Raw genomic sequence first — 57,671 nt, forward strand, 5'->3', positions numbered from 1 at the left:
TTGTTTCACAAATTCATTCTGGTGTGATGCTGATCGATCAACAAGCTGCTCATGAACGCATCTTATTTGAACAGTTCAAATCACAGCTTGATCAACATAAAGGTTTAAGCCAACAGAGTCTTTTTCCGCAAAGTATTGATTTAAACCCTTCGGATAATGAATTGATGCAAGATTTATTGGAAGATATTCAAAGTTTAGGGTTTCAAATTCGTTCATTTGGAAAAAACAGCTATATCATTGACGGAATACCTGCAGATTTAGGTACCGGAATTGACGAACGTAAAATTATTGAACAAATCTTAGAAGATTATAAGAACAATCTTAATGATTTCAAAATTGAGAAACGTGAGAATTTAGCAAAAAGCTTAGCACGCAATGCGGCTATAAAACCAGGTACTTTTCTGGATAATAATGCGATATCAGAACTTATTGATCAGCTTTTCGCTTGTGAGTCTCCAAATATCTCTATTTTTGGGAAACCAATCGTTATTACCATTACCTTACAGGAACTATTAGAAAAGTTTAGTAAAAACTAATTTAAATTTATGAATAACGCTAATCCGCTGTCAAATTTACCAACAGTAACCAAAAACTTACTGATTATCAATGTCGTTTGTTTTATCGGTTCAATGATATTTACAAACTCCACCCGAATGTTTGGCGTGTTCTACCCGGACTCTCCTTTTTTTAGGATTTGGCAAATCATCACCTATATGTTTATGCATGGAGGGTTTACACACATATTTTTCAATATGTTCTCTTTATTTATGTTTGGTCCTATCGTGGAGCAGGTATTAGGAGCGAAACGTTTTCTGAATTTTTATTTGTTTACAGGAATTGGCGCCCTGATCCTTCAGTTTGGTGTTCAAGCATTCGAAGTTTATCAAATTGCGGGTACGATCAGCCCTAGTAGCAGTTTAACATTTGATATGCTTGCCGGCACAGTTTATACCAATAATCCTTTGGTATCTCAGGCTGGGTTAGGTACTTTGGTTTCTATCTATAATACACCTTTAGTTGGTGCTTCTGGTGCTATTTATGGTTTACTACTAGCATTTGGTTATTTATTCCCTAACTTAAAGCTAGCCCTTATCTTTATACCTGTACCTATAAAAGCTAAATTCTTTATTCCAATCCTGATCTTGATTGAAATTTATTTAGGTTTTTCTAATTCAGGTGGATCAATTGCACACTTAGCTCATGTCGGTGGAGCTTTATTTGGTTATATACTATTAAAGGTCTGGGGTATTAAAAAAGGAATATATTAATTATCTTTATAAGATGAGGGAAAACTCGTTCAAAAACTTTATCAGGACAACCTTCGGTTCAGGCTCTCCCATTCCATTTATTATTGGTGGACAGGTTTTCCTATTTATTCTGATTTATTTTTTTGATCTCCTTTTTGAGCTGAAGATTATTTCTTTCCCTCTTTTTCAATGGAGCGTAGATAATCTAAGTTTACCAATAAATTTTCAGGCATTCATCCAGCAACCGTGGTCTCTAATTACGTATAACTTTGTATATACAGGCCTTTTCAACGTTGCTTTTGATTGTTTATGGCTATATTGGTTAGGTACTATTTTCTTTAATTTTTTAAATAGGAAACAGTTTCTTTTCATTTACATTGTTTCTGCTATCATGTCGGGACTGATCTTTTTAGTCTTCTCACACCTTGCTCTTTTCTCCAATACGATTAATCCTCCATTGAGTACTGGAGCATTTGGATTAGCGTCAATTTTAGCAGCGACAGCTACTTTAGTTCCAAAATATGAACTTAGACTATTGCTGTTTGGGAATGTTAAATTAAAGACTATCGCTATCATTTATTTTGCAATCCAGTTTTTGTTCTTCATTCTCACGAATAGACCTGCGGCTATCAGTTATTTTTGTTCCATTCTCTTTGGAATGGGATTTATTTATGCACTGCAATCGGGCATGGACTGGTCTAAAGTATTTAAAAGAAAACAGAAAAGATCCACTAAAATGAAAGTTGTCGTTGGGAACGGTGCACAACAATCAAAGCACCATCGTTATGATTTACCCAATCAGGATCAGATCGATCAAATTTTGGATAAGATATCCTTAACAGGGTATGATAGTCTAAGTTCACACGAAAAAGAAATTCTTTTCAAAGCAAGCAATAATAATAAGATCGATGGTTAAGCGTGTATTGTTAAAAAAAAAATTGGGCTATTTAAGCAGGACCGTTTTCATTTTTAACATTCTTGCTATTGTTGCTTTATTGATTAGCTATTCTGCTTCTTTCATCAACCCTAAAACATTTTGGCCTATTGCATTTTTTGGTTTAGGTTATTTACCGATATTACTTGTCAATATTGGTTTTATCGCTTATTGGTTGCTAAGAAAACCTAAAATGATTGTATTTTCTTTAGCAACGATCTTACTTGGCTGGCCACTGCTAACAAAACATTGGAATTTACGTTCGAGCTCTCCAATAACTCAAAAAGCATCTGATCAGATCCGCGTACTTAGCTTCAATGCCCATCTTTTTAAAGATATCAACGACTCAAAGAAAAACTTCAAAAATGATGCGATAAAGATATTGGATAGTATTAAACCTGACATTGTCTGTTTCCAAGAATATTACAGTAAAATAAAAGGGAAATATGTCATCTCTAATGAGTTTAAGAGCAAACTAGGCTATGACTATCATTATTTTGCAGAAAGTGCCAAAAATGATTATGAGGCCTATGGAATGACCATATTCTCTAAATATCCGATTATAAATTCTGGTAATATCTTAGATAATGACTATGGTATCAACCGCATTTCGTACGCAGATATTGAAAAAAATGATAGTACTATCCGAGTCTACAATGTTCATCTGAGATCTTTTGCTCTTCAAAATGATGAAAAGGAATTTTTTCAAAATCCATCATCCAAAAAGGAGACTGATAATGCTGCTACACGTCGCATTGGACGAAAACTTAAAAATGCTTTTGAATTTAGAAGTGAGCAGGCTAGTTCATTGAAAAGACATATGGATGCTTGTCCTTTCCCTTTTATCGTAATGGGTGACTTTAATGATACGCCTATGAGCTATTCAGTAAATCGGGTGAGCAAGGGGCTCCACAATGCATTTAAAGAAAAAGGATCAGGTTGGGGAGTGACGCATTATGAATTATTGCCGATCTTTCAAATTGATTATATTTTTGCCAGTTCCAATTTTGATATCTTAAATTATCATGTTGTTAAAAGAAAATTATCAGACCACTACCCTATCTGGAGCGATTTGAAATTGAAGCACCTTTAGTGCATCTGAATTCCCAATGCACGAAATGCTCCTGCAACAAAATGATCTTTTCTATTTTTTATCTTAAAGTAAGCTTCCCTACCAAAATAATAACGTCCTACTAGTGCCTCAATATCTGACTGAATGATTTGATGCAGACGATCTGCTTCAAGTTTGTTAACAGCTATTCCTTTTTTTAATAAAAAGGAAATGAAATCATTAAACTCGGAGTCAGGTAAATTGTAGCCACTCAAGAAATTTTCTATGGAATAAGCTGGCAATTTTTTTGTAAACCGGTCATAAACAAATTCTTGTATACTATTGGAATGATATATCTCTCTATATTTAGCACTGATTTCATTGGAATCTATTGGAATGAGAACGTCGGGCTGAATTCCACCTCCCCCAAATAGCATTTTCCCCTTGCTGGTGGTATATAAATCATGAGGATTAAATTCGGTATCCAACGTCCATAGGTCAAATGTGGTCATATACTTAGACTGATCGTAATTTGCCCGTGTATATTTGCGCTGAATACATCTGCCTAAAGGCGTGTAATAACGTGCTACTGTCAGGTTAACGGCAGAGCCATCGGCAAAGTCAAATTGTTCTTGAACTAATCCTTTGCCATAGGAACGACGACCGACTACTGTACCTCTGTCTAAATCCTGTAGCGCACCTGTCACGATCTCGCTTGCGGAAGCGGAATCTTCATTAATAAGGATTACGATGCGACCTTCACTAAAATCACCGGCTTCTTTTGAGAAATAATCCCTTCGCAATTCATTGGCTCCTTCAGTATACATCAGTAAACGCTTATCTTTAAAAAACATACTGGCTATTTCAATGGCTGTATGTACATAACCGCCGCCATTGCCTCTCAAATCTAAAATTAAATCTTGCGCTCCACTTTTTCGAAGATCGCGCAATTTGATTTTAAAATCTTCAGAAGTCTGATGACCAAAACGTCTTATTTTTACGTAAGCTACTTTAGGAGCTATCATATAGGATGCATCCAATGTACTCACAGATACTTGATCGCGAACAACTTTGAGCGGAGTTGTCAAAATTTCGTTATTTCGTTTCACAATGATGTCTACTGTAGATCCTTTTTTACCACGAATCAACTTGTCTACTTCATTTTCAGTCACACGTACGCCAGCTATATTTCGATTCGCAATTTTGACCAATCGATCTCCAATCTTCATTCCAGACTTTTCCGCAGGACCAGCTGAGATCATTCCGACAACAAGCAAGGTATCGTTAAGATTAAAGTACTCAACACCAATACCATCAAAAGTTCCTTCCAGAGCCTCTGCTTGTGCTAAACGTTCATTGGGTTTTAAATAGGTTGAAAAAGGATCTAATCGGGTAATGATATGCTGAATGGCTTCATCCTGAATCGTATCTAAACTTACTTTATCAACGTAATTGTCCGATATTAAATTAACCAGATATTGAACTTTTTCAGAATTACCGGTCAGTCCTCCTGCTAGAATAGAAGTTGACTGTTTATTACCTTGTTCATCGGCATATTTTTGCCCAAGCAATAGCCCCACGAGTAAAACTCCTGCGTATGTTGCTGCCACAAAAATATTCCGTTTTATACTTCCTTGCATATGAAAAGATGCTTCAAAAATACTAAGTTTTATCCATTAAAACCACAATATATGCGTTGATTTTTGGATTAAAACAAAAGTCGTTAAAAGTGGTTAATATGTGAAAGTTTTCTCAACTTTGTGTTTGTAACAATCAAATAATCTGCCAAAATGCACGAAATTGAACCTTTTTACAATTGGAGACATGATTATATCGCATCGGAAGATGAACAGTCTCCTTTTTACGGAACGATATATAATGAATTTGAATACGATAAACAGATTTATAATTTCCTTTTACACCCCCAGTGGGACGACTTTGGTTCACATACTTTATATTTGAAAGTCCTATTTGTAGACTATGACAAGCAATTTTGCATCATCGAACTGATCGGCGAATGGAATGATGCCATTGATAATGACATTATGATCCTGAAGCGTGAAGTGATTGATCTGATGATCGCTTCGGGTATTAATCATTTTATATTAATTGGTGAAAATATTCTTAATTTTCATGCTTCAGATGATACTTATTATGAAGAATGGTTTCAGGATATTGATGATGGTTGGATAGCTGCTGTTAATTTTAGGACACATGTCATCACAGAATTTATGCAAAATAATATTGATTATTATATCAATTTTGGAGGAAACCTCAATGATCTTTCTTGGCGTACCTTAAAACCAATTCAAGTTTTCCATCATATCAATGAACAATTAACCAAACGATTGAATGGTTAACAACATTTAAAGATACTATGACATTCAAATTTTACTAAGATGAAGTGTTTGAATGCCTGTTCTCTATATTTTTACTTAACTTTGTTATATTAAAAAAAATCAAACGCTATGTCATTTAGAATAGAAAAAGATACCATGGGTGAAGTTCAAGTACCTGCAGATAAATACTGGGGTGCTCAAACAGAACGTTCACGCAATAATTTCAAAATTGGTCCTGCTGCATCTATGCCACATGAAATTATCGAAGGTTTTGCTTACTTGAAAAAAGCTGCTGCTTATGCAAATGCTGAATTAGGTGTATTACCTATCGAGAAACGTGATGCTATTGCTGCAGTTTGTGATGAGATCTTAGCTGGTAAATTGGACGATCAATTTCCATTGGTAATCTGGCAAACAGGTTCGGGAACTCAATCTAACATGAATTTAAATGAAGTAATTGCAAACCGTGCTCAGGTATTAGCTGGTTTCAAAATTGGAGAAGGTGAACCTGTATTAAAAGCGAATGATGATGTGAACAAATCACAATCTTCTAATGACACCTACCCTACTGGAATGCACATAGCGGCCTATAAAGCAGTTGTTGAAGTAACAATTCCTGGTGTTGAAAAACTACGTGATACATTAGCAAAAAAATCTGCTGAATTCATGAATGTTGTTAAAATTGGCCGTACTCACTTAATGGATGCAACTCCTTTAACATTGGGTCAAGAATTATCAGGCTATGTAGCACAGTTGAATTATGGTATCAAAGCTGTTAAAAATACTTTAGCGCATTTGGCAGAAGTAGCATTAGGTGGTACTGCAGTTGGTACGGGATTAAATACACCTGCTGGATATGATGTCCTGGTAGCAAAATATATCGCTGAATTTACTGGTCATCCTTTCATTACTGCTGAGAATAAATTTGAAGCTTTAGCTGCGCATGATGCCATTGTTGAATCACACGGATCATTAAAACAATTAGCAGTTTCGTTAAATAAAATTGCTAACGATATCCGCATGTTGGCATCTGGCCCTCGCTCTGGTATTGGTGAAATTATCATTCCTGAAAATGAACCTGGTTCTTCAATCATGCCTGGAAAAGTTAATCCTACGCAATGTGAGGCTTTAACAATGGTTGCCGCTCAAGTAATGGGTAATGATGTTGCTATTACTATCGGTGGTACTCAAGGTCACTATGAATTGAATGTATTCAAACCTTTAATGGCGTCTAACTTTTTACAATCAGCTCGATTAATCGGAGATGCTTGTGTATCATTTGAAGAGCACTGTGCAAGTGGTATTGAACCAAATTATGCTCGTATTAAAGAATTAGTTGATAACTCTTTGATGTTGGTAACGGCTTTGAATACTAAAATAGGCTACTACAAATCGGCAGAAATTGCACAGACAGCACATAAAAATAACTCGACATTAAAAGAAACGGCTATTGCATTAGGATATGTAACTGCTGCAGAATTTGACGAGTGGGTAAAACCTGAAGAAATGGTAGGTAGCTTAAAATAAGGCTATGAATCCATTTTTAAATAAATTAAAAAATATCAAAGCATACCTATTTTTAGCAATGGGTATGCTTTTGCTATTTGGAAGTTGCAAATTCAATTCGGAAATGCAATCTGAGGGTGCTGGTTATTTGCAAGGGGAATGGAAACAAGACAGTATTGCCGACCAAGATCAAATGTTGCAATATACGCTCACAGATTTCCGTTTTACCTGTGACTCCATTTATGCGCGCATGTATGTTCATGCTAAAACAAAGCAGATATCGGATAGCTGTTATAATAATGGGTCTTGGATCGAATATGCTAAAGGTATTTATGTTGTACGTGGTGACAGTGTCATTGTCGATGGTATATACGTCAAAGAAAATGGCAAACAAAAAGTATCTGGGTGCTATCGCCAAGGTCAATATTTACCAAGGTTTAAAGTTGCTTTCCACTCTAAAGATTCTCTAGTATTAGAAAATAAATATGATCAGCGTCCTATCATATTACGTAAAACAAAGGATGTAATTTGTGTCCCGCAGAAACGCTGGCAATAAAAAAGAATAAACGTGTAGCCATTTAATTTTTTAAATGGCTTTTTCTATCATTAACGACACGCTCGTCACTATCTGAGCAAAAAAATATGAATAAAGGAATTATTGCATTGGCATTTGGAGGTCTCGCTATAGGAATGACAGAATTTTCTATGATGGGAATTTTACCAGACATCGCAAAAGACTTAAATATCGATATTCCAACAGCTGCCCATTTAATAGCACTTTATGCTATCGGTGTTGTTGTTGGTGCCCCTACATTAGTACTATTATCTGGAAAATACCCCCCTAAAAACGTTTTACTTTTTTTAATGGTTCTATTTTTCATTTTTAATGGATTATTTGCTATATCTCCTACCCATTTTACCATGCAGCTTTCCAGATTTATGTCCGGTTTGCCACATGGAGCTTTCTTTGGTGTAGGTTCTGTTGTTGCAGCTAGATTAGCTCCTAAAGGTAAAGAGGCGCAGGCAATATCCATTATGTTTACAGGTATGACGATTGCTAATTTAGCAGGTGTGCCTTTAGGAACATATATCGGACATCATTACTCTTGGCGCATTACCTATGGTGTCATCAGTGTACTAGGCCTCCTGACATTTTTAATGATTTATCTTTGGTTACCAAAAATTGAATCTTCTAAACAAAATAATATCTTAGCACAGGTGAGTTTTTTCAAAAAGCAAGAAGCATGGCTGCTGATGGCAATTATTGCAATCGGAACTGGTGGTCTTTTTGCCTGGATCAGCTATATTGCTCCATTGGTTACAAATGTATCTGGACTTGACCCTAATCGTGTGCCGATTATTATGATTTTAATTGGTATAGGTATGTTTTTTGGAAATTTATTAGGTGGAAAAATGGCTGATACCATCTCTCCAACAAAAGCGGCTATTGCAAGTTTCAGTGCTATGGCGATATGTTTAGTCTTTGTTTATTTTGTTTCACCATTTCAATGGTCAGCATACATTATGGCCTTTATTACGGGGTTGGTTTCTTTTACAATAGGTCCACCTACACAGATGATGTTGATCCGGACTGCTAAAGGTGCTGAAACTTTGGCTGCAGCGGGTGGTCAGGCAGCATTCAACTTGGGTAATACTTTAGGAGCTTATTTAGGAGGTATACCCATTACATATGGTTTAATGTATAATACTCCTTCTTTAGTAGGTGTTGGCATGGCCACTATAGGAGCTTTACTTGCTTGCGTATTCTTGGTTCAATTTGTACAAAAGAACAGAATCCCAAGTGCAGACTAACAGATAATATGACCGAAAAACTTAGCTATATCAGTGTCCTTCGAATTATTGCTACCATTGCAGTTATCGCGATACACGCATCTTCTGGTTACTTAAATAGTACTGATATAGCTGGGTTTGATTGGAAATATGCAAATCTGATAAATAGTTTCACGCGATTCTCTGTCCCCATATTTGTGATGCTTTCTGGGGCTCTCCTGCTGACGAAAGAAGAATATACAGGACAGTTTTATAAAAAAAGACTCCTTAAGATTTTTTATCCCTTTCTTTTTTGGACTATTATTTACTTTTTTTATAACACAAATGTGCTGGAATTAAATATAGACCAATTGATCTCAACATTGGTCTATAGACTCAAAAACGGTGCGAACGCACATCTTTGGTATCTCTATATGATCATGGGTCTATACCTTGCTATTCCTTTTCTTCAAAAGATCGTCAAGCATTCATCTATGAGAGAACTGGAGATTTTTTTAGTTTTATGGTTTATAACGCTGTTTATATTCAACAAAAACTTTTCAACCTATCTACCAAAATTCGATCTTACATTTTTTTCGAGTTATACAGGGTACTTGATCTTAGGTTACTATTTGAAGGTAAAAGATTTTAGTGGGATAAAATGGTGGTGTTTGTTTTTATTTATCATGGTTGCATTGGGAACAGCTTATTTTACTTATGAAATGAGTTTAAGTGCACATGAATTCCGCCCACTTCTGTACGGTTATTTATCACCCAATACAGTCCTGATTGCTACCGGTATATTTATATTCATCAAAACAATATCGCGTGATCTAAAACTTCCCCAGTGGGCAGTATGGATCGATCAATATAGTTTTGGAATATATCTCTGCCATATCCTGATTTTAAACTATGTACATCCGATATTACCCGTGGGCACATTTTTAAAGATTCCTTTAGCAACTTTTGTTACACTTGCCATCAGTATTATGGTTATATACGGTATTCGTAAAATTCCTTTTGGCAAATACATTTCTGGTTAATAAAAAAGCTTCAATAAGCGCTGGGCGAATTGAAGCTTTTTTATATTTGAGATTCTCGTAAGACTAAAAAGGTAAATCGTCGTCGTCATTTGATCCTGATAAATCAACTGGAGCTGGCATTTCAGCATAACCTGGAGCAGGAGCTGAAGCAGCAGTATTTGCCAATTTAGTAACTCTCCAAGCAACTAATGAATTGAAGTATGTTGTTACACCTTCTTTATTTGTCCAAGGACGACCACGTAAATTGAAAGAAACTTCAATTTCTTCACCTACAGTCAAACCATCAAAAATTGATGTTCTGTCTTGAGTAGCTTCAAAGCGAATATATTCAACAAACTGCGGATTTTCAGCGTAAGCCACGATTATATCACGCTTCTTAAATGACTCTGTTACTTGTTGCGTAGCACCTATTTCGTGTACTTTTCCTCTAATTTCCATAATCAAAAATATTAAACCGTAAAAATAAGCATTTTTTGAGTAAGAGATTAACTAACTTTGTACAAATATTATGGAAGTTTTCAACACCCCCAATAAAATCATCATCACTTGCAATAAGCGACTTTCTCCTTATTTGCAACAAGAAGTCGAAGAACTTGGCTTCGAGATCAAACGTTCTTTCTCTACTGGTGTAGAATTATTTAACACCTTGAATGAAACGATTAAGTTAAATTTGAATTTGCGCACTGCTTCTCAGATTCTTTATTCGATAAAAGAATTTAAAGCGTCCAACCCTCAGGAACTATACGATGAATTGAAAGACATCGCATGGGAAGAGCTTATTGCTTTTGACGGCTATTTTTCTGTGACTTCAAATGTCGATAACGAAACAATCACGACACCTTTATTTGCGAATTTGAAAGTTAAGGATGCCATAGTTGATCGTATCAAAGAAAAAAAGGACATTCGTCCAAATTCGGGTTCTGATGCAAACAAAGCTGTTATACATCTGTATTGGAAAGATGATCGCGCAGAAGTTTTTATCGATTCTTCCGGTGAAACACTAGCGAAACATGGTTATCGTAAACACCCTGGAAAGGCACCAATGTTAGAAGCACTTGCTGCTGGTACTATTCTTGCAACGAAATGGGATGGTCTATCATCTTTTGTCAACCCAATGTGCGGTTCTGGTACTTTAGCTATTGAAGCAGCATTGATCGCGACCAACCGTCGCCCTGGTCTTTACCGCATGAACTATTCGTTTATGCATTTCATTGGTTACGATGAAGAAGTCTTTTTTCAAGAAAGAAGAAATCTTAAAGAACAGGTCAATAAGAAAGCAAATCCGAAGATAATTGCTTCAGATCTTTCGCAACAGGCGGTAGATATTGCGATCATGAATGCCAAGACTGCTGGTGTAGATCAGCTTATTGATTTTCAAGTTTGTGATTTTGCTGACACAACTGTACCACAAGAAGAAAAAGGAATTGCTATATTTAACCCGGAATATGGTGAACGCCTTGGTAATCATAGTCAATTGGAATTAACATATAAACGTGTAGGTGACTTTCTAAAACAAAACTGCAAGGGTTATAAAGGTTACATTTTTACTGGAAATCCGGATCTTGCCAAAAAGATAGGCTTAAGGGCTTCTAGAAAAGTTGAATTTTATAACGGTAAATTAGATTGTCGTTTATTAGAATACGAATTGTACGAGGGAACTCGCGAAAAACCAAAAGTAATTTATGAATAAGATTATTGAAAGTACGGTTGCATTTGTACAGGACAGATTAAAATTTGCTGAATCTGGTCATGATTGGTCTCATATCCAACGTGTATGGAACAACACAAAATTAATTCTTCAAACGGAAGAGGCGGATTACCAAACTTGCGAACTTGCCGCTTTATTACATGATATTGCCGATAGCAAATTTCACGATGGAGATGAAACGATAGGCCCTCGTGTTGCTGGTGAATTTTTGACCTCTATAGGCGTTGATAAAGACGTAATTGAACATGTTGAAAAAATTATTTTAAACATGTCTTTTAAGGCAAGTCTTGGCGAAATCGTTTTTCATTCTAAGGAACTTGAGATTGTTCAGGATGCTGATCGTTTAGATGCAATCGGTGCAATTGGTGTTGCTCGAGCATTCAACTATGGTGGTCATAAAAACAGACAAATGTATAATCCGAATGTCCCTGTTCAAGAATATCAGGATAAGGAAAGCTACAAACATTCTGAAGCACCGACAATCAATCATTTTCACGAAAAGCTTTTATTGCTTAAAGATAAAATGAATACCAAAGCCGCTCAAGCTATTGCTGAAAAAAGACATGAATTTATGCTTTCTTTTTTAGATGAATTTTATGCTGAGTGGGAAGGTAAACGATAACAATAATAAAACTTAATATTTCCTTAACTCGGAAATTACACAAAAATGGTACTTTCGATGATTATCGAGGTACCATTTTTTTTGTTTAAATTTAGTCTGTAAAACTAAGCCCGTAATAAATTGCAATCTATGCGAACACGTTATGATCGCTTTTTTTTATATTTAAAACAATAAGAGCTCGTAAGCTCCTAAGCAAAACAAAGTATTCGTCTATACCAGAAATCACGAATACTACTTTATACTTATATCTGATGAAAAAAACAGTTTTTGTAATCCTTGCCACTATGGCCGTCATGGGAATCACTGAATTAAATGCTCAAACCAAAATCATTGCTCACCGTGGAGCTTTTAAAAACACGAAAGTTCCGGAAAATTCAATTGCTTCGTTAAAAGCTGCTAAGGATTTAGATCTTTGGGGTTCGGAATATGATGTACATCTTACAAAAGATAATGTACTTGTTGTCAATCATGATAATGACTTCTATGGAATAGATATCGCGACCGCTACTTACCAGGAGTTATTGACTAAAAGCCATCCAAATGGTGAGAAAATTCCTACTTTGGAGGAATATATCAAAGCAGGGTTAAAGCTTAAAGGTTTAAAATTAATTCTTGAATTGAAGACTAATAAACTAGGACTGGAACGTACCTTGGAGGCTACTGAAAAAGCTGTCGCTTTAGTAAAAGAATTAAAAGCTGAAAAAGTAACTGAATATATTGCCTTCAGTTATGATGCTTGTAAAAAGATCCATGAACTTGATCCTAAAGCTAAGGTAGCCTATTTAAATGGCGATATTGCTCCTGATCAAATTAAAAAGGATGGTTTAACGGGTATTGATTATCATCTTAGTGTTTTCACGAAAAACCCAACCTGGTTACAAGAATCAAAAGCATTAAAGCTGACCACAAATGCTTGGACAGTTAATAAACAAGATGATATGAAATCTCTGATCAGTCAAAAGATTGATTACATTACAACAAATGAACCTGAGCTTTTAAAGACTTTACTCAAAAAATAATTAATCTTGTATAGCAGTTCATAGATATGAACAACACATTTATAAAAAAATAAGTTAATGAAAAAAATTATTCTTGCTTTCTCTATTTTACTTGTGGGTTTAGGAAGTGCTCTTGCACAGCAAATGCGAGTGGCCACCTACAATATAAGACAGAAAAATGATCATGATATTGGTAATATGTGGAATGAACGCAGAGATGCTGTAGCCAATTTGATTAAATTCCATAATTTCGAAATTTTCGGTATACAGGAAGCATTTATTGACCAAGTAAAAGATCTTCAAGACCGTCTTCCTGATTTTAAATCGATAGGTGTTGGTCGAGACGATGGTGCAGAAAAAGGAGAACATTCTTCAATTTTTTATAACAAGAACCGTTTTGAAGCTATTAAAAGCGGAACTTTCTGGTTGTCTGCGACAGATACAAAACAACCCAATAAAGGTTGGGATGCGGCACTGCCACGAATCTGTACATGGGCAGTTTTAAAGGATAAAAAAAGTGGAAAATCATTTATTTTTATGAATACGCACTTTGACCATGTTGGTGTTGAAGCTAGAAAAGAAAGTGCTAAATTGATCTTAACTAAGGCAAAGGAATTAGCCGGTAATCTTCCTTTAATCTTAACAGGTGATTTCAATGTTGATGAACATAATGAAGCATATTTTACTTTAGCAAATAGCAAAACTGTGGTCGATAGTTATACTGTTAGTCCTCGAATCTATGAACCAAGCTCTTCATTTAATGGCTGGGGTAAAAGTATTAAACAAAAAGAAAGGATAGATCATATTTTTGTTGTTCCAAAAACAAAAGTAAGTAACTATGCAATATTGACTGATACGTATCAGGGAAAATTTCCGTCAGATCATTTTCCTGTTATTGTAGATTTATCGCTATAAAACAGAATTATATTGTGCCGGTCTAAAACCGGCGCAATTAAACTACCTTTTCCTTGATTGATTAAGAGTTAGAAGATCATTTGGGTATCTGCCCTTCCTTCTAAAGACGGTAAATATTCGTACTCTTCGTTAAACTTTAGATTCCTTTTGCGTTCTAATTTGTAGTTTTACAAAAAAATAGACATGAAAAGTATCTTATCATACGCTCTTATTGCATCAGGATTATTCTTTGCAACTCAATCTCAAGCTCAGTCCAAAGGGCTTTCTAAGTTAAAGGATATCTTAAATTCTACATCCGCTCAAAATAAAACAAATAGCGATACTACTACAAGTAAAGTTGTTCCCTCTAATCAGGCTGTCGTAAAAAATATTACAAAGAAAGAAGCTACTTCAGGTATAAAAGAAGCTTTAGCTAAAGGATTGACTAACAGTGTTAATATTCTTTCTGTAAAAGATGGTTTCTTAGGAGATGCCGCAGTCAAAATTTTAATGCCTGCTGAGGCTCAAAAAGTCGAAAAAGCACTTCGCGCAGTAGGTATGGGCTCTTTATGTGATCAGTTTATCAGCAGTATGAATAGAGCTGCGGAAACAGCTGTTAGTGAGGCCGGTACTGTTTTTGTCAACTCTTTATCGAAAATGACGATTACAGATGCTTACAATATTTTATTAAGTGGTAATCAAAATGCAGCAACTACTTTCTTTAAAACAAATACTTCGACCGAGCTGACTTCAAAATTCTCTCCTGTTATAGACAAGGCAATGGGTGCTAATAATGTATCGGGTTACTGGAATCAATTAACGACTGCATATAACAATTTACCATTTTCAAAAAAGGTAGAAACCAATTTGACAGGTTACGTTACGCAAAAAGCTATCGATGGATTATTTGTAAAAGTAGCAGATCAAGAGTTAAAGATCAGAGAAAATATTGGTGGATCGCGAAACACGGATTTACTATCAAAAGTATTCGGCTGGGCTGATAATCAAAAATAAGGTATTGGACAGAATTTTTAATTCTGTCTACACCTTTACGTTTCTTTTGTTAATATGGCTAAAATATAACCTAGACCAATTTTTATACTGGTATATAGTGGCAAGTCCGATCAATAATAAGATAGACTTCACAAATAAATTTACTCCAAAATAAGGTGTGATCTGCACATGTTTCGCCATTAGTATTAAAGCGAAAAACACATAATATAATCCACAAATTATCAGATAAATTTGAAATGATTTTCTTAAGATTCGATGATTCCTAGTCTTGATTAAAATCCAAAACGGAATTAGAAGGTATATAAATTGACTTATATAGATCAATTGTCTAATAGAGTTATCGATACTAAAAAGTAAAAATACCTGAGCGATAAAAAGAAGGAGAAACATTGCTTTTAATAAACGCAACATACTGGAAATCAAATTTTAAGTTTTTTAAATTTACAAAAAAAATATTGTTTTACAAATAATAAACTATAAAAGTCAAAATTCGCTAATGCTCACATTTTTTGTAATTTTGCAGGGCATAATCACATTAATGATATAAAAAGTATGAGTAAGTTCGAGATCAATAACATCAGTGATTTTTCAGTTTCTGAAAGATTCCAACGTTATGTACAAATAGATACACAGTCGGATGCAAGTTCGCCTACTTGTCCTTCGACAGAAAAGCAAAAAAATTTAGGTAATCTTCTTGTGGAAGAATTACTGGCATTGGGAATTTCTGATGCAGCCATGGACGAAAATGGCTATGTATATGCAACTATCCCTTCCAACAGTACTAAAAAAGTACCTACTATTTGTTTCTGTTCGCATATGGACACGTCACCTGACTCCTCAGGTAAAGATGTTAAACCTTTGGTTCATCATGATTATCAAGGTCAGGATCTGGTATTACCGGATGATAACAGTATTATCATCAAATATTCGGAACATCCTGATCTGGCAAATCAAATCGGTCATAATATTATTACAGCGAGCGGTACAACACTATTGGGCGCCGATGATAAGGCGGGAATTGCAGAAATAATGGATGCAGCTCGATTATTAATGAAACATCCTGAAATCAAGCATGGAGATATAAAAATCTTATTTACGCCAGATGAAGAAATTGGAAGAGGGGTTGACAAAGCTGATCTTAAACGCCTAGCTGCTGATTATGCATACACGATGGATGGTGAAAAAGCGGGTACGATAGAAGATGAAACTTTCTCTGCAGATGGTGCAACACTCACCATACATGGTGTTTCCGTTCATCCTGGATTTGCTAAAGGAAAAATGCAAAGTGCTATCAAAATTGCTAGCGCAATCATAGAGGCTTTACCCCAGGACCGCCTGTCGCCAGAAAGTACAAATAAAAAAGATGGTTTTGTTCATCCGACAAATATCTCGGGCACAGTGGAAAAAGCAGAAATCCATTTTATTATCCGTGATCACCTTACAGTTAATTTAGTAAAGCATGAATCTGAGCTGGAAGCTATTGCAAAATCTGTAGTCGCTCAATACCCTAACAGCAGTTATACGTTCGAAGTAAAGGAACAGTACCGCAACATGAAGGAAATTCTGGATCAATATCCTCAAATCATGGAAATTGGAATTGAAGCAATTACAAGGGCTGGTATGAAGGCTGAACGCAGAAGTATTCGCGGTGGTACTGATGGTTCGCGTTTATCTTTTATGGGATTACCTTGTCCTAATATTTTTGCTGGTGGACACGCCTTCCATGGAAAACAGGAATGGGTATCTGAACAAGATATGCAAAAAGCTGTTTTAACAATTTTGCATGTAGCCTCTCTTTGGGAAGAAAAATAATCATTAACTTCATACATATTCAACGCGTTTAAGGAAATAACATATATGCAATCTAACGAAGTTTTAAAGGCAATACAGAACCGAAGATCAGTTTTTCAAGCTAATTTTACGGATCAAGATGTTAATAAAGAAGATATCTTAACGATTTTAGAAGCGGCGAATGCTGCTCCTACTCATAAAAGAACGCAACCTTGGCGTTTTACTATTTTCAAGGGCGAAGGTCTTGTTCGCCTAGGCACTGAACTTTCACGTATTTATAAGGCGGTCACTCCTCCAGAAAAATACTTTGAAAAAACAGAAATCACTATGGGTGAAAAGGCTACGCAATCCAAAGTTGCAATAGCTTTAATTGTCAATTATACTGGTGACGTTCCTGAGTGGGAAGAACTGGCGGCAACATCTTGTGCGATCGAAAATATGTGGTTAGCGGCACATTCTTTAGGATTGGGTGGTTATTGGGCTACTCCAGGATTAATCAATCACTTAAGTGATTTCTTAAATTTAGAAGAGAATCAAAAGTGCATTGGGTTGTTCTATTTAGGACACCATGAAACAGAGGCTAGAGAACCTGTTCGATCTCCTATTGCGGACAAAATTCGTTGGGAGGAATAAAAATATTCTTTAATTAATAAAAAAGGTCGCCCCAATAGTCGACCTTTTTTATTGCAACTTATTTTTAAAGTTATTAATCTGAAATTTTTAAAAATTTATTTTCATAATCTACGATATATTCGTACATTCAACTAAAGTTGACCAATGAAAATAATTATATCTTTCCTATTATGTTTTACCTTTTCCTTCAGCTTTGCTCAAAGTGTGATTAAAGGAGTGGTGTTGGATCGAGAAAGTAAACAACCTATTCACGGAGCTACTGTTTATATCAATAATTCATCATCTGCAACCAGTACTGCAAAGGATGGCAGTTTCCAACTTCACCAAAAAATTATTCAGAATCAGGAACTGGTCATTTCAAATATTGGATATGAGGCCGCATTTGAAACAATTACTTCCAATAATTATGAAAAAGTGCAGATTTATTTAACACGTAAGATCACTACTCTAGAAGAAGTTAGTGTTATCCCTTTTGAAAAAGAGGGTTGGGCAAAGTGGGGTAAATATTTTATAGAAAGCTTTATCGGAACAAGTAAGTTTGCTCAAAAAACGAAAATACTAAATCCAGATATGCTGCGTTTCCGATATAATAAATCATCAAAAATATTAACTGTAATAGCGAACGAACCAATACAAATAGACAATAAAGAATTGGGTTATATGATCTCATACGATCTCATTAGCTTTCGATCAAACTTTTCTGAAAATACAATTCAATTTGAAGGTTTTAGCTATTTTAAAGATTATAAGCGGATTACAAAGAGTATATTGAAGCAAAGAAAAGTGGCCTATCAGCTTTCCATGATGCGCTTTATACGAAGTTTATATGAACATAAATGGCAAGAGGATGGTTATGTAGTCCGCGAACTTACTAAAAAAGAAAATCTAGAAAGAAAAGATGCCCAGGAAAAATTGAAAACAATAACGTCACTGGTCAATACGAAATATGAAGGTAAATGGAACTCATTTTATATACTGCAATCAGAAATCATCAAAGATAGTGTGACTAAATATCAAAATATCATGCGGCAACCAGCATTCTATGACGTCTTAGGAAAACAGTTAACTGAATCTGATCTTGAAAAAGGAAGCCTGGGAAATCAATTAAAGGAAATTCACCATCAAAATTACATTCATATCTTAAATAGGGACCAAAAAATAGATCTCGATTATTTTAATTTTAATGATGCTTATGATGAATCATCACGTTTAAAAATAGCTGACGATTCATCCATTGTCATTAATGATCAAGGGAACTATTCGCCTGCTATACAATGGTCAATGGAAGGATTTTTTGCATGGTATTCTAAAGTTGGCAATATGCTTCCCTTGGATTATACTGTACAGGAAAATAATAAATAGTCTTTCTTAATTACTTGTTTTCTTCAATTCCAAAACAATGTGTCGGCTTGAAAGCTTGGGTTGGATTTTCTATGGGAAAGCTAATAATTAATTTACCTTTTTTTCCATGCCACTTGGGTCCCTTGTCTATTAATCTTAATATCTCCTTTTTTAGAACTTCATTGGGAGCATCTTCAAAATTAACATTTATTAATTTTCCATTTTTATCAACTTCAAAATTTAGGGCGATTGTACCTCCTATATCCCGCACCTTTGTATTACTTTGTAGATATTGCTCAAATGCATTCCATCCTTCGATCGGTGAGGCATCTCCACCAGTTAAGACGGGCTCAATCACAATCCTATTTTCAGGAGAACTCAGCTCGACTTCTGTCGTTCTACTTTTATTTGCATTAAAATTCTTAAAATAAATAAAGGCAATAAGCACGACAAAAATGACTGCTGCTGCTGATCCAATTGCCAATCGCTGCCAAGTATAAAACTGGGCATTACGGGTAGATATTGTTTGCTCCACACGGCGATTTAAACGTTGTTGCAACAAACTCAATTGTCGTACATCCACCCCTTTTTGCAAACGATAACCTTCAATTGCATCCTGCAAAAAAGGGTCTTCCAATGCTTCTTTCTCTAGTTGAAACATTTCCTCTTTATTCATCAAACCACTGATGTAGTTATGAATTCTGGATAATTGATAATTATTTTCCATTTTACTTACTCTCCATACAAATTTTAAGATTCCGCTTTCCATTTTGAATATAGCTTTTCACTTTATTCATTTCTATTCCGGTAAGGGCTACGATATCTTTATAACACTTTTGCTCTAAATAAAATAAGCGTATACAACGCTCCTGCTCAGGTTTTAGCGTCAACATGCACATCTCTAATTTTTCAAATTGACTTTCGCTCCATTCTTTGGGATCAGATTCATCTAAATAATCATGACCAATTGCAACTTGTTCATCAATATCAACATACTGCGTTCCCTTTTCTTTCCTCAGCTGCATGAGGCAAAAATTTTTAGAAAATGTATAAAGCCAGCTTTTAAAATTATCTACCTCGTGAATGCGCAATTTCCGAATCAATTCTTCAAAAATTTGCATGACGGCATCCTGACTCTTTTCGGCATCCTGCAAATATTTAAAACATACACCATAAAGCAATGACATATAGGGAGCATACAATTTGCCCAAAAGATCCAGATCTCCTGTACTTCGATATTGTATCAATAATTCCTTTTCTGTCATGCTCGGGATATTACTTTGCTTAATTGATGCTTTAAGATACATAATTCCATAAAACAATCAAGAAAAGATTAATATTATGTTTCACTTTTATATTGAGTTATTGAAATTCTATCGCTTCAAATTGATTGTAGTATCTTCGTGCAATCAAAACTTGATCGTCTTTATCAATTATTTGATGACATTTTAAAGAATAATAGATGCTTATGAATGAATATGAATTAATAGCTATTGGCTTATATATGGCCTTAATGATTGGAATTGGAATTTACTCTTGGAGGAAGTCAAACAGTAATTCCGATGATTTTTTGATTGGTGGGCGCAAGATGGGCGCAGCTGTAACTGCTTTATCCGCAGGTGCAGCAGACATGAGCGGTTGGTTACTTATGGGACTTCCCGGTGCGATGTATCTTTCAGGGTTATCCAGTGCATGGATTGCAATTGGTCTGACTATTGGCGCATACTTCAATTATGTTATTGTAGCCCCTCGGCTTCGGGTATACACAGAAGTTGCCCAAAATGCAATTACACTCCCTGTATTTTTTGAGAATCGTTTTAAAGATAAAACCCAGCTCTTAAAAATTGTCTCTTCAATTTTCATTTTAGTGTTTTTCACTTTATATACTTCTGCAGGTATGGTTTCGGGAGGAAGATTGTTTGAATCTGCTTTTGGTATTGATTACTATACTGGATTGTATGCTACAACTTTTGTTGTTGTACTGTATACTTTCCTAGGTGGATTTTTAGCTGTTAGCTTAACAGATTTTGTACAGGGAACAATTATGGTCACCGCGCTTGTCATCATTCCAATTGTACTGATTTTCCAACTTGATGGACTGGGTAATACATTGGATATCATACATAATAAAGGTGCTAATTATTTAGATTTACTAAAGGGTACCACCACGGTATCGATCGTATCCTTACTCGCTTGGGGATTAGGTTACTTTGGGCAACCTCATATCTTAGTGCGATTTATGGCTATTGGCGATGTTAAAGATATCCCTAAAGCTAAAAGAATCGGCATTAGCTGGATGATTCTTACTGTGGGTGGAGCATTACTTTTGGGATTATTTGGAATAGCTTATTTATATAAGTTTGATCAAACTACTATGTTGCAATTTGATCAATCAAAGGAATTGTCAGAAACTATTTTTATCCATCTTTCGAGAGCATTATTTCATCCCTTAATTGGCGGTTTTCTTTTATCCGCAATTTTAGCAGCTGTCATGAGTACCATATCTTCTCAATTATTAGTGACCTCTAGCTCAATGACAGAAGATATTTATAAAGCTTTTTTTAATAAAACAGCTTCTCCTAAACGTATGTTACTCGTAAGTCGACTATCTGTGCTTATTGTAGCGATAATTGCCTTACTACTCTCCCTAGATCCTAAAGACAGCATATTAAATCTTGTGGGAAATGCATGGGCCGGTTTTGGAGCAGCCTTTGGTCCCCTTATCATCTTGTCGCTGCTTTGGAAAAAAACAACCGCCACTGCAGGATTATTAGGAATGTTGGTGGGTGGTGCTACTGTACTTTTATGGGTGTATATCCCTCACGATTACAAATCTGTGTATGAAATCATACCTGGTTTCATTTTGAGTTTCTTAACGATTGTTATTGTTTCGTTTTTTAGTAAACCTGTTGACCCTCTCATTGTGGAGGAATTTGATCAGGTTACGAAAATTCTGAAATAATAAAAAAGGATAACCTAAATCTGGTTATCCTTTTCTATTATTTGAAATGTTGATATTGACGAGATATTATTGGTCTTTCTTATCCATCATTGTATTCCTAAGTCTACTGAAATAACAAGAGTGCAATAATTAAGGTCACAATAATATTAAATGTTTGTGCAATTAAAAAGGCATACAGTGGCTTTTTATTATCCTGTTGAAACAGGTCTTTAAAATTAGTTTCCAGTCCTATTGAGGTAAAGGCCAGGGTAAACCAAAGTCCCTGAATAAATTTCAAACTTCCTTTAACCGCAACATTTGTTTCTGGTGAAATAAAAAATGAGAAAAGTAAAGATGCAAATATAAAACCCAGGACAAACTTTGGAAATCTTTCCCAAATAATTTTCAAAGTTGGTTTCTCTTTCTTTGTTTCATCATCAACTGACTTTGAATAGCTCCAATAAATACTAATTGCAAATGCTGCAATTCCTAATAATACATTTTGTGAAAATTTTACAATTGTACTGATTTTTAAGGCTTCTTCTCCAACTAAACTACCTGAAGCGGCTACAGCTCCCGATGTATCTATTGAACCTCCTAGCCATGCTCCTGTTACTTCTTGAGACAGTCCCATTTTATCCGCCAAATAAGGCATAAAAATCATCATCGGAATTGCCGTGATCAATACAAGTGAAATAATATAAGATAGCTTTTTACTATCTCCTTTAATTGCTCCAGATGTTGCAATTGCTGCTGATACCCCACAGATAGATACTGCGCTTGATAGCATCAAAGCCATTTCTTTATCAATCTTTAGTTTTTTACAAACCCAAAAAGCAAAATACCATACTGAAATGACCACTACTAATGCTTGGATAAGTCCCAGTGAACCAGCTTTGAGTATATCTCCAAAAATAACTGTAGTTCCTAAAAGAATCAATCCAATTTTGACATACAACTCTGTACTTAATGCACTTTTAAACCAATCAGGAAGATTGAAAAAATTACTGATGACCAAGCCGATCGCCAAACTAAAAATAACAGCTTCTAGATTATAGTCTTTTACGAGTGAATTTCCAGCTAGGATGAGTGCGAGCATGGTTAACACATAGACAGAAGGAAAAACTATTAATAAGTTTTTAACCGATTTACCTAATAAGGAGGCTCCGATAATGGCGACAATAAAGACTAGACCAAATTGGGTCGCTATTGCCTGCAGGTTATGAATGGAAAAAACTTGGTTTCCTAATTCTGAAAAATTGCTCCAGCTGAAACTTGGTTGAGGAACAATGACTCCAAAAATTGCTAAAAAGACAATTCCTAATCCTAAGATAACAACTACCCAATCCTCAGCTAAGGAGAATGATTTCGAAGATGACATGTAAACAGGTTTTAATTTAGAAACCCCAAATTTAGAAATATTATCCATGCCGGCAACTAGTAAACGAAAAAGTTACCAAATAATAAAGCCGAGATGTTTTCATCTCGGCTTCTAAACCTATAATCATTTTTTAAAACCTAAAAACAATATTTATTGGCATCAATCAACTTCTTAGCAATTCGTTGACGCGCATCTTTCACATTAAATGGTTCTGATTTTGTAAAGCGACGTAAACCCACTAACATCATTTTCAACTCATCACCTTCAGCAAAAGAATTTAGGGCTTCTTTTCCTGCAACATTTACTTTATCAATGGTTGAGTACAGATAAATCTTAGCCATATCTGTTGCATCAGCACTTGCTTCTACTCCTTTTGTATGATATAATTTCTCCGCACGAAGTAACGCTGACTCAGCGATGTATACATAACCAATGATATCGGCAATATTCATCAAAATCTCCTGCTCCTTAGATAAAGACATCATCAATTTTTGAACTGCGGCGCCAGCAATTAATAAGCCTGCCTTTTTCAAATTAGCGATAATTTTCTTTTCTGCTGCAAATGGTGTTTCATCTTCTTCTCCAAAATCAGGAATAGCTAATAGTTCTGATGCAACTGCAGTAGCAGGTCCCATCAAATCAATCTCACCCTTCATGGCACGTTTTAAAAGCATATCTACCACCAACAGTCTGTTAACTTCATTGGTACCTTCAAAAATACGATTGATACGTGAATCTCGATAAGCGCGTTCCATTGGTGCTTCTGCTGAATATCCCATGCCTCCATAAATCTGTACGCCTTCATCCACAACATAATCTAACATTTCCGAGCACCACACTTTAATGATCGCACACTCGATAGCATATTGTTCTACAGATTTCAGTTTTGCTTTAGCTTCATCCATCCCCCCTGCAACTAATGATTCGTAAGTATCATCAATATTCTGACCGGCACGATATGCTGCTGATTCGGTTGCAAATAATCGTGTTGCCATTTCAGCTAATTTGTAACGGATGGCTCCAAATTTGGAAATAGGTAAATTGAACTGCACTCGCTCATTCGCATATTTAATCGCTTGTGTAATCACCATGCGTGATGAACCGATAGTAGCGGCACCTAATTTTATACGACCAATGTTTAGGATATTAACCGCTATTTTAAATCCATTTTCACGTTCAGAAAGCATATTTTCAACAGGAACTTCACAATCGTTGAAAAATACCTGACGGGTTGAAGATCCTTTGATTCCCAGTTTATGCTCTTCCGGGTTCATGCTGATTCCTCCAAAATCTTTCTCAACAATAAAAGCGGTAAGATTCTTATCATCATCAATTTTTGCAAAAACAATAAAGATATCAGCAAAACCACCATTTGTAATCCACATCTTCTGTCCATTAATGACATAGTGTGTACCTGCGGCATTTAATTTTGCTGCAGTACGACCAGAGTTGGCATCTGATCCTGAATTAGGTTCTGTTAAACAATAAGAAGCTTTCCATTCCCCAGTAGCTAATTTTGGAATGTATTTTGTTTTTTGAGCTGCATTTCCATAGTATAAAATAGGCAAAGTACCTATGCCTGTATGTGCCGATAATGCCACAGCAAAGGAGAATCCTCCCCCAACCGCATCTGCAACTAACATGGATGTATTGAAGTTTTTACCAAATCCCCCGTATTCTTCTGGTATGGACACACTCAACATTCCTAGTTCTCCAGCTTTATCCATAAGACTTGGCATCAAACCTTCTTCCTGGGAGTCAATACGATCCAATTTGTTTAGAACTTCCGTATCTAGAAAGTCAATACAGGTCTGACGAATCATCTTTGCTTCTTCATCAAATTCTTCAGGAATAAAAATATCTGTATAAGATGTCTCTTTAATTACAAATTCTCCGCCTTTAATTGTGTTGCTCATAATTTTTCTGATTAAAGTGCAAAGGATAAAGACTAAGACCTTATTTCTTTGCTTCTATTGTTAAATATTATTCTCTAATTTAAAACAGGTACATCTCTATATGTCACCTTATTGATCTTTAAGCTTAAAATCAGTTTAAATGGTCCGATTTAAAAAAAACATCTGGATGAAAAGCTCAAGTCATCCTCAAAATGTGCCATTTGATTTCGATAAAGAACATTTCATATACTCTGTCGAAGTCTTAAAATTTGCGCTATCTATAGTAATTCAAAAATACCTGCTGCTCCCTGCCCTGTTCCGACACACATGGTTACCATACCGTATTTTTTATTTCTACGCTTCAGTTCATTTAATATTTGAACAGTCAATTTGGCTCCAGTACAACCCAATGGATGGCCTAAAGCAATGGCACCGCCATTGACATTAACTTTTTCTTCATCAAGACCCAATTCACGAATAACGGCTAAAGATTGTGATGCAAACGCTTCATTCAATTCGAATAAATCAATATCTTCCTTTTTTAATCCTGCCATTTTCAAAGCTTTTGGTATTGCTACAATAGGACCAATCCCCATGATACGTGGCGGAACACCTGCCACGGCATAACTGACAAGACGTGCTATCGGTTTTAGGTTCAATTCCTTCATTTTTTCTTCTGAAACAATCAAAACAAAGGCTGCTCCATCTGAAGTTTGTGATGAGTTACCTGCAGTAACTACACCGTCAGCTGCAAAAACTGGACGCAACTTCGCTAGTGCTTCAAGTGATGAATCTGCTCTTGGTCCTTCGTCTGTGTCAACGACATATTCTCTTGTTTCTAATTTTTTGCCGTCCTTTAAGTAGTTTTCCTTTACTGTAATCGGAACAATGCCATCTTTTAAATGGCCATTTTTAATAGCCTCAACAGCTTTTTGATGTGATTTTAAGGAGAATGCATCTTGGTCTTCTCGAGATACGCCATATTCTTTTGCAACAGCTTCGGCTGTAAGTCCCATTCCCCAATACCAATCTGGATTTTCTTTTGCTACTTCAGGGTTTGGAACAATTTTCCATCCTCCAAAAGGCATTCCTGACATAACCTCTACTCCGCCAGCAATAATACAATCTGCCATTCCAGCTTTTATTTTTGCTACGGCTGTAGCTATTGTCTCCAACCCAGAGGCACAGTAACGGTTTACAGTGACTCCTGGTACTTTATCCGTTTGCAAGCCCATCAAAGAAATTAAACGTCCTACATTCAATCCTTGCTCTGCTTCTGGCATCGCATTACCGACGATTACATCGTCAATTTCTTCTTTATTTAAGTTGGGTACTGATGCCACCAAATGCTTGATCACATCAGCGGCCAAATCATCCGCACGCATAAAACGAAATCCTCCACGAGGTGCTTTCCCTACTGCTGTACGATATCCTGCTACAATGTATGCTTCCATAATAATATGAGTAGTTAGTAGTTAGATATTAGTAATTAGATTTAAGACTTTGCTGAAAAGCATAATTCATCTTTTGCAACTCGCTCAATTTCTCTAAAATAATTACCAAATCTTCTTCTAATATATAACCTAAGTTTTTTGAGATAATTAACTGTGTTTCGACTTCATAGGTAGATCCATGTGCTATGGCAAGAAACTGAATAAATTCGTTTTTTGAATTTCGACCAGCTCCTTCGGCAATGTTCGAAGGAATTGAAACTGCGGCACGATTAATCTGACTGATTAAATTAAACTTTTCTTTATCTGGAAAAATTGATGTAACCTTATAAATATCAGAAACAAAAGCTATTGCTTTTTGCCATATTTTCAATTCCTTGTATTGATGCATATCTAAATACTAAGTACTAAATACTATAATTTAATTCCTTAACGGTTTTCCTTTTGTTAACATAAATTGGATACGTTCCAAAGTTTTTCGTTCTGCACATAGCTCAAGAAAAGCTTTACGTTCTAGATCCAATAAATACTGTTCAGAGACTTCTGTTGGTGCCGATAACTCACCGCCACATAAAACATTTCCTAATTTTTCAGAAATCTTTTTATCATGGTCAGAGATATAATTTCCAGCACGCATTGAACTTGCTCCTACATAGACAATTCCTAATCCTTGTTTTCCCAATACCTTAATATCAGTCCTTTGAACGGGCTGTATATAACCTGCATTAGCTAATTCTAAAGCCTTTTCTTTTGCATCAGCAATAAGTCGAGCTTTATTCATAGTAATCGCATACTTACCTTGCTGCAGGTATCCAAGCTCATAGGCCTCTATAGCTGAGGTTGACACTTTTGCTGTTCCTATGGTCAAAAAACGATCTTTTAAAGTATTTTGAACAATTTGATCTTCTTTATATTCATCTGAAGCACGTAAAGCAAATTCTTTAGTACCTCCGCCACCTGGAATTACACCAACTCCAAATTCAACTAAGCCCATATATGTTTCAGCATGTGCCTGAACAAAATCGGCATGCATAGAAAATTCACAGCCTCCTCCTAAAGTCATTTGAAAAGGTGCCACTACTACTGGAATCGATGAATAGCGAATCCGCATAGACGTGTTTTGGAAAGCACGAACAGCCATATTTAATTCATCGTAATCTTGTTCGGCTGCCATCATGAATATCATACCGATATTAGCTCCTGCAGAGAAATTTTTTCCTTCGTTAGAAATTACTAATCCACGGTATTCTTTTTCAGCTAAATCAATTGCTTTATTTACGCCTTGAATTACATCTCCACCGATCGTATTCATTTTGGTATGGAATTCACAATTGATAATTCCATCTCCAAGATCAATAATGGAAACTCCAGAATTTTTCCAAATTGTTTTGCTCTCCCGGATGTGATCTAAAACAATCAAATCTTCTGTTCCTGGAATAGGTTTGTATGATTTTGATGTGATATCATAATATTGACGAACGCCATTTTCGATTTTATAGAAAGACTCACAACCTGCGTCTAACATATCATGAACCCATTGTGCAACTTCACCACGTTGACCTGGGAGACGTTTCTCTTCGTTCTTAATTTTTTCTATTGTCTCTCGAACACCTAAAGCATCCCAGACTTCGAAAGGACCTATTTCCCAACCGAAGCCAGCACGCATCGCATCATCGATACGGAAAAAATCGTCAGTAATTTCAGGCACACGATTCGATACGTATTCAAACAAAGGATAATGCATAGCCCGAAATAATTCTCCTGCTTTATCTTTCCCTTGTTCATATACTTTCATCCTTTTGCGAATATCTTCCACCAATTTTGTAGCTTCCAGAGTGGCAGATTTCACCTTTCCTTGAGGTCCAAATGTTAAAGTTTTTAGATTTAAAGATTGAATTTCTGAATTTCCAGAAGCATCTTTTACTTTTTCGTAAAATCCTTTTTTGGTTTTTTCCCCTAGCCACTTATTTTCAACCATTTTTGTTATAAAGGAAGGCAATTGAAATACCCCCTTAGCTTCATCATTGGGTGCATTCTGGGCGAGGCCATTAGCAACGTTTACCAAAGTATCTAAACCAACAACATCAGCTGTTCGGAAAGTTGCCGATTTCGGATGCCCCATCGCTGGACCGGTATACTTATCAATTTCTTCCACAGTCAAACCCAACGGTTCAACGAGATGGGTTAAAGCAAGCATCGAATAAACACCGATTCTGTTGCCAATAAATGCTGGTGTATCCTTGCATAAAACAACCGTTTTACCTAAAAACTTATCACCAAATTCTAACAGAAAATCAACAACTTCTTTTTTTGTATGGGGGGTAGGAATAATTTCCAACAATTGTAAATAACGTGGCGGATTAAAGAAGTGTGTACCACAAAAATGATCTTTAAAATCTTCGGATCTACCTTCCGTCATAAGATGTATCGGAATACCCGAAGTATTTGAAGTAATCAAAGTGCCTGGTTTTCGGTATTGTTCAACGCGTTCAAAAACAGATTTTTTGATATCCAATCTTTCAACGACAACTTCAATGATCCAATCGCATGATGCGATATCAGACATATTATCATCAAAATTTCCTGTTGAAATCCTTTTCACAAAAGATTTACTATAAATAGGAGATGGATTAGATTTTACAGCCGTTTCTAAAGACTGGTTGACAATGCGATTGCGAACGAACTTACTATCCAAAGTAAGTCCTTTTGCTGTTTCAGCAGGCAATAGCTCTTTTGGAACGATGTCCAAAAGTAATACTTCCATACCGATGTTAGCAAAATGGCAAGCGATCCTAGAGCCCATTACTCCAGAACCTAATACTGCTACTTTTCTAATGTTTCTACTCATTTATCTAATTGTTTATTATCAATAATTGCTAAGCTTATTATTGATCGATGGTACTATTTTCTTCTTGATATGAAGTCGCCAATTCATTTAATTTGGCTAAAGATTTCATCAATTGATTGCGCTCTTTCTCCGATAAATTTTCCTCGAGATAATGATTAAAATTACGAACGACGTTTTTTGCCATTTCTCTTTTTTCTTTACCCAACTCTGTTAAATACACTTTAACCGATCGCTTATCAGATGCACTTGCTTCTCTATAAATAAATCCCAACTTCTCTAAATTATTTAACACCCGAGACAAACTAGTTGTTTTCACACCTGTTAAATTGGCGATCTGTGACACGGGGGTCCCCTCTTTATGGATATTAATTAAAATATAACCAGCAGCCTGAGTAAAACCATACTGCGTCGCAATCTGGTTATACTTATTAGCAATAGTCTGCCAACCTGTTTTTAAAAAATAATCGATTGTTTTATTTTGACTCATAATTTGCTTTATTATTTACTATGCAAGCATAACAAATCTAATTTATTTTTTTTGGATTTCAAATAGTTAATATTAAATTTTTAATAAATATTTGACGGAAATGAATAGTACGTTACCAAGGTATTAAAATACCGATTATAATTAACAATATGCCATATTATCAAAATGTGGAAAACTTTTAACAACTACAAACCAACAACTTAAACAAAACACCCCTACAGTTATTCACATTTGTGTTTTTATATTCAAAATTAAATCGGTTACCTTTGTACAAACAAACATAAACGTATGGCTTTAGTTAATATACCGAGACTTGACTTGTTAAACTTTACTGAGGGGAATTCAGAACAGCGCGGTCAATTTATCCAAGACATTGGAAAAGCTTTTAACGAAACTGGTTTCGTTACTATTGCTAATCATGGTCTATCAAAAGAACTAATAGACGAATTGTATCAAATCGTACCCGCATTCTTCTCATTGCCGACAGAAACAAAATTGAAATATGAGTTTCCTGAACTTGCCGGACAAAGAGGGTATACAACAAAAGGTCGCGAAAAAGCAAAAGATTCCACAACTCCAGATTTGAAAGAATTTTGGCAAAGAGGACAAACAATCGTTGGTGAAGAATATAGTAAAACTGATTTTCCTGATAATCCGGAAGTTGCCGAATTACCTCGATTCAGTGAAATCACCGCCGAAGTATATAAAAAACTAGAAGATACTGGTCGTGAATTATTAAAAGCAATTGCAACTTATTTGGAGCTAGAAGAGGATTATTTCGAAAAATTCGTTATCAACGGTAACTCTATTTTACGTGCAATCCATTACTTTCCGATCCAAAATCCAGATGAATTAGCACCTGATGCAGTTCGTGCCGGAGCACACGAAGATATCAATTTGATTACTTTATTAATTGGCGCGAGTGCTGACGGTCTTGAGGTTATGACTAAAGACGGTGAATGGTTTCCTATTAAAGCCAAAGGCGAAGATATCGTTATCAATGTTGGTGACATGTTGCAGCGCTTAACAAATAACAAATTAAAATCAACTACACACCGTGTCGTTAATCCACCGCGTGAATTAATGGGTAATTCTCGTTTTTCTATTCCTTTCTTCTTACACCCTAAAGCATCAATGAGCTTAGCTTGTTTAGATTCTTGCATCAGCGAAACCTATCCAAAAGCTTATCCTGATTATACTGCAGGTGAATATTTAGATGAACGTTTGAGAGAGATCGGTTTGAAGATGTAAGTAATTTTCTCAAAAAAAGAAGACCAACCTTTCAAATAAACTGTTTATTAGAAAACAAAAATGGCCTGTTAAAAATTTAACAGGCCATTTTTAATTTTTAACATCATTAAAATCTTGATTTCCCTTTTGACAATGATCGATCGGGAAATCCATATTAATCTTTTTAAAAAGAATAACCAAAACCTACGTTGAGGTAAATATTATGCATACTGAAATCGATCGAATTGAAATCTTTTTCTAAAATATTATTGAAGCCATATGTAAGGTCTGTCAATAATTTAAAATGTTTATTCATTTTCCATTCTGCTCCAAGTTGAGTACCCCATTGAATTTTCCGAACATTGTCCGAGAAATCATATGCAGCTTGACTTCCGTCTTCAAACGATATTTTTGTTCCTGTTGGCGTATTTTGTCTTAAATAGCCATCCGATACATATCCATCAAATGTATTGTCAATCAATCTTGAAAAATAGAGACCTCCATATAAATTCCATTTATCCGAAAGTTTATAAACAGCCAAAACAGGTATAGTAAAATATGTATTACTCACATTTGTCTGTACTTTTCCTGTATAGTAACCTCTAACTTTTGAATTATCCTTAACCACTTCTGTTAGATAGTTCTTGACGCGGGCATTGGTCTTCATTCCTTTTTCTTCAAAACGAAGGCCTAATCGCACTCCCCATTTTCCATTTTCATGTATCCATTTAGTAGCGTTTGCTTCTAAACCAAAACTAAACCCGGGATTAAAACTTTCAATCTTTCTTATTTCACGAGGCATACCTAATGGACTACTGCCCCCTATACTAAATTGCGCTTGCACTGCGTAATCAATATTTGTATTAAAAAAATTTGTGCTACGGCTAGCTGTACTGTCTTGCGCCTGGGCATATTGGGTAACCATTAAACAAATAGCTACAACATATAGTATTCTGTTCATTACAATAGTTTTATTATTTATATTCATCATTATTTTTTTTGACCTGTAACAAGCTCTACCTCATCAATAAATAAAGTACTTCCTACAGCACCATTAAAAATATCTCCTTCTTTACTTGAACTGAATACTATGGTATACATATATTCTTTAGCTGGGTCAAAAGATTTACCATTCACAAAAGAAAAAGGAACATTAAATGCTGTCCATTTATCAGTTTCAATTTGTTCTTTTGTTCCAATTCTAGCAACACTCACGATCCGGGAATCTTTAAAGGCATGTGTACCTGTTAAGAAATTTTTATTTAAATCAGCCGATTTTTCAAATAAAATTGCATATCCATCCCACGTATCTTTAGTGAGCTGTGATGGTTTTGTATTATCTACAAATTTTTCACCGGCTTTATATTTAAAGAAACCTTTTAATGCTACCGGAGCAGTATCATTGTTGTACGAGATACCAAATCGAGTAGAATTAACAGTAGGGAAAGTAAGCCTGAACTCCCCAACAAACAGATTACCGGCAGCCAATGGCGAACCGAACATCCCGCCTAACGGACCAGTATCTTTCGTCATTAATTTAGCAGCATTACCAAGATAACCGTCTGTTACTTGCGAAGTTGGATAGAAAGCTGGTATTAAATCTTTATCCTCTCCCACTAATGTACCAGCAAGAATATTATATCCCTCATTTGCTGTTTCCCAAATAATATTTTTCTGACCGTCTGCTGTTAATTCAAAAAACTGATGGTAATGACCTACAGGATTATCTGTATCAACAACTTGTGCATTTTCAAATGCACCATAAAAATTAGCGCCTTCGTCGACTACAAATGAGACTGTATAAGTCTTTGACCATGCACCATCTTGAGAAGTTACCGTATATTTTTGAGGTTGTGAAAAATCAAGTTCGGTACCACTTTTTGGCAAGATAGTCGCTCCTGGTGTCAATACAAACTCAGGCGTATGTACGTAACTACCAGAAAAGCGTTTTAGTTTAAAAATAATCGTATTATTACCTATAGAAGGTGCTGTACTAAGTGCTAAATCTCCATTCAGAATACTTGCCTGTTCAATATCAGCTTCTGTATTCAATGCCTCTTCTTTCATGCAGCCATTTAATCCAAAAAACAGCATAATACAAATCATAAACGATAGAATTCGTTTTTGTTCCATAATAAATTAATATTTAATGTAAAATATCGTTAATTGTGAGAATTATTAACGTGGCGCAAAGTTAAGATTGTTGGGGTAACAACTTAAATTTCGTGGAGAAAAAAGACCTTTGTCTCTAAAACTTGACAATTAAAGGAAATTCAACTGTTAAAGATTTTCTTTTATCTTTTTAGGCAATGATGCAAACACAAGATCATAACTATGATCAATTAATTCCAATAACTTTTGGTCTGTTAATTCACGATTTGCATGCACTGTATTCCAATGTTTCTTATTCATATGATAACCTGGAAAAACTGTCTGCAGAAATTCCTGTCTCAAACTAATAGCGTACTCTGGATCACACTTGACATTAAAAGATAGTCCCTCCAATTGATCTAACCCCACTAATAGAAAAACTTTAGAAGCAACTTTAAAAACCAGTGTATCAGGACCAAATGGAAGTTCTTCAGTTACTGCATTTTTTGCTATGCAATAATCGCGTAATTCTTCGATATTCATGTTTGGATTTTTTCTGAAAGTTAAGAAATAATTATTATTTTACCCAATGTACAGCTTGCTGATAAAGATTATAAAAAAACAAAAAATGTTAATTATTGTAAATAATGCTCTGTTTTTATAACATTCTGATTACACAAATATTAAGAACCGGTTAATATTCTATATTTGACACATAACTTCACCTAAATAGCATTATGAACAGGATATTTTTCCTCCTATTATTTTTTTGCACATCATTAAGTTACGCACAAACTTCTATTAAGGGTAAGGTTATAGATCGAGGCGAAAACAAGCCCCTTTTCAATGCTTCAGTAATCTTACTTACGGCACAAGATTCTATTTTGAAAGTATTTACACGCACAAACGAGGAAGGTAATTTCAATATCCAACCCCCAGAAAAAGGTGCTTATCGCGTACTTGTGACTTATCCAAAATTTGAACTATACAGTGACATCATAAATGTAGAAGATAGCAAGATTGATTTACATGATATTAAGATAAGTTCACGAGCCAATGTTCTTGAAGAGGTTGTTATTACGCAAAAACTACCAATAAAAATTAAAGGTGACACCATAGAATATAATGCCGGTAGTTTTGAAACTGAAAAAAATGCAAAATTGGAAGACCTTCTCCGAAGATTACCCGGTATGACTGTATCTTCGGACGGAACTATTACTGCTCAGGGGAAAACAGTTTCAAAAGTATTGATAGATGGTGAAGAATTTTTTGGCTATGATCCTAAAATTGCTATTCGCAATGTTCGAGCAGATGCTATTGACAAAGTACAGGTATACGAGAAAAAATCTGATGAAGCTGAATTAACGGGAGTGGATGATGGTGTACGTATCAAAACCGTCAATGTAGTTCTGAAAGAAGAAGCTAGGAAAGGTATTTTCGGAAATGCCAATGCTACAATTGGTACTAAAAGTTTATTTGATGCGGGTTTATTTGCTGCTAAATTCAATAAGTCTGAACGTATAGGACTAACCGGAAACTGGAACAATATGGGTGGGGGAAATGATTCAAGAATCCGTTCCAATGCCAGCATTCAAGGTAAACCTGAGTATAAAAATATTGGCGTAAATTATGACAATGTATTTCTAAAGAAAAGGTTATCGTTAAATTCCAGTTATAATTTCAACAATAACAGTGCTACTAATGAACGAACTTCTAACGTTAAGGAATTATTTGAAGACAAAACACAAGAAACAGTAGGAAGTAACAGCTCCGATAACGATACAAAAAATAACAATATCAGAACACAGGTACGATTCAAAATCGATTCTATCCAAAATCTAGACGTTCAATTGAATGCAGGTAAATCAGACACCTATACTAAAAGTACTTCAGAACGTAGGATCACCATTAATGACACTACGCTAACGAACACTTTTGATGAAAATAACAGCTCAAAGGGAAATAATGATAATGGCGATTTCCGTATTAATTATAGAAGAAGACTAAACAATAATGGACGGTCTATTAATGTTCAGTTTAATACGCAATTATCACAAAGTGAATCTATTGGTCAAACAAAATCGATTACAAACTATTATAAAAACAACGCGCTTAACAGAGCTGATACTATAGATCAAAAACGTGTAAACGAAGCGACGAACAATCGAATCGGTGCTTCTTTAAATTTAAATGAGAAATTACTTCAGGACTTGTACCTAACTGTAGGATATACGATGAACAGTAGCGTTTCAAAAAGTCTAAATAGATCATTAAATGCCGATGGACTGGGTGAATATACATTGTTAGATTCATTATATTCTAAAAATGAAGAAAACAAAAATTTCAATCAGGGTGCAAATATTCAGTTAAACTACAACATTAAAGACAAAATCAATATTAACCTCTCAAATACGATGAGCTATAGGAATCAAAAATTAATTGACAGCTATCGTGATATTAATCTCAATCGCAACTTTTGGGATAATAACCTGAACATGAATGTTAATTACAAATTGTCTTTAAACAAAAATTTGATGCTTAGCTACGGTACATCAAACAGAATTCCGACGTTCGGACAATTGATAGCCTTACAACCACAGACAAATCCATTATTTGTACAATTAGGAAACCCCGATTTAAAGAAATCAACTGAAAATTCTTATAATTTCAATTTTAATACCTTTAGTATTTTAAGAAGTTCGAGCTTCAATATCAATGCGGGTATTACAACGACACATAATCCGATTGCAAATAAGAGAATTCTTGATTCTGAAGGGGTGACAACCAGTAATTATGAAAACATACGAGATAAAATAAACTGGTCCGCTAGAGTATACTCTGGTTATAGTAAACCTTTATTTAATAATTTACTTCAGTTCAATCCAAATGCAAATTTAAGCTATGGAAATAGTTACGACTTTCTGAATGGCGTATTGAACAATTCCAAGAACTACAATGCAAGTGCAGGTTTTGGATTAAATAAACAAAATTCTAAGGTTATTGACTTCAACTTCTTTACGAATATAGGTGTTGATCGTGTGGAGACTCTTTTACAACCTGATTTAAACAGTAATAGTCTGAGAGCAAATATCAATACGGATATCAAATACTTCCTACCCTTTAAATTTGATCTGGTGCAGGTTATTAATTACGGATATACGGGTAAGAACAAAGTATACACTAAAGCTATCAATCAATTTTATATGAATATGGAATTAAATAAGAAATTGATGAGCAATAACTTACAATTAAGCTTAAAAGCATTTGATATTTTTAAAACATTCAATACTACCAATCGCTCATTTGACAGCAGTAAATTTTCGGAATCACAACAACAGATGCTTACTCAATATTTCATGCTTGGATTGAAATGGGATTTTAACAAAAACTTAGGAAAGAAAAATGACTAAATTATTAATAGGTTTCATTCTTTTGCTATTTGGCACAGATGCATTTGCGCAACATGCTTACTTTGCAACAAAGGGAACCATCAATTTTGAAAAAGTGGTGTATACGAAAGCGAGAATGCGAGAATTGATGGCTAAGCATGGTGGCAACGGTAATAGAGGTATGATGTACATGGGAAACATCGATGAAATGCCAGAAAGTTCTACATCCAATTTTGTTCTGAAGTTTGATGAGAACCAGACATTGATGGAATCCAATGCAGAAGAAACGCCAACAAAACCCAATACCTCACCTGCAAATACAAGAGGTGGTAGAGGTTCAGGAGGAGGACGAGGGAATGCAGGAACAAATCAACGAACAGGCACAAATGGAGGTGGCGGTATGCGTAGCATGGGCAGAGGAAGCAACAGAATGGGTGATAAAACTTATTTTCAAAACCTTAAAGCTAAGACTTCTGAAGTACAGCTTCAAATTGACGAAAAAATTATTATAAAAGATAGTCTTCAGGATGTTACATGGCGATTCACAGATGAGTTTAGAACAATTGCAGGGTATGAATGTAGACGTGTAAATGGGGCGACGAAAGATTCACTCTATCTAATCGCTTTTTATTCAGAAGAGATTCCTGTCTCAGGAGGGCCGGTATTAACAGGAGGATTGCCTGGAATGATCTTAGGACTTGTTATTCCTGAAATGCATATCAATTATTGGGCGACTGAAGTAAAATTCACCACTGATCAGGTATCAAGTACGTGGAAAGATAAAAAAGCAAAAGAGATGTCATCCAACGAATTTTTCAAATTGCTTTCAGGCAGTATGTTTAGGGGAAGAGGTAACAATGATGCGCAACAAAGAAGACAAATATTAGAGCAGATTCTTTATTAAAGAATCTGCTCTAATCAGTTATCGACTAAGTATGTCAACTAATTCCTCCTGTATGGCAACTCCTTTATCTTGATTATACCATTTTTGAATCTCTTCTTTAATGTCATTAAATTCAGCTCCTTTACCTTTCATCATAACAAATAGATCTGTACAGCCTTGAGGTCGCGGTCCCCATACAGCCAAGTCATCACCTTGCTCATTACGAATCACTAATTTAGGTATAGACTTTCCGCCATTGGTCAAATATTGGTTAATTGTATAAGGTTCCGAATCACGTAACTGTATATCCAGAACAAGCAATGGATTACTCTTCACCATCTGGTAAATCATGGGGACAGAATGAGCGGCATCACCGCACCATGGTTCTGTTATTAAGATCCAATGTTGCTTGGTTGCAATCCCGTTCATAAATGAAGCTGTTTCGGCATTGGGTTCAAATTTTTTCAACCAGCGATTCATCCTCGACCAATTTAATTTGGTGTAATTAAAGATTTCTTCGTCTTGATAACCTTCATAATTCTCGGGATTTTCTAAGATAGCTTTAAAATAGGATACGTATTCTTCGAACTGCATATATTAGCTTTTATATTTTGGGATACAATATGACAAAATTTTGCCATTTGCACAATTCAGACGAAATAAAGAAACATAGAAATGACAGTTTGTCACCAATTCTGACGTTTACTTGTCAATTTTATTCATTTTCATCAAAACAAAATGATTGGCACAAGGGTTGATTAGGTAGGTATACAACAAACAGATTAGTAAAAAATAAATATATATAATATGTCTAAAATAATAGGAATCGACTTAGGTACGACCAATTCATGTGTTGCTGTAATGGAAGGTAACGAACCGGTAGTTATTGCTAACAATGAGGGTAAACGTACAACCCCTTCTATCGTTGCTTTTGTTGAAGGTGGAGAGCGTAAGGTAGGTGATCCAGCAAAACGTCAAGCGATCACAAACCCGACTAAAACTATTTACTCTATTAAACGCTTTATGGGTTTATCTTATGATGAGTCTGTAAATGAAGCGCAACATGTACCTTATAATGTAGTAAAAGGCGACAACAATACACCACGTGTAGAAATTGACGACCGTAAATATACACCTCAAGAAATTTCAGCTATGATTCTTCAAAAAATGAAGAAAACTGCAGAAGATTTCTTAGGTCAAGAAGTAACTGAAGCTGTAATTACAGTTCCTGCATACTTCAATGATGCACAACGTCAAGCAACTAAAGAAGCTGGTGAGATCGCTGGTTTAACAGTTAAACGTATCATCAACGAGCCAACAGCTGCTGCTTTAGCTTATGGTTTAGATAAAGCACACAAAGACATGAAAATTGTTGTTTTTGACTGTGGTGGTGGTACACATGACGTTTCAGTATTGGAATTAGGTGATGGTGTATTTGAAGTTAAATCTACTGACGGTGATACACACTTAGGTGGTGATGACTTTGATAATGTAATCATCAACTGGTTAAATGACGAGTTTAAAAACGAAAACAATGGCTTTGACTTGAAAAAAGATCCAATGGCATTGCAACGTTTGAAAGAAGCTGCTGAGAAAGCTAAAATTGAATTATCAAGCACAACTTCTACTGAAATCAACTTACCATACATCACTGCTGATGCAACAGGCCCGAAACACTTAGTTCGTCCTTTATCACGTGCTAAATTTGAAAGCTTAGCTGCTGATTTGATCAAACGTACAATTGATCCTTGTCGTTCTGCATTGAAAAATGCTGGATTCAGTACAGGTGATATCGATGAGATCATCTTAGTTGGTGGTTCTACACGTATCCCTGCAATCGTTGATGCAGTAAAAGCATTCTTCGGAAAAGAGCCTTCTAAAGGTGTTAACCCTGATGAAGTTGTAGCATTAGGTGCTGCTATCCAAGGTGGTGTATTAACTGGTGAAGTGAAAGACGTATTATTATTAGACGTTACTCCTTTATCATTAGGTATCGAAACAATGGGTGGTGTGATGACTAAATTAATTGAAGCAAATACAACTATTCCTACTAAAAAGTCTGAAACGTTCTCAACTGCTTCTGATAATCAACCATCTGTTGAAATCCACATCTTACAAGGAGAGCGTCCAATGGCTGCTCAAAACCGTACGATTGGCCGTTTCCACTTAAATGATATTCCTTCTGCTCCTCGTGGTGTTCCTCAAATTGAAGTAACATTCGACATCGATGCAAATGGTATCATTAAAGTTTCTGCTAAAGATAAAGCAACTGGAAAAGAGCAAAATATCCGTATTGAAGCTTCATCTGGTTTATCTGACGAAGAAATCAAAAAAATGAAAGAAGAAGCTGAAGCAAATGCTGAAGCGGATCAAAAAATGAAAGAAGAAGCTGATAAAATCAATGGTGCAGATGCTTTGATTTTCTCAACTGAAAAACAATTAAAAGAATACGGAGATAAAATTTCAGCAGATAAAAAAGCGGCTATCGAAGCTGGTTTAGTAAAATTGAAAGCTGCTTTTGAAGCAAGAAGTTTTGCTGATATCGATTCAGCTTCTGCAGAAGTAAACAATGCTTGGAATGCTGCTTCTGAAGAGATGTATGCTGCTTCACAAGGTGGTTCACAACCTCAAGGTGATGCTGGTCAACCAAACAATGGTGGTAACCAAGGTGGTGATGACGTAACTGACGTAGAATACGAAGAAGTTAAATAATTACACTCCTTTTAAATAATAAAAAGCTCGAAGATTCATCTTCGAGCTTTTTTATTATTAGACCAAGTCTGAATCTTCCAATTGGAATAATTCTTCTATACTTTTATCCAATACTCTTGATAACTTAAGTGCCAATACAGTTGAAGGAACATATTTCGCAGCTTCCAAGGCATTGATTGTCTGTCTACTTACTCCGACTTTATTTGCCAACTGTTCTTGCGAATAATCTTTCATCAGTCGATTGATTTTAATATTATTCTTCATGCGCTAACCTCCTATTCATTTTAAAAACCTGGAACCGAAAAATAATAATATAAAGCAATAATATAATATTTGGACTTAAAAATGCCAGGCTTATGTACCAACTACCATAAACAAATGCAATTAATAATACATTGAAAATCGCAAAAGAAATAATAGACCAAGACCAAGAATAAAGACGAATAGAATTAATCATTTCATCCTCATATTTATACTTCGTAAATGCAATAAAACTCAACCCTAAAAAGATCGATAAAAGCTGTAATGTTAGTGACATTTCTGTATTAATAATTTCAAAAGGACCATCATTTCCTCCTAAAACTGCAAAAGTAGAAAAAGATAATTCGAAAGGCATGATCTCTACCCCTTTTATTCTTGGATAATTAGTAATTAAAATACTATTTTCTTTTAGTAAATACAATGCTGTTGGGATTAAAAACATGAGGACTAATCCTAATCCAATCCACCGGAAGTACCGGGGTAATAAAGGAATTTTTTTCATAATGATTTTAAGTTTTATATTGTTAGTACGACAAATGTAAAACTAATCATACATATTGACAAGTGTTTTTTACAAAATGTAAAAAATACTTGTCAATTTATTATGTCTTTTATTGTGATGAATACTGGAGTGCTATTTTTTGTAATGGCTTAATATTCCTTTATCTAATGTTGCCCATATACCCGCTGGCATATTCGCCTTTTTAAGAGCCTCGTTCGTCCAAGTATTGCATGAGTAAAACATGCTGTAAGATCCTTTAGCTTCATAAAAAGCATCCGAATCACCATACTGTGCATTGGTATTAATTACAATTGGCTTATTTTCAGCATCATATTCCAACGATGATTTCACAAAATCAATAAGGGTCTGATATTGTACTGTATCAATCATATACTTGTAACAGAGCTCATTCTCCTCCACTGATTTATGATAGGTAATATGTAGTGCCGTTTCACCAATGCCAGTTGCTGCTACAAATGCTGTCGAGGCTTTTAGATCTTTCCATTCTGGGGTATTTAAATAAAAGCCCTTATCTCCCCATCCTATTCCCATGTAACTGTATGTGGTATCTTTTCCCTTATTATTACTTAATGGAAATAGATGCGTCCAATCCATCAGATTATTTTTAACGGGGAATACTAAATCTGTATGCACACCATTTGACATAATATATACCGTTATATCTTTTGGTAGAGCAGAATTTTCTCTATGTGCACTTATTCGCGATAAGACACGTTCTGACAACCAATAAATAAATACAATTAGAATGAGTGTGATAAGAATATATAATAGCACTTTTAATATTTTTTTCATGTTTATAATGGACTTGATCTTAGAATGATAATACCTTCTAATACTCAAACATAAAAAAAACCCGCAACAAATATTGCGGGTTTAGAAATACTACGATAATATTTTAAAATAATTTCTCTGGATATGCGCCATCTGCAATCAATTTTAGGATTGATGCCTGCACAATTTCCTTATCTTCTTTATAGGTTACACCGAACCATTTTGATGAGGTCGGGATAACTTTAAAATCTGCTTGCTTTGTTTGCACGAAATAATCTGCTACAGAAGGAATGAAGAATTCAGATTTAGGATCTTCCGAATTTTTCTCAACAAAATCTCTAAACATGCCTTCAGCCACTTCAAATACTTTTGGAGTAAAGCCCCAGAAATTCATAGATACACGACTTTCCGGATCCAACTCTGTTATTACATCACCTTCTTCGAAAACTATTTTTTTCTCGCCCTCAATTTCTTTATAGTAGATCTTAGTACGTTCCGTAACACTTTCCATATGTCCTGAAGGACTTACTACACATACCCCTCTAGATACATAACCATAATCGGATAACGTATTACCAACTTGAAATCCCATCAAAGCCATTTGGTCATCTGATACTTCAGTTGTTAAGAACTTAGCCATTTTTTCGTAAGAATCCGTACCGTAAAAATCATCTGCATTAATCACACAGAAAGGTCCATCAACGTGATTTTTTGCACTCATTACAGCGTGTGCAGTACCCCAAGGTTTAGCACGCTCTATTTCACGGTCAATACCATACTTCTTTAAATCAAAATCTTGGAAAGCGTAATCTACTTCGATTTTTCCTTTTAACTTTTCGTCAAAGACTTCTTTCATTTTATCTAAAAATTCTTCACGAATTATAAATACTACTTTGCCAAATCCAGCATTAATAGCATCATAGATAGAATAATCAATAATAGTTTCGCCGTGAGGCCCAAAAGCATCAATCTGTTTCAATGATCCGTAACGGCTAGCCATACCTGCTGCCAAAATTAATAAAGTTGGTTTACTCATATCCAATTTCTAGGTCGTTTCTAGTTTAAATTTGTGCAAATATATAAATATTAGATTACTTTTTCTTAAAGAATGCTGTTAACAAACCACTTGCCAGTTTCCCCAACAACTTTACTCCCTCTCTTGCAAGTGTGGTGGTCGCTGTTTTCTGAGCGGCTTCGAGGGGTGTTTGTCTTCTCGAACTGCTCTTAGAAAGCTTAGCTTCTTCTTTTTCTCGATCTTGCTGTATCTGCTGATCATTTGCCACTTTCATTCTTTCATCAACAATCTCAGCTGCAGAGCGATTTTCCTCACGTTGTTGATATTTCAAATACAAATCAGATTGCTTGACAAGCTGATCGTAAGTTGTTGCATCTGTAGGTCCCATGACAGCTCTTGCTGGTACTAGATGTGTGGCAACAACTTCTGTAGGAATTCCTTTATCATTCAGCACTGTAATGAGTGCCTGTCCTGTTCCTAAGGATGTTAATATTTGATCGATTGCATAAAAATCTGATTTAGGATATGTTTTGACAGTTTTTCTTAAATTCTCAGCATCATTCGGAGTAAAAGCACGCAAAGCATGCTGTACGCGATTCCCCAACTGTGCCAACACAGACTCGGGAATATCTGTTGGTGACTGAGTACAAAAGAATACGCCTATACCTTTTGATCGAATCAATCTAACGATCTGCTCTACCTGCGTCAGAAATGCTTTAGAAGCATCTTTAAATAGTAGATGAGCTTCATCAAAGAAAAATACCAACTTTGGTTTATCCAAATCGCCTACTTCTGGTAAATTTTTAAACAACTGGGCTAATATACTTAATAGAAATGTTGAAAATAACACCGGTTGATCCTGAACATCCGAAATATTCAATAAACTAATGACACCTCTGCCATCTACTTTTTGAAATAAATCTTGGATATCAAATTCCTTCTCTCCAAATATATGAGCAACACCCTGTTGTTCTATAGCAACTATCTTACGTAAAATAGTTCCGGAACTCGATGTACTTATTTTACCATAATCATCTTTAATCTCCTCACTTCCTGGACCATCGGCGAGGTAACTCAGTAACTTTTTAACATCATTAAAATCAACCAAAGGCATATTATGATCTTGTGCATATTTAAAGATTGCAGCTAACACTCCAGTTTGTGTATCATTCAGTTCTAAAATACGGGACAAAAGAATTGGACCAACATCAGACACTTTTATCCGCATTGTTGTTCCTTTATTACCTGTCAAAGAAAATAATTCGATGGGAAAACTTGCAGGTACAAACGGAACACCCACAGCATCTCCACGATCTATAAGCGCTTGATTGGTTTGTCCTTCAACAGCTAAGCCCGATAAATCACCTTTAACATCTAACATAAACACGGGAACTCCTGCATCAGACAACTGTTCAGCAATTAATTGCAAAGTACGTGTTTTCCCAGTTCCGGTTGCTCCTGCAATTAAGCCATGTCGATTCATCATTTTTAAAGCCAGGTTAACTTTAGCCTCTGATAAAATATTACCATCCAAAATACCTGCACCTAAATAAATATAGGCTCCTTTTGGATTGTATGATGCTTTTACTTTTTCAATAAATAGTGTTTGATCTTCCATTACTTAATTTGCTAATTTTTAAAACCCAAACAGTTAACGCTTGAGAAATCTCTTCATTTTTTACATTTAATTTTTCCTCTATTAAAGATAGAACGAAATATTGAGTCTTTGTAATTTTTTTGTCAGCATGGATTTTTTTTTAAAAAGTTCACAATTTTTTAACATGAAAAATGTATTTTTACATACTCTAAATAGGGGACAGATACAGTTTTGAAGAAAGATGTTTAATAAAAAAATTAGAAATATAGCCGCTTTATTATGTGCTTTAATCTTTTTCACAAAGATGAGCATATCAATAACACCTATATTTTCAACTTTATTAGATCAAAATACTATTCTTCAAATTGTGCTTCAATTAGAAATTGAGAACAACAATGGAGCACATAGTGATCATAATGAGTCCGGATCAAAGTTTTTTAATGCCAAAACTGAAGAATCTTACTTTTTAGCGATCATAACTGATAACCACGGAAAACAAAAGCACTACTTGAAAAATGAAAAAAGTATTCGTGCATTCCACCCATCTGTTCCTACGCCGCCTCCTAACTGCTAGGCTTCCTGTACATGCTTTGGCATGACCTCAACTTTGGTCAGATCTGACTAAAGGAAAATCTTATATAAAAAAACAGGTAAAATTTTAGACAAAAACTAATGTTTGGAACTCGTATGTCTGCTTTTCTGAAACTATCGAAAAGAGACTTAAAATATGATGTACCCGCTAGTGTTGTGGTGTTTTTAGTAGCACTTCCACTATGTTTGGGTATTGCAATGGCTTCTGGTGCGCCATTGTTTGCAGGATTGTTAACTGGAGTAATTGGCGGTGTAGTCGTTTCTTCTATCAGTAAATCACCTTTAAGCGTCAGTGGTCCTGCAGCTGGTCTTACAGTTATCGTTTTAGGAGCCATTCAGAGTCTTGGAGCTTATGAAACGTTTTTATTAGCCGTAGTTATTGCTGGAGTACTTCAGTTGATTCTAGGTATTGTAAAGGCGGGAATGATTGGTAATTATTTCCCATCCTCGGTTATTGTTGGAATGCTTGCTGCCATTGGGATTACCATTATATTAAAGCAAATTCCTTTGGCACTTGGTATGTTGGAAACACATGCTTTTGAACTTGATAACGGCCATGGAATTGGTGCATTTACAGACACTTTGGTATCTTCAATTGGCCCTGGGGCTTTGATTATCTGCATCTTATCACTGATTGTTTTAATTTATTGGCCAAGCATACCGAAATTAAAAAGTATTCCTGCTCCACTAATCGTAGTGGCTTTAGGTATCGGATTATCATTTGCCTTTAATGGAACAGCATTTCAATTGGCAGAGTCACAGTTTGTACTTGTACCTATTGTAAATTCCTTTGCAGAATTTACAGGGCTCTTTACGCTTCCCGATTTCACACAGATCATCAATAAAGAAGTTTGGATTGTTGCTTTCACCATTGCGATTATTGCCAGTTTAGAAACACTATTGAGTATTGAAGCGGTCGATAAAATTGATCCATTTAAAAGAAATACGCCGACCAATCGGGAACTGATTGCACAAGGAGTTGGTAACATAACAAGTGGTCTATTGGGTGGTTTACCAATGACGTCAGTTATTGTACGTTCATCAGCGAATGTAAATGCTGGAGGAAGAACAAGACAATCTGCCTTACTTCATGGTATGTGGTTATTACTAGCGATTCTGATCATACCTAACGTATTAAATTTCATCCCACTATCTTGTTTAGCTGCTATTCTATTGCAAACTGGCTATAAGCTAGCGAAACCAGCTTTATTTACATCCATGTATAAAAAAGGACTTGACCAGTTTATTCCTTTCTTTGCAACAATTGTGGCAATTGTATTTACAGACTTATTAATGGGTGTAGGTATTGGTCTTGTGGTAGCCACTTTTTATATTTTAAAAGCTAATATGCAGAATGCTTTCAAATTTGATATCGTCAAACAAAATGACTACGACAAAGCTGTAATCACTTTAGCGGAAGAAGTATCTTTTTTAAACAAAGCTCCTATTCAACAAAAGCTTTATAGTCTTCCAAAATCTGTTGGCCTTATTGTTATTAACGGTACAGGTAGTAAATTCATTGATAAAGATGTTATCGAGGTCATTAAAGATTTTGAACAGAATGCCCTGACCAAAGGAAAGCGCATTGAATTGACAGATATTGAATACAAGAAAAAATAATAAAATAAAAACAATTAATTAACGAGATTTGTATCCTATAAGGGATAAAACATACAGCACATGACTGAATGAACTGTATTAATATATATATAAAATGGAAAAAGATTTAGAAATAGGATTTAAAAAAATTTTACAAGGAAATCGTGAGTGGATGGACTTTGTTAAGAATGATACGACTGGTCGTTTTCAACAATTAGCAAAAGGTCAAAATCCAGAAATTTTATGGATTGGTTGCGCTGATAGTCGTGTTCCTGCAAATGAAATCACAGGTACTAAACCTGGAGAAGTATTTGTACACCGTAATATCGCAAACATGTGTGTGCATTCGGACATGAGCATGTTATCAGTACTCGATTACGCTGTAAATGTATTAAAAGTAAAGCAGATTATTATTGCTGGTCACTACGGCTGTGGTGGTGTAGCGGCATCATTAAGCCGTAATCAATTTGGAATTATTGATAACTGGTTATGTCACATCAAAGATGTTTATCGTTTGCATGCGACAGAAATAGATGCAATTGAAGATCATGATAAAAAAGTTGATCGTTTAATTGAGTTGAATGTGCAAGAGCAGGTATTTAACTTATGTACAACTTCGATTATCCAAAATGCTTGGAAAGATAGAAACGATCTAGCTGTTCATGGAATGGTCATCAACATCGGAACAGGTGAATTAACAGATCTTGATTGTACGTTCACGAGTAACGAAGATCTTGGAGATGTATTCTCTTATAGATAGCATATAAAAGGATCGGGCAACCGATCCTTTTACTATTAAAAACAGTTCTTTACACCATCTCTTCTCTCCGTTACAACTCACTCATTTTTCTTTCGAAACAACTTACTTTAAAATGTAAGAACTACTACGGATAATTCGAAGTAATACTTAACTTTGTATTATGATAAACGAGGAGAAATCATTAAATTTTATTGAAGAAATTATCGAAGCAGATCTTCGTAATGGGACCCATGATGGGCGTGTATTGACACGTTTCCCTCCCGAGCCAAACGGCTATCTTCACATCGGTCATGCAAAATCTATTTGCTTAAACTTTGGTTTAGGGCAGAAATACAATGGCCAGACCAACTTACGTTTTGACGACACTAACCCCGTGACAGAAGATACGGAGTACGTTGAAAGTATTAAAAACGACATTCAATGGCTTGGCTTCAACTGGGCACAGGAATTATATACTTCTGATTATTTTGACACCCTTTATCAATATGCTATAGACCTCATCAAAAAAGATTTGGCTTATGTAGATGATAGTACTGCCGAAGAAATTGCAGCAGCCAAAGGTACGCCAACTGAACCTGGAGTTCCAACTCCTAATCGCAGTCGTAGCATTGAAGAGAATTTGGTTCTTTTTCAAGAAATGAAAGATGGTAAATACCAAGATGGTGAAAAAGTGTTACGTGCTAAGATAGATCTTGCAAATCCAAATATGCACTTACGTGATCCGTTGCTATACCGCATCAAACACGCACATCACCACCGAACTGGAAATAAATGGTGTATTTATCCCATGTATGATTTTGCACATGGACAATCCGATTCTATCGAAAAAATCACACATTCTATCTGTACGTTAGAATTTATTCCACATCGTGCATTGTACGACTGGTGTATTGAAAAACTAGAAATCTATCCTTCAAAGCAATATGAATTTGCGCGTTTAAACATGACCTACACCGTTATGAGTAAGCGTAAGCTTTTACAATTGGTAAATGATAAATTTGTAGAAAGTTGGGATGATCCACGTATGCCTACTATTTCAGGTTTACGCAGAAGAGGTTATACTCCAGCAAGTATCCGTACTTTCTGTGATAAGATCGGCGTCGCTAAACGCGAAAATATGATTGATGTGAGTCTGTTGGAATTCTGTATTCGTGAGGATCTGAATAAAACAGCATGGAGAAGAATGGCTGTGCTAGACCCTATTAAATTAGTGATCACAAACCTTCCTTCTGACCACATTGAAGAACTACATGGTGAAAACAACCCAGAAGTTGAGGGTGGTGAAGGTTCTCGTATGATTCCTTTTTCAAATGAATTATGGATTGAACGTGATGACTTTATGGAAGATGCTCCAAAGAAATTTTTCCGTTTAGGTCCTGGCCTTTCTGTGCGTCTAAAAAATGCATATATAGTAACCTGTCATGATTTCGTTAAAGATGCAAATGGTCAAGTAGCAGAAGTACACTGTACTTATGTGCCCAATTCAAAATCTGGCGAAGATACTTCAGGAATGAAAGTTAAAGGAACTATTCACTGGGTTTCTGTGCCACATGCTAAAGAAACAGAAATCAGATTGTACGATCGTTTATTTAACGACGAGAATCCTGCTGCTTCAGAAAACTTCAAAGAATCGATTAATCCAGATAGTTTAAAAATCAGCAAAGCATTTATTGAACCTGATTTGTTAAATGCAATCCCTGGAAAAGGTTATCAGTTTATCCGTTTAGGGTATTTCACTTTAGATACATCTTCTAAACCAGATCACTTGGTTTTCAACCGTACGGTCGGACTAAAAGACTCTTGGGCCAAGGAAGTTAAAAAAGGATAATATTAATATTAACAAAAAAGGGAAGCAGCTGCTTCCCTTTTTTTAATATATCATTCTGATAGATACATCTTTTTATATTTATTGCTCAGCTCAGCAATATATGCATATCGGTCCTTTTCTTTTGTATTAGAAAGTATACGTTCATATAGATCGACCGAGTCAAGAGCCATCCTTATATTTTGAACTTCCAACCCGTTTTCAGGTTTGTCAATAGCTAGTTGTTGATAATAATCCATATGCTCTGTTAAAAATTTCATATTACGATCAACCAGCTGGTTTGCAAATTTTATTTCTCCAGTTTTATAAAGCGTATCAATAACATCCCCATAACTCGTCACATCAGACATACTATATAGTCTTTGGGGTAATTCATTAAATGCTTTTACTGCCACTTGTCTCGCTTTTTCGGTCTCCCCTTTTGCCAATAGGGTTCGCGCTGCTTTCCCGAAAATCTCTTCTGCATACATACCTGCAAAACGGAAGGAATCCGTATCAAGATAAGTTGCTTGATGTATGTTTCCCCAAGCGTATTTATCAACAATATTTTTATATAATTTATCGACATTAATTAGAGACTCCCCTTTTTCAAGCTTTGCTTCTATAGGCATCAACCGTTTGGCAAACCCTTCATTAACCATGTATTTATCCAATCCCATCAAACTTTCAGCGGGTACCATTCCTGAAAAATAAATTGGTCTTTTCCAATTATTATTCACAAGAACAGACATCAAGCCTAGATCTGCGCGAGTGACGTAATCATTACCAAAAGTCCACTCCATTTGTTTTGGGATCTCACTTTCCCATTCTTGAGGTACGACTTTATTTCTAATGACATCTTCCTTATTCACGGCAAGCTTCAAGCTTTTTGTTGGCAGAAAATTTTCATATTGTCCGTCTCTCATTTGAAGTTTGTTATCATTACTATCTGATAATAAAAAATCCAACAACAAGTTTATATCTGTAGATCCTGCTAAATTCAGATCATGGTAAGGCAAAGATTCTCGAAGGCCTTTTGCCACCTTTTCATTCGGTATCGTGATCGGCAATCCTGCGGCCTGATAGGTACCATTTTTCACCTGGCGGAAATACCAGTCAGAAGTCAAATAACTGATCACCACTATTCTAACATCCCGCCGAACACCTTCTACTTCTTGTAAATACCATAGCGGAAAAGTATCATGATCACCGTAAGTAAACAGGATCGCATTGGGAGCGCAGGTTTCTAAATAATTTTTCGCCATATCCCGAGCTAACGATTTCTCCGATCGATTATGATCATCCCAATTTTGACTAATAAGAATCAATGGGCCAGCTATGAGACATAATGATGTAGCAAGCAGATTTGCATTTCTTTCATTAATATATTTTTTAAAAAATTCAGAAATAGCAAATACACCTAATCCAATCCAGATTGCGAAAGCATAAAATGATCCTGCATAAGCATAATCACGTTCACGTGGTTGCAAAGGAGATTGATTTAAATAGATAACGATGGCCAATCCTGTAAACATAAATAAAAGACTAACAACAGCAGCATCTTTCTTGTTACGTTTAAAATGCCATAGCGCACCTGCGAATCCAATTATTAGCGGAAGGAAAAAATAGGTATTCCGAGATGGATTATGGATCATTTCATCCGATAATTTAGATTGTCCACCTATATGTAAATTGTCGATAGCCTTAATCCCCGATAACCAATTTCCTTCTGTTAAAGAACCGTGTCCCTGCTGATCATTTTGCTTTCCAACAAAGTTCCACAGGAAATAACGTGCATACATATGCCCCACTTGATAGTTAAAGAAGAATTTCAAGTTGTCAGCAAAATTTGCTTTTCTTCCTTCTTCAATACCTAAATAACCTTTATAAAAATATTGATGATAGGGTTTTTGACTGTAAATCCTTGGGAAAATGGTTTCTCTATCAAATTGATAACTTGCGGCTCTTTTTATTGGTGTATACTGGTGGTTGTCTTTTCTATAATCAATACGTTCATTGATACCTATCGGATTTGCATCAAAATATTGCCCTTTTATGAGTGGCTCAGATTCATACTGTTCTCTACTTAAATAACCCAAGAAAGAAAATACGTTTTCAGGATCATTATTATTTAAGGAAGGGTTAGCATTAGCCCTTAGCAATACCATAGTGAAAGAGCTATATCCTAATAAAATAAAACAGGTTGCCAAAATCGCTGTATTCAAAATAACTTTTCCTTTTCTTATGGAGTAATATATGCCATAAATTAATGCCGATAAGATCATTATGACAAAAACGAATATGCCCGATCCAAATCCTAATCCAAGTGTATTGACAAAGAACAAATCAAACTTGGCAGCAAATTTAATAAGGTACTGGATTATTCCCCACAGAATAATGGCCAATATTCCTAGTCCAATAAACAATGCTTTACTAATTCCCCAAAACGTTGTACGCTCAGTTTTCTTAAAATAAATAATAAGCGCTATCGCTGGAATAACTAATAGATTCAATAAATGAACTCCTATTGAAAGTCCAATAATATAGGCGATGACAATAAGCCAACGATCTGCATGCGGTTTATTAGCACGTGCTTCCCATTTTAGAATTGCCCAGAATACGACTGCTGTACATAAGGATGACATCGCATAAACTTCAGATTCTACTGCTGAATACCAGAATGTATCGGAAAAACTGTAAGCTAAAGCTCCCACCATGCCTGATCCCATTATTTTAATTAGGTGATTTTTATCATTGGATTGATGATCAGATTGGATAATTTTTCTTGCTAATGCTGTTATGGTCCAAAACAAAAACATAACTGTCAAACCACTGCATATAGCAGAACCCACATTCATCCAAAATGCAATCTGAGCTAAATTTCCTAAAGCAAAATTTGAAAATATATTCTGCAACATTAGAAACAAAGGTGCTCCAGGCTGATGAACAATCTGAAGTTTATATGCTGATGCAATAAATTCACCAGTATCCCACCAGCTTGTTGTTCGCTCTGCTGTGATAATGAAAACGGATGTTGCTATGATGGCACATAGCCAACCTAACACGTTGTTTAATTTCTTATAATCCATGAATGATTCAGGTTTAATTGATTATTTGATAAATCAAATTAATTTTCAATTAAATATAATAAAAAGAGATTTCATTTGAGGGTGATTAACTTTTTTTAACAAAAATTGAAACGCATAAAAAAGCCTGCTATAATGGGATAGCAGGCCTTTTTATACGATATAAGTCTTAGAATAACTTTTCTACAATACTTTTAGTTGGTCCAGGATTACTCATGGTATAAAAATGTAAAACTGGCGCACCAAAGTCAATTAATTCTTTACATTGTTGTACCAACCACTCTTCTCCGACTTGTCTCACGTCTGCATTATTTTTACATCCGGATACTGCTTCACTCAATTCCTCTGGAATATCCAAGTGAAAAATTTTCGGAAGCGTAATCAGTTGTTTTTTTGTTGTCAATGGTTTTAAACCTGGTATAATTGGAATATGAATATCATTTTCCCTGCACTTATTGACAAACTCTTTATATTTTTCAACATTAAAGAACATTTGTGTAACAATAAACTCAGCCCCCATCTCAACCTTCTTTTTTAACCATTTAAAATCGGTATTAAAATTTGGCGCTTCGAAATGTTTTTCAGGATATCCTGCAACGCCAATACAAAAGTTGGTCTTTTCTGAAATCGCAATATCCTCATGTAAGTACTGTCCTTGGTTCATATCGGCAACCTGCTGTAAAAGATCTGTTGCAAATGCATGACCACCTTCTGTTGGTATGAAATCAGGATCGCCTTTTCTTGCATCACCTCTCAATACGAGCACATTGTCAATACCCAAGAAGTTCAAATCTATCAAAGCATTTTCGGTTTCCTCTTTTGTGAAACCACCACAGATAAGATGAGGTACAGCATCCACTTTATACTTATTCATAATAGCGGCACAAATTGCAACAGTCCCTGGACGTTTACGATAAGCCACACGTTCTAATAAACCGCTCTCGTGCTTCTTATACATGTAGTCTTCTCTATGATAAGTCACATCGATAAAGGGAGGCTTGAATTCCATAAGTGCATCCATTGTTTTAAAAATACTTTGGATACCTTGCCCCTTAGCTGGTGGCAACAGTTCAAAAGAAAACAAAGTTTTTCCTTTGGCATTACTGATATGATCAACGATTTTCATTAATATTTTTTAAAGTGATTTTGGTTGGCTTACATCGAAATGCACAAGTGGACTTGTTTCAACTTATCTTTCCCAGCTCTGAGTTGGGGTAGAATGTAGCACCTTATAAAATAACAGGTTGCTAAGGCTTCATTGGGTCTATTCCCTCGGCCTTTCTCTATAAGCATCGGCTAATATCGGCAATAGAAATTTATAATCAAAATAATATTAAGGTCATGCCTAAAATAATGCCCCAATAAAACGTTTATTAAAATGGATTTCTTTAAATAAAAAAGGAGTTACTGCATATAACTACAGTAACTCCTTTTTATTAATCTGTATATCGTGAAGACTTTAAATCTCCTTATATAGCTCAACCAAACCATCTGGTAAATCAACCTCTAAAACTTTATCCTCTGAATCAATTCCTAGCATAAGATCGTCATTTAATGGGAACATCAATTCTTTTCCATTAAAGTCTACTGTTGCTATAAATTGCTGAGGCATTTCCTGTACATGTTTAATCTCTCCTAATTCTCCATGAACTTCATCAATCACCAAGTATCCAATTAAATCCGTATACCTAAAATCATCAGGATCACGCTCTGGCATTTTATCATTTGGAAGGTATATTTTCTTACGCACTAAAGGTTGTGCTTTATCAATATGATCGACATCTTCTAAATTTAAATAGGCTGTACTATTTGATTGGTATTTGATATTGTCGACAAAGTAAGGCACTAATTTTTTATTCACTTCAGCAAATAAAACATCAAAGTCTAAATCTTGATAATCTTCAAATTCAAAAAAAAGCTGAAGCTCACCTTTTAATCCACGTGTTTTGCTAATATAACCGATGTAAAAACTTTCTTCTATGGTCATGTTCTAATTTGAAAGTGCAAATTTAAAAATATAAATATATAAATACAGTACTTCGTAGGTATAGCAACTACATTCTTAAAAAAAAGCCGGATCAAAATTGAACCGGCTTTCTTGATACTGTATGAAAGAAAAATTAACCTTCAGTTTCTTCTGCAGCAGGAGCTTCAGTTTCTTCAGCAGGAGTTTCTTCTACAACTGGCGCATTTTTAGCGGCAATAGCAGCAGCTTTTTCTTCTTTTTTCTTAGCTTCAGCAGCTAATGCAATTTTCTTAGCTTCAGCTTTAGTAGTTGCTAAACCGTCTTTTTTACCAGCAGTTCTTGCATCATTAGCTTCAGTCCAAGCTACAAATTTAGCTTCAGCAGCAGCTTCATCAAATGCACCTTTTTTAACACCGCCTAATAAGTGTTTTTTGTATAAAACACCTTTATCCGAAAGGATAGTACGAGCTGTGTCAGTAGGTTGTGCACCATTATTCATCCAATCCAAAGCTTTGTCAAAATCCAAAACGATAGTCGCTGGATTTGTGTTTGGGTTATAAGAACCAATACGTTCGATGAATTTACCATCACGTGGAGCACGTGCATCTGCTACTACTAGGTGGTAAAAAGGACGTCCTTTTTTACCATGTCTTTGCAATCTGATTTTAGTTGCCATGTTTTTGTGTTATTTATGTATTCAACATATCCCCCGTGCTACATGCAAGAGGGGACGCAAAGATACAAAGGATTATTGGAAGTTAAAAACTAAAAATAGAAGTCAACTTCCACAGAATAAGAATGATGACAAATAAGCGTCATTATATACCATTATGGCCAAATTATTTCATGCACACCGTCTTAGTCTTACAACGAAACAAATCATAGATGCCATCTGGATGATACAAATTTATATAGGGAATTAATTTGTAATTTTGCCTTATTTCTAAAGGTTCCGTACACATTAGCAATTTTGTCTATTCAAATTAATAAGCGTATTTTCATCCTTCCAAATCAAATTGAATTCATGTCATCGATAGCGCCATTAAAAATATTAAAAGCCTCAGCTGGTTCAGGCAAAACATTCAGCTTAACTGTCCATTACCTGACTTTATTACTTTCAAAAGAAAACAGTTATCGTGAAATATTGGCCGTCACTTTTACTAACAAAGCGACCGCTGAGATGAAGGAAAGGATTTTATCTGTTCTAAAAGGATTAGCACAAGGTGACCAAAGCCGAAAAATCGATGATTATAGACGTTTATTGTTGACCCAATTTCCATATTGGAGTACGACTTCAATTCAAGAAAAAGCACATCGTGTTTATCGTAAAATCTTACATGATTATAGCCATTTTACTATCAGTACCATTGATGGTTTTTCGCAAAAAGTGATTAGAAGCTTTACTTACGAACTCAATTTAGATGCTGCTTACAAGATTGAAATGAATACAAGTAAGGTGCGGCAGGACCTTACTGTCATGTTAAATCAACTTCTAGATCAACGCCCTGATTTATTGGAATGGATTATTGAATATGCGGAAAAGAAAATTTTAAATAATGAAAACTGGAACTATCGTCGTGAATTAACCAATCTGGCGAATGAGATATTTTCTGAAAACTTTAAAGAGTTTGACAAACACCTCCTATCGCAAGATTCGGATAAAGTATTCAATACTTTAAATAAAGAAATTGAAAACTTTACAAAAATATTTCTAGAAGCAGTTCATGAGGAAATAAAAAGTTTTGCAAATACTTTTAAGGCATTAAATATGGATTCTGCTGACTTAAAAGGAAAAAGTAGAAATCCGATTTACTCGCTTTCTAATTCAAAGAACAACGTATTCAAACAAAGTACTTCTAAACTACAGGAGATCATTGGTAAATATGTAGAGCTCCTAGATAAGGAAGATGCATTTTTAGATGGCAAAAAAGAAGTTAATTACGGACTACAGCAGGCACTTTTACCTATCTTAAAAAATTTCAAAATATTACAGGATAAATTAAGCACTTATATCACATATGAGGCATTCCAAAAGAATTTCTACTACCTCCGTCTTTTAAAAGAAATGAGTGATTTGTTAGCGCAATGGCGAAAGGAAAATAATGCACAATTAATTTCCGATGCGCAGATCCAATTGAATAAGCTTGGGCTAGATCAACATGGAGATCCTACTTTTATTTGGGAAAAGATTGGGAATCGCTATCAGTATTTCTTATTCGATGAGTTTCAGGATACATCCCGCATTCAGTGGAAAAATTACAGTCCTTTATTGATTAATGCCCTTGGGAATGCATCGGGGGAACTATCCGAGCATTTAATCGTTGGTGATGTTAAACAAAGTATCTACCGTTGGAGAAATGGAGATTGGCGAATACTATTGGAACAGGCTGAAAAACAAGTAGCAGATGCCTTTCATATTTCAAACGAGCAGGAATTACAAGAACTTGTTGAGAATGGCTCGCTGGATGTGAACTATAGAAGTCTTCCAAATATTATTCATTTCAATAATTACCTATTTGAGACAGTACCTGATCATATCCAACAGTTACTTAATGAACATATTGCTACTAATCTTACTACGGAAGGACAAATATGGTGGCAGGAAATGGGATATGACCACATGATTAATAAAGCCTACAATGGTGCGTCACAAAAGGTTCCAGAAGCAAAGGTCTTAGATGAATCACAAAAGGGTTCCATTACCATCAAATATTTTGAAGTAGAAAATAACGTGAGAAGAAACACACAAGTTGAGAGTCTTGCAGTATCTTCCTTATGTGAACAGATTGAAGAATGGATTACTTCGGGCAGATACCAAGCTAATCAAATCGGAATCCTTGTACGATCGAATAAACAGGCGCGATTGATTATCCACGAATTAATGAATTATAGAAATGAAAAACAGTTACATTTTGAAGTTATCTCTGGAGACGCACTGGCATTAGAGGCTAACGAAGGTATTCAGCTATTGATCGAAACATTAAAAGCATTTGTTTTTAATACGGATAAGCACATATTATATAAAGCTAAAATCACACATCTTTATCATATTATTCAAAAAGAGCAAAATTTCAATGCCGAAGTCTGGTTGAAATTTAAGGAAAATGATGTTCTTAATTTAAATGAGGACCTCCCTAAGGATCTGATTGAAAATTGGGAAAATTGGCAAAAATTACCCTTAGTTCACCTCGTTGAAAAATTGATAGAAGTTTATGGTTTAACCTCATTACACAACCCACATTTGCCTTATATTCTTGCATTCAAAGATATGATCGCTAATTTTTCTGCAAATGGGGAACGCGGAATTAACCAGTTCTTAACCTTTTGGGATGAAGATGGTATGAAGGCGGTACTTCCTTCTTCGGGCAAAGTGGATGCCATTGAGGTAACCACTGTACATAAATCTAAAGGTTTAGCTTACGATGTCGTTATGATTCCTTTCTGCAGTTGGACATTAGATGGTATGACCAACGGAAACTTCTGGATAGATACGGAAGGT

Annotated in this window: 50 protein-coding genes and 1 riboswitch (2 of these 51 running past the window's edge); of the genes, 27 read left to right on the plus strand and 23 right to left on the minus strand. The window is 35.3% G+C overall.

Annotated elements, in window-relative coordinates:
- The 4 genes in view from mutL to ACFS6I_RS20490 are tightly spaced (at most 13 nt apart) and all read left to right on the plus strand, a layout consistent with a single transcriptional unit that may run on beyond the window.
- Window positions 1–536, plus strand: the final stretch of a protein-coding gene (gene mutL / locus ACFS6I_RS20475) for a DNA mismatch repair endonuclease MutL (RefSeq protein ID WP_132769269.1). Its footprint begins 1,342 nt before the window's first position; only the last 536 of its 1,878 coding nucleotides appear in the window; its start codon lies off the left edge, out of view; its stop codon occupies window positions 534–536.
- Between the two features lie 9 nt (window positions 537–545).
- A complete protein-coding gene (locus ACFS6I_RS20480) occupies window positions 546–1,268 on the plus strand; it encodes a rhomboid family intramembrane serine protease (protein WP_183917437.1) in 723 nt (240 codons plus the stop codon).
- Between the two features lie 13 nt (window positions 1,269–1,281).
- Complete coding sequence (locus ACFS6I_RS20485) at window positions 1,282–2,163, plus strand: rhomboid family intramembrane serine protease (protein WP_380923397.1); 882 nt, start codon at window positions 1,282–1,284, stop codon at window positions 2,161–2,163.
- The gene (locus ACFS6I_RS20490; RefSeq protein ID WP_380923399.1) at window positions 2,156–3,274 is read left to right on the plus strand and encodes an endonuclease/exonuclease/phosphatase family protein; all 1,119 of its coding nucleotides are present in this window, start codon (window positions 2,156–2,158) and stop codon (window positions 3,272–3,274) included. The genes ACFS6I_RS20485 and ACFS6I_RS20490 overlap by 8 nt, the downstream gene beginning before the upstream one ends.
- Here the strand turns inward: ACFS6I_RS20490 and ACFS6I_RS20495 are convergent.
- Entirely contained in the window at window positions 3,271–4,842 is a 1,572-nt protein-coding gene (locus ACFS6I_RS20495; protein ID WP_243655993.1) for a S41 family peptidase, read from the minus strand. The two genes, ACFS6I_RS20490 and ACFS6I_RS20495, sit on opposite strands and share 4 nt — an antisense overlap.
- Before the next feature lie 180 nt (window positions 4,843–5,022).
- Between ACFS6I_RS20495 and ACFS6I_RS20500 the strand changes: the two genes are divergently transcribed.
- From ACFS6I_RS20500 to ACFS6I_RS20520, 5 genes are all read left to right on the plus strand, one after another.
- Window positions 5,023–5,592, plus strand: a complete 570-nt coding sequence (locus tag ACFS6I_RS20500) for a hypothetical protein (RefSeq protein ID WP_168127607.1) — start codon at window positions 5,023–5,025, stop codon at window positions 5,590–5,592.
- 108 nt (window positions 5,593–5,700) lie between these two features.
- Entirely contained in the window at window positions 5,701–7,098 is a 1,398-nt protein-coding gene (gene fumC / locus ACFS6I_RS20505; RefSeq protein ID WP_021188024.1) for a class II fumarate hydratase, read from the plus strand.
- Window positions 7,099–7,102: 4 nt separating this feature from the next.
- Window positions 7,103–7,633 (plus strand): fumarate hydratase, encoded by a 531-nt coding sequence (locus ACFS6I_RS20510; protein ID WP_346580946.1) that lies wholly within the window; start codon window positions 7,103–7,105, stop codon window positions 7,631–7,633.
- Between the two features lie 86 nt (window positions 7,634–7,719).
- A complete protein-coding gene (locus ACFS6I_RS20515) occupies window positions 7,720–8,889 on the plus strand; it encodes an MFS transporter (protein ID WP_168127609.1) in 1,170 nt (389 codons plus the stop codon).
- Window positions 8,890–8,897: 8 nt separating this feature from the next.
- Entirely contained in the window at window positions 8,898–9,890 is a 993-nt protein-coding gene (locus ACFS6I_RS20520; RefSeq protein WP_380923403.1) for an acyltransferase, read from the plus strand.
- Between the two features lie 63 nt (window positions 9,891–9,953).
- On the opposite strand, the gene ACFS6I_RS20525 is transcribed toward ACFS6I_RS20520, so the two are convergent.
- On the minus strand, window positions 9,954–10,328 hold the full coding sequence (locus ACFS6I_RS20525; RefSeq protein ID WP_021187916.1) for a DUF3127 domain-containing protein: 375 nt from the start codon (window positions 10,326–10,328) through the stop codon (window positions 9,954–9,956).
- Window positions 10,329–10,398: 70 nt separating this feature from the next.
- Here ACFS6I_RS20525 and ACFS6I_RS20530 point away from each other — a divergent pair, with 70 nt between their 5' ends.
- The 8 genes from ACFS6I_RS20530 to ACFS6I_RS20565 all read left to right on the plus strand — a co-directional run bounded on the left by ACFS6I_RS20530 (window position 10,399) and on the right by ACFS6I_RS20565 (window position 18,912).
- Window positions 10,399–11,580 (plus strand): THUMP domain-containing class I SAM-dependent RNA methyltransferase, encoded by a 1,182-nt coding sequence (locus ACFS6I_RS20530; RefSeq protein WP_021187917.1) that lies wholly within the window; start codon window positions 10,399–10,401, stop codon window positions 11,578–11,580.
- Complete coding sequence (locus ACFS6I_RS20535; RefSeq protein WP_380923406.1) at window positions 11,573–12,220, plus strand: HD domain-containing protein; 648 nt, start codon at window positions 11,573–11,575, stop codon at window positions 12,218–12,220. The genes ACFS6I_RS20530 and ACFS6I_RS20535 overlap by 8 nt, the downstream gene beginning before the upstream one ends.
- A 251-nt stretch (window positions 12,221–12,471) precedes the next feature.
- Entirely contained in the window at window positions 12,472–13,239 is a 768-nt protein-coding gene (locus ACFS6I_RS20540; RefSeq protein ID WP_380923408.1) for a glycerophosphodiester phosphodiesterase family protein, read from the plus strand.
- A 57-nt stretch (window positions 13,240–13,296) separates the two neighbouring features.
- Window positions 13,297–14,133 carry an endonuclease/exonuclease/phosphatase family protein gene (locus ACFS6I_RS20545; protein ID WP_380923410.1) on the plus strand — a complete coding sequence of 279 codons (837 nt, stop codon included), beginning with the start codon at window positions 13,297–13,299 and terminating at the stop codon, window positions 14,131–14,133.
- Window positions 14,134–14,316: 183 nt separating this feature from the next.
- Complete coding sequence (locus tag ACFS6I_RS20550; RefSeq protein ID WP_021187920.1) at window positions 14,317–15,126, plus strand: DUF4197 domain-containing protein; 810 nt, start codon at window positions 14,317–14,319, stop codon at window positions 15,124–15,126.
- Window positions 15,127–15,678: 552 nt separating this feature from the next.
- Window positions 15,679–16,938, plus strand: coding sequence for a peptidase T (gene pepT, locus ACFS6I_RS20555; protein WP_380923412.1), 1,260 nt, complete (start codon window positions 15,679–15,681; stop codon window positions 16,936–16,938).
- A 45-nt stretch (window positions 16,939–16,983) separates the two neighbouring features.
- Window positions 16,984–17,550 (plus strand): nitroreductase family protein, encoded by a 567-nt coding sequence (locus ACFS6I_RS20560; protein WP_380923414.1) that lies wholly within the window; start codon window positions 16,984–16,986, stop codon window positions 17,548–17,550.
- Between the two features lie 144 nt (window positions 17,551–17,694).
- The gene (locus ACFS6I_RS20565) at window positions 17,695–18,912 is read left to right on the plus strand and encodes a carboxypeptidase-like regulatory domain-containing protein (RefSeq protein ID WP_380923416.1); all 1,218 of its coding nucleotides are present in this window, start codon (window positions 17,695–17,697) and stop codon (window positions 18,910–18,912) included.
- A 10-nt stretch (window positions 18,913–18,922) separates the two neighbouring features.
- On the opposite strand, the gene ACFS6I_RS20570 is transcribed toward ACFS6I_RS20565, so the two are convergent.
- On the minus strand, window positions 18,923–19,618 hold the full coding sequence (locus tag ACFS6I_RS20570; RefSeq protein ID WP_380923418.1) for a hypothetical protein: 696 nt from the start codon (window positions 19,616–19,618) through the stop codon (window positions 18,923–18,925).
- 1 nt (window position 19,619) lies between these two features.
- Complete coding sequence (locus tag ACFS6I_RS20575; protein WP_380923420.1) at window positions 19,620–20,156, minus strand: RNA polymerase sigma factor; 537 nt, start codon at window positions 20,154–20,156, stop codon at window positions 19,620–19,622.
- A gap of 203 nt (window positions 20,157–20,359) precedes the next feature.
- Between ACFS6I_RS20575 and putP the strand changes: the two genes are divergently transcribed.
- Window positions 20,360–21,853 carry a sodium/proline symporter PutP gene (putP, locus tag ACFS6I_RS20580; RefSeq protein WP_380923422.1) on the plus strand — a complete coding sequence of 498 codons (1,494 nt, stop codon included), beginning with the start codon at window positions 20,360–20,362 and terminating at the stop codon, window positions 21,851–21,853.
- A gap of 103 nt (window positions 21,854–21,956) precedes the next feature.
- Here putP and ACFS6I_RS20585 read toward each other — a convergent pair whose 3' ends face one another.
- The 6 genes from ACFS6I_RS20585 to ACFS6I_RS20610 form a co-directional block, all read right to left on the minus strand.
- Entirely contained in the window at window positions 21,957–23,213 is a 1,257-nt protein-coding gene (locus ACFS6I_RS20585; protein WP_380923424.1) for a YeiH family protein, read from the minus strand.
- A gap of 137 nt (window positions 23,214–23,350) precedes the next feature.
- Window positions 23,351–25,129: an acyl-CoA dehydrogenase family protein gene (locus ACFS6I_RS20590; RefSeq protein ID WP_346597146.1), complete on the minus strand. Its 1,779-nt coding sequence runs from the start codon at window positions 25,127–25,129 to the stop codon at window positions 23,351–23,353.
- Window positions 25,130–25,386: 257 nt separating this feature from the next.
- Window positions 25,387–26,562: an acetyl-CoA C-acyltransferase gene (locus ACFS6I_RS20595; RefSeq protein ID WP_132769295.1), complete on the minus strand. Its 1,176-nt coding sequence runs from the start codon at window positions 26,560–26,562 to the stop codon at window positions 25,387–25,389.
- A 28-nt stretch (window positions 26,563–26,590) separates the two neighbouring features.
- On the minus strand, window positions 26,591–26,950 hold the full coding sequence (locus ACFS6I_RS20600; RefSeq protein ID WP_380923427.1) for a four helix bundle protein: 360 nt from the start codon (window positions 26,948–26,950) through the stop codon (window positions 26,591–26,593).
- Window positions 26,951–26,980: 30 nt separating this feature from the next.
- The gene (locus ACFS6I_RS20605; RefSeq protein ID WP_380923429.1) at window positions 26,981–29,407 is read right to left on the minus strand and encodes a 3-hydroxyacyl-CoA dehydrogenase/enoyl-CoA hydratase family protein; all 2,427 of its coding nucleotides are present in this window, start codon (window positions 29,405–29,407) and stop codon (window positions 26,981–26,983) included.
- A gap of 37 nt (window positions 29,408–29,444) precedes the next feature.
- Window positions 29,445–29,894, minus strand: coding sequence for a MarR family winged helix-turn-helix transcriptional regulator (locus ACFS6I_RS20610; protein ID WP_021187929.1), 450 nt, complete (start codon window positions 29,892–29,894; stop codon window positions 29,445–29,447).
- A gap of 288 nt (window positions 29,895–30,182) precedes the next feature.
- Here ACFS6I_RS20610 and ACFS6I_RS20615 point away from each other — a divergent pair, with 288 nt between their 5' ends.
- Entirely contained in the window at window positions 30,183–31,145 is a 963-nt protein-coding gene (locus tag ACFS6I_RS20615) for an isopenicillin N synthase family dioxygenase (protein ID WP_045752411.1), read from the plus strand.
- A 163-nt stretch (window positions 31,146–31,308) separates the two neighbouring features.
- Here ACFS6I_RS20615 and ACFS6I_RS20620 read toward each other — a convergent pair whose 3' ends face one another.
- From ACFS6I_RS20620 to ACFS6I_RS20630, 3 genes are all read right to left on the minus strand, one after another.
- Window positions 31,309–32,085 (minus strand): porin family protein, encoded by a 777-nt coding sequence (locus ACFS6I_RS20620; RefSeq protein WP_380923432.1) that lies wholly within the window; start codon window positions 32,083–32,085, stop codon window positions 31,309–31,311.
- Between the two features lie 29 nt (window positions 32,086–32,114).
- Window positions 32,115–33,257 carry a PCMD domain-containing protein gene (locus ACFS6I_RS20625; RefSeq protein ID WP_380923434.1) on the minus strand — a complete coding sequence of 381 codons (1,143 nt, stop codon included), beginning with the start codon at window positions 33,255–33,257 and terminating at the stop codon, window positions 32,115–32,117.
- Between the two features lie 147 nt (window positions 33,258–33,404).
- Window positions 33,405–33,758, minus strand: coding sequence for an MmcQ/YjbR family DNA-binding protein (locus ACFS6I_RS20630; RefSeq protein WP_021190148.1), 354 nt, complete (start codon window positions 33,756–33,758; stop codon window positions 33,405–33,407).
- A gap of 194 nt (window positions 33,759–33,952) precedes the next feature.
- Between ACFS6I_RS20630 and ACFS6I_RS20635 the strand changes: the two genes are divergently transcribed.
- Window positions 33,953–36,625, plus strand: a complete 2,673-nt coding sequence (locus ACFS6I_RS20635) for a TonB-dependent receptor domain-containing protein (RefSeq protein WP_380923436.1) — start codon at window positions 33,953–33,955, stop codon at window positions 36,623–36,625.
- Window positions 36,618–37,508, plus strand: coding sequence for a GLPGLI family protein (locus ACFS6I_RS20640; RefSeq protein ID WP_380923438.1), 891 nt, complete (start codon window positions 36,618–36,620; stop codon window positions 37,506–37,508). Before ACFS6I_RS20635 ends, ACFS6I_RS20640 begins: the two co-directional genes overlap by 8 nt.
- Before the next feature lie 18 nt (window positions 37,509–37,526).
- On the opposite strand, the gene ACFS6I_RS20645 is transcribed toward ACFS6I_RS20640, so the two are convergent.
- Window positions 37,527–38,081, minus strand: coding sequence for a thioredoxin family protein (locus tag ACFS6I_RS20645; RefSeq protein WP_132840986.1), 555 nt, complete (start codon window positions 38,079–38,081; stop codon window positions 37,527–37,529).
- Between the two features lie 213 nt (window positions 38,082–38,294).
- Here ACFS6I_RS20645 and dnaK point away from each other — a divergent pair, with 213 nt between their 5' ends.
- The gene (dnaK, locus tag ACFS6I_RS20650; protein ID WP_380923440.1) at window positions 38,295–40,199 is read left to right on the plus strand and encodes a molecular chaperone DnaK; all 1,905 of its coding nucleotides are present in this window, start codon (window positions 38,295–38,297) and stop codon (window positions 40,197–40,199) included.
- Window positions 40,200–40,256: 57 nt separating this feature from the next.
- Here the strand turns inward: dnaK and ACFS6I_RS20655 are convergent, their stop codons facing one another.
- The 5 genes from ACFS6I_RS20655 to ACFS6I_RS20675 form a co-directional block, all read right to left on the minus strand.
- The gene (locus ACFS6I_RS20655; protein ID WP_021190153.1) at window positions 40,257–40,463 is read right to left on the minus strand and encodes a helix-turn-helix transcriptional regulator; all 207 of its coding nucleotides are present in this window, start codon (window positions 40,461–40,463) and stop codon (window positions 40,257–40,259) included.
- Entirely contained in the window at window positions 40,453–40,962 is a 510-nt protein-coding gene (locus tag ACFS6I_RS20660; protein ID WP_380923442.1) for a hypothetical protein, read from the minus strand. Before ACFS6I_RS20660 ends, ACFS6I_RS20655 begins: the two co-directional genes overlap by 11 nt.
- Window positions 40,963–41,094: 132 nt before the next feature.
- Entirely contained in the window at window positions 41,095–41,775 is a 681-nt protein-coding gene (locus tag ACFS6I_RS20665; RefSeq protein ID WP_380923444.1) for a TIGR02117 family protein, read from the minus strand.
- A 103-nt stretch (window positions 41,776–41,878) separates the two neighbouring features.
- Complete coding sequence (locus ACFS6I_RS20670; protein ID WP_132840981.1) at window positions 41,879–42,790, minus strand: sugar phosphate nucleotidyltransferase; 912 nt, start codon at window positions 42,788–42,790, stop codon at window positions 41,879–41,881.
- 55 nt (window positions 42,791–42,845) lie between these two features.
- Window positions 42,846–44,387 carry a helicase HerA-like domain-containing protein gene (locus ACFS6I_RS20675; protein ID WP_380923446.1) on the minus strand — a complete coding sequence of 514 codons (1,542 nt, stop codon included), beginning with the start codon at window positions 44,385–44,387 and terminating at the stop codon, window positions 42,846–42,848.
- Window positions 44,388–44,670: 283 nt separating this feature from the next.
- Here ACFS6I_RS20675 and ACFS6I_RS20680 point away from each other — a divergent pair, with 283 nt between their 5' ends.
- The 4 genes from ACFS6I_RS20680 to ACFS6I_RS20695 all read left to right on the plus strand — a co-directional run bounded on the left by ACFS6I_RS20680 (window position 44,671) and on the right by ACFS6I_RS20695 (window position 49,144).
- The gene (locus ACFS6I_RS20680) at window positions 44,671–44,940 is read left to right on the plus strand and encodes a hypothetical protein (RefSeq protein ID WP_380923448.1); all 270 of its coding nucleotides are present in this window, start codon (window positions 44,671–44,673) and stop codon (window positions 44,938–44,940) included.
- 98 nt (window positions 44,941–45,038) lie between these two features.
- On the plus strand, window positions 45,039–46,577 hold the full coding sequence (locus ACFS6I_RS20685) for a SulP family inorganic anion transporter (protein WP_380923450.1): 1,539 nt from the start codon (window positions 45,039–45,041) through the stop codon (window positions 46,575–46,577).
- A gap of 94 nt (window positions 46,578–46,671) precedes the next feature.
- Window positions 46,672–47,316: a carbonic anhydrase gene (locus tag ACFS6I_RS20690; RefSeq protein ID WP_380923452.1), complete on the plus strand. Its 645-nt coding sequence runs from the start codon at window positions 46,672–46,674 to the stop codon at window positions 47,314–47,316.
- 160 nt (window positions 47,317–47,476) lie between these two features.
- Entirely contained in the window at window positions 47,477–49,144 is a 1,668-nt protein-coding gene (locus ACFS6I_RS20695; RefSeq protein ID WP_380923454.1) for a glutamine--tRNA ligase/YqeY domain fusion protein, read from the plus strand.
- Between the two features lie 50 nt (window positions 49,145–49,194).
- Here ACFS6I_RS20695 and ACFS6I_RS20700 read toward each other — a convergent pair whose 3' ends face one another.
- The 4 genes from ACFS6I_RS20700 to ACFS6I_RS20715 all read right to left on the minus strand — a co-directional run bounded on the left by ACFS6I_RS20700 (window position 49,195) and on the right by ACFS6I_RS20715 (window position 54,848).
- On the minus strand, window positions 49,195–52,209 hold the full coding sequence (locus tag ACFS6I_RS20700; protein ID WP_380923456.1) for a glycosyltransferase family 117 protein: 3,015 nt from the start codon (window positions 52,207–52,209) through the stop codon (window positions 49,195–49,197).
- Between the two features lie 166 nt (window positions 52,210–52,375).
- A complete protein-coding gene (metF, locus tag ACFS6I_RS20705) occupies window positions 52,376–53,332 on the minus strand; it encodes a methylenetetrahydrofolate reductase [NAD(P)H] (protein ID WP_132769319.1) in 957 nt (318 codons plus the stop codon).
- Window positions 53,333–53,392: 60 nt separating this feature from the next.
- Window positions 53,393–53,498: riboswitch (SAM riboswitch) on the minus strand.
- A 167-nt stretch (window positions 53,499–53,665) separates the two neighbouring features.
- Complete coding sequence (gene rimM / locus ACFS6I_RS20710; RefSeq protein ID WP_132769321.1) at window positions 53,666–54,193, minus strand: ribosome maturation factor RimM; 528 nt, start codon at window positions 54,191–54,193, stop codon at window positions 53,666–53,668.
- A 133-nt stretch (window positions 54,194–54,326) separates the two neighbouring features.
- Window positions 54,327–54,848 (minus strand): 30S ribosomal protein S16, encoded by a 522-nt coding sequence (locus ACFS6I_RS20715; protein WP_021189406.1) that lies wholly within the window; start codon window positions 54,846–54,848, stop codon window positions 54,327–54,329.
- Window positions 54,849–55,196: 348 nt separating this feature from the next.
- On the opposite strand from ACFS6I_RS20715, the gene ACFS6I_RS20720 reads away from it, so the two are divergent.
- Window positions 55,197–57,671: the 5' portion of a UvrD-helicase domain-containing protein gene (locus ACFS6I_RS20720; RefSeq protein WP_380923459.1), read on the plus strand. It continues 897 nt past the right edge of the window; the window shows 2,475 of its 3,372 coding nt (coding positions 1–2,475); it begins with the start codon at window positions 55,197–55,199; the stop codon falls past the right edge of the window.

The organism is Sphingobacterium anhuiense, assembly GCF_042686355.1.
GTDB lineage: Bacteria > Bacteroidota > Bacteroidia > Sphingobacteriales > Sphingobacteriaceae > Sphingobacterium > Sphingobacterium anhuiense.

Excerpts from the sequence above, each read along its gene's own strand:
- ACFS6I_RS20660 (WP_380923442.1), bottom strand. The coding sequence starts at position 40,962 with ATGAAAAAAATTCCTTTATTACCCCGGTACTTCCGGTGGATTGGATTA.
- ACFS6I_RS20485 (WP_380923397.1), top strand. The coding sequence starts at position 1,282 with ATGAGGGAAAACTCGTTCAAAAACTTTATCAGGACAACCTTCGGTTCA.
- ACFS6I_RS20530 (WP_021187917.1), top strand. The coding sequence starts at position 10,399 with ATGGAAGTTTTCAACACCCCCAATAAAATCATCATCACTTGCAATAAG.
- ACFS6I_RS20570 (WP_380923418.1), bottom strand. The coding sequence starts at position 19,618 with ATGGAAAATAATTATCAATTATCCAGAATTCATAACTACATCAGTGGT.
- ACFS6I_RS20620 (WP_380923432.1), bottom strand. The coding sequence starts at position 32,085 with ATGAACAGAATACTATATGTTGTAGCTATTTGTTTAATGGTTACCCAA.
- ACFS6I_RS20550 (WP_021187920.1), top strand. The coding sequence starts at position 14,317 with ATGAAAAGTATCTTATCATACGCTCTTATTGCATCAGGATTATTCTTT.
- putP (WP_380923422.1), top strand. The coding sequence starts at position 20,360 with ATGAATGAATATGAATTAATAGCTATTGGCTTATATATGGCCTTAATG.
- ACFS6I_RS20600 (WP_380923427.1), bottom strand. The coding sequence starts at position 26,950 with ATGCATCAATACAAGGAATTGAAAATATGGCAAAAAGCAATAGCTTTT.
- ACFS6I_RS20480 (WP_183917437.1), top strand. The coding sequence starts at position 546 with ATGAATAACGCTAATCCGCTGTCAAATTTACCAACAGTAACCAAAAAC.
- ACFS6I_RS20575 (WP_380923420.1), bottom strand. The coding sequence starts at position 20,156 with ATGACAGAAAAGGAATTATTGATACAATATCGAAGTACAGGAGATCTG.
- ACFS6I_RS20590 (WP_346597146.1), bottom strand. The coding sequence starts at position 25,129 with ATGAGCAACACAATTAAAGGCGGAGAATTTGTAATTAAAGAGACATCT.
- ACFS6I_RS20500 (WP_168127607.1), top strand. The coding sequence starts at position 5,023 with ATGCACGAAATTGAACCTTTTTACAATTGGAGACATGATTATATCGCA.
- ACFS6I_RS20670 (WP_132840981.1), bottom strand. The coding sequence starts at position 42,790 with ATGAGTAAACCAACTTTATTAATTTTGGCAGCAGGTATGGCTAGCCGT.
- ACFS6I_RS20565 (WP_380923416.1), top strand. The coding sequence starts at position 17,695 with ATGAAAATAATTATATCTTTCCTATTATGTTTTACCTTTTCCTTCAGC.
- ACFS6I_RS20525 (WP_021187916.1), bottom strand. The coding sequence starts at position 10,328 with ATGGAAATTAGAGGAAAAGTACACGAAATAGGTGCTACGCAACAAGTA.
- ACFS6I_RS20515 (WP_168127609.1), top strand. The coding sequence starts at position 7,720 with ATGAATAAAGGAATTATTGCATTGGCATTTGGAGGTCTCGCTATAGGA.
- ACFS6I_RS20645 (WP_132840986.1), bottom strand. The coding sequence starts at position 38,081 with ATGCAGTTCGAAGAATACGTATCCTATTTTAAAGCTATCTTAGAAAAT.
- ACFS6I_RS20695 (WP_380923454.1), top strand. The coding sequence starts at position 47,477 with ATGATAAACGAGGAGAAATCATTAAATTTTATTGAAGAAATTATCGAA.
- dnaK (WP_380923440.1), top strand. The coding sequence starts at position 38,295 with ATGTCTAAAATAATAGGAATCGACTTAGGTACGACCAATTCATGTGTT.
- ACFS6I_RS20665 (WP_380923444.1), bottom strand. The coding sequence starts at position 41,775 with ATGAAAAAAATATTAAAAGTGCTATTATATATTCTTATCACACTCATT.
- ACFS6I_RS20680 (WP_380923448.1), top strand. The coding sequence starts at position 44,671 with ATGAGCATATCAATAACACCTATATTTTCAACTTTATTAGATCAAAAT.
- ACFS6I_RS20605 (WP_380923429.1), bottom strand. The coding sequence starts at position 29,407 with ATGAGTAGAAACATTAGAAAAGTAGCAGTATTAGGTTCTGGAGTAATG.
- ACFS6I_RS20535 (WP_380923406.1), top strand. The coding sequence starts at position 11,573 with ATGAATAAGATTATTGAAAGTACGGTTGCATTTGTACAGGACAGATTA.
- ACFS6I_RS20610 (WP_021187929.1), bottom strand. The coding sequence starts at position 29,894 with ATGAGTCAAAATAAAACAATCGATTATTTTTTAAAAACAGGTTGGCAG.
- ACFS6I_RS20640 (WP_380923438.1), top strand. The coding sequence starts at position 36,618 with ATGACTAAATTATTAATAGGTTTCATTCTTTTGCTATTTGGCACAGAT.
- ACFS6I_RS20510 (WP_346580946.1), top strand. The coding sequence starts at position 7,103 with ATGAATCCATTTTTAAATAAATTAAAAAATATCAAAGCATACCTATTT.
- ACFS6I_RS20585 (WP_380923424.1), bottom strand. The coding sequence starts at position 23,213 with ATGTCATCTTCGAAATCATTCTCCTTAGCTGAGGATTGGGTAGTTGTT.
- ACFS6I_RS20625 (WP_380923434.1), bottom strand. The coding sequence starts at position 33,257 with ATGGAACAAAAACGAATTCTATCGTTTATGATTTGTATTATGCTGTTT.
- pepT (WP_380923412.1), top strand. The coding sequence starts at position 15,679 with ATGAGTAAGTTCGAGATCAATAACATCAGTGATTTTTCAGTTTCTGAA.
- ACFS6I_RS20715 (WP_021189406.1), bottom strand. The coding sequence starts at position 54,848 with ATGGCAACTAAAATCAGATTGCAAAGACATGGTAAAAAAGGACGTCCT.
- metF (WP_132769319.1), bottom strand. The coding sequence starts at position 53,332 with ATGAAAATCGTTGATCATATCAGTAATGCCAAAGGAAAAACTTTGTTT.
- ACFS6I_RS20690 (WP_380923452.1), top strand. The coding sequence starts at position 46,672 with ATGGAAAAAGATTTAGAAATAGGATTTAAAAAAATTTTACAAGGAAAT.
- ACFS6I_RS20560 (WP_380923414.1), top strand. The coding sequence starts at position 16,984 with ATGCAATCTAACGAAGTTTTAAAGGCAATACAGAACCGAAGATCAGTT.
- ACFS6I_RS20685 (WP_380923450.1), top strand. The coding sequence starts at position 45,039 with ATGTTTGGAACTCGTATGTCTGCTTTTCTGAAACTATCGAAAAGAGAC.
- ACFS6I_RS20490 (WP_380923399.1), top strand. The coding sequence starts at position 2,156 with ATGGTTAAGCGTGTATTGTTAAAAAAAAAATTGGGCTATTTAAGCAGG.
- ACFS6I_RS20595 (WP_132769295.1), bottom strand. The coding sequence starts at position 26,562 with ATGGAAGCATACATTGTAGCAGGATATCGTACAGCAGTAGGGAAAGCA.
- ACFS6I_RS20520 (WP_380923403.1), top strand. The coding sequence starts at position 8,898 with ATGACCGAAAAACTTAGCTATATCAGTGTCCTTCGAATTATTGCTACC.
- ACFS6I_RS20630 (WP_021190148.1), bottom strand. The coding sequence starts at position 33,758 with ATGAATATCGAAGAATTACGCGATTATTGCATAGCAAAAAATGCAGTA.
- ACFS6I_RS20675 (WP_380923446.1), bottom strand. The coding sequence starts at position 44,387 with ATGGAAGATCAAACACTATTTATTGAAAAAGTAAAAGCATCATACAAT.
- ACFS6I_RS20700 (WP_380923456.1), bottom strand. The coding sequence starts at position 52,209 with ATGGATTATAAGAAATTAAACAACGTGTTAGGTTGGCTATGTGCCATC.
- fumC (WP_021188024.1), top strand. The coding sequence starts at position 5,701 with ATGTCATTTAGAATAGAAAAAGATACCATGGGTGAAGTTCAAGTACCT.
- rimM (WP_132769321.1), bottom strand. The coding sequence starts at position 54,193 with ATGACCATAGAAGAAAGTTTTTACATCGGTTATATTAGCAAAACACGT.
- ACFS6I_RS20655 (WP_021190153.1), bottom strand. The coding sequence starts at position 40,463 with ATGAAGAATAATATTAAAATCAATCGACTGATGAAAGATTATTCGCAA.
- ACFS6I_RS20545 (WP_380923410.1), top strand. The coding sequence starts at position 13,297 with ATGAAAAAAATTATTCTTGCTTTCTCTATTTTACTTGTGGGTTTAGGA.
- ACFS6I_RS20615 (WP_045752411.1), top strand. The coding sequence starts at position 30,183 with ATGGCTTTAGTTAATATACCGAGACTTGACTTGTTAAACTTTACTGAG.
- ACFS6I_RS20540 (WP_380923408.1), top strand. The coding sequence starts at position 12,472 with ATGAAAAAAACAGTTTTTGTAATCCTTGCCACTATGGCCGTCATGGGA.
- ACFS6I_RS20635 (WP_380923436.1), top strand. The coding sequence starts at position 33,953 with ATGAACAGGATATTTTTCCTCCTATTATTTTTTTGCACATCATTAAGT.